This is a genomic window from Streptococcus sp. 1453, from assembly GCF_013276955.1.
Taxonomy (GTDB): Bacteria; Bacillota; Bacilli; order Lactobacillales; family Streptococcaceae; genus Streptococcus.
Map to the genome: position 1 here is coordinate 1 of NZ_VMLZ01000013.1, position 57,671 is coordinate 57,671.

At 42.3% G+C, this 57,671-nt stretch carries 50 protein-coding genes, 1 tRNA gene, 3 pseudogenes, 1 riboswitch and 2 other annotated features (1 of these 57 running past the window's edge); of the genes and pseudogenes, 19 read left to right on the forward strand and 35 right to left on the reverse strand.

The window, feature by feature from the left end; genetic code table 11:
* The coding region (locus HW098_RS08325) for an accessory Sec-dependent serine-rich glycoprotein adhesin (RefSeq protein WP_176139812.1) at positions 1-10,118 on the reverse strand (10,118 nt) is incomplete at its 3' end.
* A gap of 501 nt (positions 10,119-10,619) precedes the next feature.
* Positions 10,620-11,119, reverse strand: a pseudogene (locus HW098_RS10610) (IS630 transposase-related protein); the annotation flags it as partial.
* 267 nt (positions 11,120-11,386) lie between these two features.
* Between HW098_RS10610 and HW098_RS08340 the strand changes: the two are divergent.
* The 7 genes from HW098_RS08340 (at position 11,387) to queF (ending at position 14,937) form a co-directional block, all read left to right on the forward strand.
* Entirely contained in the window at positions 11,387-11,767 is a 381-nt protein-coding gene (locus HW098_RS08340; protein WP_050241901.1) for a MarR family transcriptional regulator, read from the forward strand.
* A 100-nt stretch (positions 11,768-11,867) separates the two neighbouring features.
* Positions 11,868-12,089, forward strand: a complete 222-nt coding sequence (locus HW098_RS08345) for a DUF4649 family protein (protein ID WP_138702992.1) — start codon at positions 11,868-11,870, stop codon at positions 12,087-12,089.
* 16 nt (positions 12,090-12,105) lie between these two features.
* Complete coding sequence (gene trxA / locus HW098_RS08350) at positions 12,106-12,420, forward strand: thioredoxin (protein WP_001029579.1); 315 nt, start codon at positions 12,106-12,108, stop codon at positions 12,418-12,420.
* A gap of 201 nt (positions 12,421-12,621) precedes the next feature.
* The gene (gene queC / locus HW098_RS08355; RefSeq protein WP_176139814.1) at positions 12,622-13,275 is read left to right on the forward strand and encodes a 7-cyano-7-deazaguanine synthase QueC; all 654 of its coding nucleotides are present in this window, start codon (positions 12,622-12,624) and stop codon (positions 13,273-13,275) included.
* Complete coding sequence (queD, locus tag HW098_RS08360; protein WP_000464568.1) at positions 13,275-13,718, forward strand: 6-carboxytetrahydropterin synthase QueD; 444 nt, start codon at positions 13,275-13,277, stop codon at positions 13,716-13,718. Before queC ends, queD begins: the two co-directional genes overlap by 1 nt.
* Positions 13,711-14,427, forward strand: a complete 717-nt coding sequence (gene queE, locus HW098_RS08365) for a 7-carboxy-7-deazaguanine synthase QueE (protein ID WP_176139815.1) — start codon at positions 13,711-13,713, stop codon at positions 14,425-14,427. Before queD ends, queE begins: the two co-directional genes overlap by 8 nt.
* An 18-nt stretch (positions 14,428-14,445) precedes the next feature.
* Entirely contained in the window at positions 14,446-14,937 is a 492-nt protein-coding gene (gene queF / locus HW098_RS08370) for a preQ(1) synthase (RefSeq protein ID WP_000082587.1), read from the forward strand.
* A gap of 172 nt (positions 14,938-15,109) precedes the next feature.
* Here the strand turns inward: queF and HW098_RS08375 are convergent, their stop codons facing one another.
* The 10 genes and pseudogenes from HW098_RS08375 to HW098_RS08420 all read right to left on the reverse strand — a co-directional run bounded on the left by HW098_RS08375 (position 15,110) and on the right by HW098_RS08420 (position 23,667).
* Positions 15,110-15,778, reverse strand: coding sequence for an MIP/aquaporin family protein (locus HW098_RS08375; protein ID WP_176139816.1), 669 nt, complete (start codon positions 15,776-15,778; stop codon positions 15,110-15,112).
* Between the two features lie 111 nt (positions 15,779-15,889).
* Positions 15,890-16,681, reverse strand: a complete 792-nt coding sequence (locus HW098_RS08380; RefSeq protein ID WP_176139817.1) for a DUF2785 domain-containing protein — start codon at positions 16,679-16,681, stop codon at positions 15,890-15,892.
* 61 nt (positions 16,682-16,742) lie between these two features.
* On the reverse strand, positions 16,743-17,543 hold the full coding sequence (locus HW098_RS08385) for a deoxyribonuclease (protein WP_176139818.1): 801 nt from the start codon (positions 17,541-17,543) through the stop codon (positions 16,743-16,745).
* A 28-nt stretch (positions 17,544-17,571) separates the two neighbouring features.
* Positions 17,572-19,368, reverse strand: coding sequence for an oligoendopeptidase F (gene pepF, locus HW098_RS08390; protein ID WP_176139819.1), 1,797 nt, complete (start codon positions 19,366-19,368; stop codon positions 17,572-17,574).
* Positions 19,369-19,378: 10 nt separating this feature from the next.
* Entirely contained in the window at positions 19,379-20,122 is a 744-nt protein-coding gene (locus HW098_RS08395) for a 16S rRNA (uracil(1498)-N(3))-methyltransferase (protein ID WP_176139820.1), read from the reverse strand.
* A gap of 1 nt (position 20,123) precedes the next feature.
* The gene (prmA, locus tag HW098_RS08400) at positions 20,124-21,074 is read right to left on the reverse strand and encodes a 50S ribosomal protein L11 methyltransferase (RefSeq protein WP_176139867.1); all 951 of its coding nucleotides are present in this window, start codon (positions 21,072-21,074) and stop codon (positions 20,124-20,126) included.
* A gap of 137 nt (positions 21,075-21,211) precedes the next feature.
* Positions 21,212-21,684: pseudogene (locus tag HW098_RS08405) on the reverse strand (GNAT family N-acetyltransferase).
* Positions 21,681-22,109, reverse strand: a complete 429-nt coding sequence (locus HW098_RS08410) for an NUDIX hydrolase (protein WP_176139821.1) — start codon at positions 22,107-22,109, stop codon at positions 21,681-21,683. The pseudogene HW098_RS08405 and the gene HW098_RS08410 overlap by 4 nt, the downstream one beginning before the upstream one ends.
* 1 nt (position 22,110) lies before the next feature.
* Complete coding sequence (locus tag HW098_RS08415) at positions 22,111-23,178, reverse strand: M50 family metallopeptidase (protein WP_176139822.1); 1,068 nt, start codon at positions 23,176-23,178, stop codon at positions 22,111-22,113.
* 18 nt (positions 23,179-23,196) lie between these two features.
* Entirely contained in the window at positions 23,197-23,667 is a 471-nt protein-coding gene (locus tag HW098_RS08420; RefSeq protein ID WP_176139823.1) for a DUF3013 family protein, read from the reverse strand.
* A gap of 115 nt (positions 23,668-23,782) precedes the next feature.
* Here HW098_RS08420 and HW098_RS08425 point away from each other — a divergent pair, with 115 nt between their 5' ends.
* The 4 genes from HW098_RS08425 (at position 23,783) to HW098_RS08440 (ending at position 27,461) form a co-directional block, all read left to right on the forward strand.
* Positions 23,783-25,054: a replication-associated recombination protein A gene (locus HW098_RS08425; protein WP_176139824.1), complete on the forward strand. Its 1,272-nt coding sequence runs from the start codon at positions 23,783-23,785 to the stop codon at positions 25,052-25,054.
* A 263-nt stretch (positions 25,055-25,317) separates the two neighbouring features.
* Positions 25,318-25,390, forward strand: a tRNA-Lys gene (locus tag HW098_RS08430).
* A 306-nt stretch (positions 25,391-25,696) separates the two neighbouring features.
* Complete coding sequence (locus tag HW098_RS08435) at positions 25,697-26,506, forward strand: HAD family hydrolase (protein WP_176139868.1); 810 nt, start codon at positions 25,697-25,699, stop codon at positions 26,504-26,506.
* A 10-nt stretch (positions 26,507-26,516) separates the two neighbouring features.
* The gene (locus HW098_RS08440; RefSeq protein ID WP_176139825.1) at positions 26,517-27,461 is read left to right on the forward strand and encodes a LacI family DNA-binding transcriptional regulator; all 945 of its coding nucleotides are present in this window, start codon (positions 26,517-26,519) and stop codon (positions 27,459-27,461) included.
* Between the two features lie 46 nt (positions 27,462-27,507).
* Here the strand turns inward: HW098_RS08440 and HW098_RS08445 are convergent, their stop codons facing one another.
* Complete coding sequence (locus HW098_RS08445; RefSeq protein ID WP_176139869.1) at positions 27,508-27,963, reverse strand: GNAT family N-acetyltransferase; 456 nt, start codon at positions 27,961-27,963, stop codon at positions 27,508-27,510.
* Between the two features lie 69 nt (positions 27,964-28,032).
* On the opposite strand from HW098_RS08445, the gene HW098_RS08450 reads away from it, so the two are divergent.
* Positions 28,033-28,692 (forward strand): A24 family peptidase, encoded by a 660-nt coding sequence (locus tag HW098_RS08450; RefSeq protein WP_176139826.1) that lies wholly within the window; start codon positions 28,033-28,035, stop codon positions 28,690-28,692.
* Here the strand turns inward: HW098_RS08450 and trpA are convergent.
* The 11 genes from trpA to HW098_RS08505 all read right to left on the reverse strand — a co-directional run bounded on the left by trpA (position 28,664) and on the right by HW098_RS08505 (position 41,360).
* Positions 28,664-29,440 carry a tryptophan synthase subunit alpha gene (gene trpA / locus HW098_RS08455; protein WP_176139827.1) on the reverse strand — a complete coding sequence of 259 codons (777 nt, stop codon included), beginning with the start codon at positions 29,438-29,440 and terminating at the stop codon, positions 28,664-28,666. The genes HW098_RS08450 and trpA overlap by 29 nt on opposite strands.
* The gene (trpB, locus tag HW098_RS08460; RefSeq protein WP_176139828.1) at positions 29,433-30,656 is read right to left on the reverse strand and encodes a tryptophan synthase subunit beta; all 1,224 of its coding nucleotides are present in this window, start codon (positions 30,654-30,656) and stop codon (positions 29,433-29,435) included. The genes trpA and trpB overlap by 8 nt, the downstream gene beginning before the upstream one ends.
* On the reverse strand, positions 30,634-31,233 hold the full coding sequence (locus HW098_RS08465) for a phosphoribosylanthranilate isomerase (protein WP_176139829.1): 600 nt from the start codon (positions 31,231-31,233) through the stop codon (positions 30,634-30,636). The genes trpB and HW098_RS08465 overlap by 23 nt, the downstream gene beginning before the upstream one ends.
* The gene (trpC, locus tag HW098_RS08470) at positions 31,220-31,987 is read right to left on the reverse strand and encodes an indole-3-glycerol phosphate synthase TrpC (protein ID WP_176139830.1); all 768 of its coding nucleotides are present in this window, start codon (positions 31,985-31,987) and stop codon (positions 31,220-31,222) included. Before trpC ends, HW098_RS08465 begins: the two co-directional genes overlap by 14 nt.
* Positions 31,984-32,988, reverse strand: coding sequence for an anthranilate phosphoribosyltransferase (gene trpD, locus HW098_RS08475; RefSeq protein WP_176139831.1), 1,005 nt, complete (start codon positions 32,986-32,988; stop codon positions 31,984-31,986). The genes trpC and trpD overlap by 4 nt, the downstream gene beginning before the upstream one ends.
* A 10-nt stretch (positions 32,989-32,998) precedes the next feature.
* Positions 32,999-33,565, reverse strand: a complete 567-nt coding sequence (locus HW098_RS08480; RefSeq protein ID WP_061864453.1) for an aminodeoxychorismate/anthranilate synthase component II — start codon at positions 33,563-33,565, stop codon at positions 32,999-33,001.
* Positions 33,562-34,923, reverse strand: a complete 1,362-nt coding sequence (trpE, locus tag HW098_RS08485; RefSeq protein ID WP_176139832.1) for an anthranilate synthase component I — start codon at positions 34,921-34,923, stop codon at positions 33,562-33,564. Before trpE ends, HW098_RS08480 begins: the two co-directional genes overlap by 4 nt.
* Positions 34,924-34,994: 71 nt before the next feature.
* Positions 34,995-35,225 (reverse strand) — a binding site (T-box leader).
* A 245-nt stretch (positions 35,226-35,470) separates the two neighbouring features.
* Positions 35,471-35,700, reverse strand: a binding site (T-box leader).
* A 34-nt stretch (positions 35,701-35,734) separates the two neighbouring features.
* On the reverse strand, positions 35,735-36,964 hold the full coding sequence (locus HW098_RS08490) for a DegT/DnrJ/EryC1/StrS aminotransferase family protein (RefSeq protein ID WP_176139833.1): 1,230 nt from the start codon (positions 36,962-36,964) through the stop codon (positions 35,735-35,737).
* A 42-nt stretch (positions 36,965-37,006) separates the two neighbouring features.
* Positions 37,007-37,699, reverse strand: a complete 693-nt coding sequence (locus HW098_RS08495) for a sugar transferase (protein ID WP_176139834.1) — start codon at positions 37,697-37,699, stop codon at positions 37,007-37,009.
* A gap of 183 nt (positions 37,700-37,882) precedes the next feature.
* On the reverse strand, positions 37,883-39,625 hold the full coding sequence (locus HW098_RS08500) for an ABC transporter ATP-binding protein (protein ID WP_176139835.1): 1,743 nt from the start codon (positions 39,623-39,625) through the stop codon (positions 37,883-37,885).
* On the reverse strand, positions 39,615-41,360 hold the full coding sequence (locus HW098_RS08505; protein WP_176139836.1) for an ABC transporter transmembrane domain-containing protein: 1,746 nt from the start codon (positions 41,358-41,360) through the stop codon (positions 39,615-39,617). The genes HW098_RS08500 and HW098_RS08505 overlap by 11 nt, the downstream gene beginning before the upstream one ends.
* 45 nt (positions 41,361-41,405) lie before the next feature.
* On the opposite strand from HW098_RS08505, the gene HW098_RS08510 reads away from it, so the two are divergent.
* On the forward strand, positions 41,406-41,576 hold the full coding sequence (locus HW098_RS08510; protein ID WP_176139837.1) for a hypothetical protein: 171 nt from the start codon (positions 41,406-41,408) through the stop codon (positions 41,574-41,576).
* Here HW098_RS08510 and HW098_RS08515 read toward each other — a convergent pair.
* Complete coding sequence (locus tag HW098_RS08515) at positions 41,567-42,202, reverse strand: DUF421 domain-containing protein (protein ID WP_000174448.1); 636 nt, start codon at positions 42,200-42,202, stop codon at positions 41,567-41,569. The two genes, HW098_RS08510 and HW098_RS08515, sit on opposite strands and share 10 nt — an antisense overlap.
* Positions 42,199-42,654, reverse strand: a complete 456-nt coding sequence (locus HW098_RS08520) for a DUF3290 family protein (RefSeq protein ID WP_176139838.1) — start codon at positions 42,652-42,654, stop codon at positions 42,199-42,201. Before HW098_RS08520 ends, HW098_RS08515 begins: the two co-directional genes overlap by 4 nt.
* A gap of 133 nt (positions 42,655-42,787) precedes the next feature.
* Here HW098_RS08520 and HW098_RS08525 point away from each other — a divergent pair, with 133 nt between their 5' ends.
* From HW098_RS08525 to HW098_RS08540, 4 genes are all read left to right on the forward strand, one after another.
* The gene (locus tag HW098_RS08525) at positions 42,788-43,615 is read left to right on the forward strand and encodes an exodeoxyribonuclease III (protein ID WP_176139839.1); all 828 of its coding nucleotides are present in this window, start codon (positions 42,788-42,790) and stop codon (positions 43,613-43,615) included.
* 11 nt (positions 43,616-43,626) lie between these two features.
* Complete coding sequence (locus tag HW098_RS08530) at positions 43,627-44,013, forward strand: VOC family protein (RefSeq protein ID WP_176139840.1); 387 nt, start codon at positions 43,627-43,629, stop codon at positions 44,011-44,013.
* A gap of 233 nt (positions 44,014-44,246) precedes the next feature.
* Positions 44,247-44,342, forward strand: a riboswitch (purine riboswitch).
* A 128-nt stretch (positions 44,343-44,470) separates the two neighbouring features.
* Positions 44,471-45,052 (forward strand): xanthine phosphoribosyltransferase, encoded by a 582-nt coding sequence (locus tag HW098_RS08535; RefSeq protein WP_176139841.1) that lies wholly within the window; start codon positions 44,471-44,473, stop codon positions 45,050-45,052.
* The gene (locus HW098_RS08540) at positions 45,052-46,314 is read left to right on the forward strand and encodes a nucleobase:cation symporter-2 family protein (protein WP_004256021.1); all 1,263 of its coding nucleotides are present in this window, start codon (positions 45,052-45,054) and stop codon (positions 46,312-46,314) included. Before HW098_RS08535 ends, HW098_RS08540 begins: the two co-directional genes overlap by 1 nt.
* Before the next feature lie 50 nt (positions 46,315-46,364).
* Here HW098_RS08540 and HW098_RS10615 read toward each other — a convergent pair.
* From HW098_RS10615 to HW098_RS08580, 7 genes and pseudogenes are all read right to left on the reverse strand, one after another.
* A pseudogene (locus HW098_RS10615) lies at positions 46,365-46,822 on the reverse strand (DpnD/PcfM family protein).
* 3 nt (positions 46,823-46,825) lie between these two features.
* Positions 46,826-47,485, reverse strand: a complete 660-nt coding sequence (locus tag HW098_RS08555) for an ATP-binding cassette domain-containing protein (RefSeq protein ID WP_176139843.1) — start codon at positions 47,483-47,485, stop codon at positions 46,826-46,828.
* Positions 47,486-47,489: 4 nt separating this feature from the next.
* A complete protein-coding gene (locus HW098_RS08560; protein WP_057487901.1) occupies positions 47,490-49,688 on the reverse strand; it encodes a hypothetical protein in 2,199 nt (732 codons plus the stop codon).
* Between the two features lie 6 nt (positions 49,689-49,694).
* Positions 49,695-49,991: a hypothetical protein gene (locus HW098_RS08565; RefSeq protein ID WP_057487902.1), complete on the reverse strand. Its 297-nt coding sequence runs from the start codon at positions 49,989-49,991 to the stop codon at positions 49,695-49,697.
* 508 nt (positions 49,992-50,499) lie between these two features.
* Complete coding sequence (locus tag HW098_RS08570; RefSeq protein ID WP_176139844.1) at positions 50,500-50,904, reverse strand: PaaI family thioesterase; 405 nt, start codon at positions 50,902-50,904, stop codon at positions 50,500-50,502.
* A gap of 69 nt (positions 50,905-50,973) precedes the next feature.
* On the reverse strand, positions 50,974-52,455 hold the full coding sequence (locus tag HW098_RS08575; protein WP_176139845.1) for a UDP-glucose--hexose-1-phosphate uridylyltransferase: 1,482 nt from the start codon (positions 52,453-52,455) through the stop codon (positions 50,974-50,976).
* A gap of 18 nt (positions 52,456-52,473) precedes the next feature.
* Entirely contained in the window at positions 52,474-53,652 is a 1,179-nt protein-coding gene (locus tag HW098_RS08580) for a galactokinase (protein WP_176139846.1), read from the reverse strand.
* A gap of 164 nt (positions 53,653-53,816) precedes the next feature.
* On the opposite strand from HW098_RS08580, the gene galR reads away from it, so the two are divergent.
* Positions 53,817-54,821: a DNA-binding transcriptional regulator GalR gene (gene galR, locus HW098_RS08585; protein ID WP_176139847.1), complete on the forward strand. Its 1,005-nt coding sequence runs from the start codon at positions 53,817-53,819 to the stop codon at positions 54,819-54,821.
* Between the two features lie 61 nt (positions 54,822-54,882).
* On the opposite strand, the gene HW098_RS08590 is transcribed toward galR, so the two are convergent.
* Complete coding sequence (locus HW098_RS08590) at positions 54,883-55,740, reverse strand: cation diffusion facilitator family transporter (RefSeq protein ID WP_173228775.1); 858 nt, start codon at positions 55,738-55,740, stop codon at positions 54,883-54,885.
* A gap of 132 nt (positions 55,741-55,872) precedes the next feature.
* Between HW098_RS08590 and HW098_RS08595 the strand changes: the two genes are divergently transcribed.
* The gene (locus tag HW098_RS08595) at positions 55,873-56,409 is read left to right on the forward strand and encodes a TetR/AcrR family transcriptional regulator (RefSeq protein WP_176139848.1); all 537 of its coding nucleotides are present in this window, start codon (positions 55,873-55,875) and stop codon (positions 56,407-56,409) included.
* Positions 56,410-56,560: 151 nt separating this feature from the next.
* On the opposite strand, the gene HW098_RS08600 is transcribed toward HW098_RS08595, so the two are convergent.
* Positions 56,561-57,671 carry the 3' portion of an ABC transporter permease/substrate-binding protein gene (locus HW098_RS08600; protein WP_176139849.1) on the reverse strand. It continues 410 nt past the right edge of the window, so 1,111 of the gene's 1,521 nt are visible here — the last part of the coding sequence; its start codon lies beyond the right edge, outside the window; it ends in the stop codon at positions 56,561-56,563.

A 57,671-nucleotide genomic window follows, 5' to 3' on the forward strand; every position in this document is an offset into this window, starting at 1 on the left:
TCAGAAGCTGATTGGCTCGCGCTCGTTGAGGCACTTGTCGATGCTGATTCTGAAGCTGACTGGCTCGCACTTGTTGATGCACTTGTTGATGCCGATTCAGACGCTGACTGACTTGCGCTCGTTGAAGCACTTGTCGATGCTGATTCAGAAGCTGATTGACTTGCGCTTGTTGAAGCACTTGTCGATGCTGATTCAGACGCTGACTGACTTGCGCTTGTTGAAGCACTTGTTGAAGCTGACTCTGATGCCGATTGACTTGCGCTCGTTGAGGCACTTGTTGATGCTGACTCAGAAGCTGACTGGCTCGCACTTGTTGATGCTGACTCAGACGCTGATTGACTTGCACTTGTTGAGGCACTTGTTGATGCTGATTCTGAAGCTGATTGACTTGCGCTCGTTGAGGCACTTGTCGATGCTGACTCTGACGCTGACTGGCTCGCACTTGTTGAGGCACTTGTCGATGCTGACTCTGATGCAGATTGACTTGCGCTCGTTGAAGCACTTGTCGATGCTGATTCAGACGCTGACTGGCTTGCACTTGTTGAGGCACTTGTCGATGCTGATTCAGAAGCTGATTGACTTGCACTTGTTGATGCTGATTCAGACGCTGACTGGCTCGCGCTCGTTGAGGCACTTGTCGAAGCTGACTCAGAAGCTGATTGACTTGCACTTGTTGAGGCAGACTCAGAAGCTGACTGGCTCGCGCTCGTTGAGGCACTTGTTGAGGCAGACTCAGATGCTGATTGACTTGTGCTCGTTGAGGCACTTGTCGATGCTGACTCTGATGCAGATTGACTTGCACTTGTTGAGGCACTTGTCGATGCTGACTCTGACGCTGATTGACTTGCGCTCGTTGAAGCACTTGTTGATGCCGATTCAGACGCTGACTGGCTCGCGCTCGTTGAGGCACTTGTTGAAGCTGACTCTGATGCAGATTGACTTGCGCTCGTTGAGGCACTTGTCGATGCGGACTCTGACGCCGATTGACTTGCGCTCGTTGAGGCACTTGTCGATGCCGATTCAGAAGCTGATTGACTTGCGCTCGTTGAGGCACTTGTCGATGCCGATTCTGATGCCGATTGACTTGCACTTGTTGAAGCACTTGTTGATGCTGATTCAGAAGCTGACTGGCTCGCGCTCGTTGAAGTACTTGTTGAAGCTGATTCAGACGCTGATTGACTTGCGCTCGTTGAGGCACTTGTCGATGCTGACTCTGATGCAGATTGACTTGCACTTGTTGAGGCACTTGTCGATGCTGACTCTGATGCCGATTGACTTGCACTTGTTGAGGCACTTGTTGAGGCAGACTCAGAAGCTGACTGACTTGCACTTGTTGAGGCTGACTCAGAAGCTGATTGACTTGCGCTTGTTGAAGCACTTGTCGATGCCGATTCAGACGCTGACTGGCTCGCACTCGTTGAAGCTGATTCTGATGCCGATTGACTTGCGCTCGTTGACGCTGATTCAGAAGCTGACTGGCTCGCGCTTGTTGAAGCACTTGTCGATGCTGATTCAGACGCTGATTGACTTGCACTTGTTGAGGCACTTGTCGATGCGGACTCTGACGCTGATTGACTTGCGCTCGTTGAGGCACTTGTTGAGGCACTTGTTGAGGCAGACTCAGATGCTGATTGACTTGCGCTCGTTGAGGCACTTGTCGATGCTGACTCTGATGCAGATTGACTTGCACTTGTTGAGGCAGATTCAGAGGCTGATTGGCTCGAGCTAGTTGACTCAGAAGCTGATTGACTTGCTGATTCTGAAGCCGACATCGACTCAGACGCTGATTGGGATTCTGACAATGATTGGGATGAACTTGCCGAAGCCGAGAACGATGTGCTAGCACTTTCAGATGTTGATCTGGATGCTACAACACTCTCAGAGGTGGATCGTGATGTTACCACACTTTCAGATGTTGATCTGGACGTTATAACACTTGTTGAAATTGATGTTGATGTTACAATACTTGTCGATAGAGATGTACTATACTCCTCATTCGATAACGCAACTTTTAGAGACTCTTTCGTACCATCCGTATACACAACAGTCACTGAACCATCCGCTGCAACGTCAATTCTATCAATTGGCAGACCTGCATTCTTGGTTCTCACTGCTTCACGAATCTTTTCTTGATCCTTTTCAGAAGGATTCGTTTTGTTTGTTACCTGAATCGTATCAGGTGTGGCTGGATCATACTTTTCACTCAATGGAGCTTGACGGATGCCATAAGGCACTCGTGTTTCATTCTCAGAGAAATCTTTCACACGAACATAACGTGTCCATTCATTATCAGTCGCCTTACTACCATCCCCGTCCGGTCTATATTGTTTATTTGAATTATAAACAGCATCCGTAATGACTTGTCTATTTTGAGGATGAGCATCACTTGCAGGGAAATTTCCACCAGTACCACCTGGTACGGCACTACCACCACTATGAACATCTGTCCCTATAAGGGAAGTCGTTGTTGGATTTCCATTACCATTGTTATCATTCCAAGCCTCAATATTTCTAACCTTACCGCTATTGTCAGTAGTTACTACCATCACACGGAATTTATCACCAGCATAGATTTTGCTCTTGCCGTCTGAATACTTAGGTGCTTCTACCCATGTATTAGTCTTAGGATTATAAACTTCTACCTTAACAGTAACATTTGGGTCTTGACGTTCTTTCGTAATTCCTTCTGATTTAATCGTTGTTTCTGATTCTAACGGGTTAGTTTGGCTCGACGTTGGATTTGGAAGAGCTTGTTTAATCGTTACTCTACCCGTTGGAAGCAAGCCGTTATTAGCATTGTAACCTGCCGCAAGGTCTCTTGGCTCGAAGGTCAACCTTGTATCGTTAGGACCAGCTGTCTTAGTAAAGGTCTGAGTGCCGATTGTCAAGGTAACTGTCGCACCTGGTGTAACATTAGTTACCTCAATACTACGATTTGGCAAACCACCTTTTTCAGTCAATTGATCATCTGCGATTTGTGGCGCCTGCGGTTTAATGACAATATCAAAAGTCTTATCTTCAGCTACATCCCCTGCGGCATCACTGGTCTTATAAGTAACAGTATAAACACCAGGATCGGTTAAGTTGCCTGTAATTTTAGCAGTGGTTCCTTTTTTGACAACTTCTACCGTAAGGTTTTCATTTGCTTTTTTACCAACCGTCGCACCTGGAACTGTTGTATTCAAGTCTTCTTGGTCACTAACCGTAACAAGATTCTTTAAATCGTCCTGAGTTACAGGCGTACCTGCAACATACACCTTGTTTTCTGAACCTGTATTTGCAGTAATAGCAGGTTTTTCATTGATAGCATCTGCTTTCACCCAATTCTTAGCTGCTGGTGGCTCTTGTCCTCCATCTGCATATTTAACCAACAACTGAACCTTATCCGTACCTTTCTGAATACGATACGGTGGATTAGTTGGGTCATTGACGCTAATAGTCAATTCTTTCTTAGTTGGGTCTCCAGCTACCGCTGTCTCAACAGCCGTAACCTTCCCTGCGAAAACTCCTGCTACATTCCATGTTCCATTTGGTTGTTTTTGCAGAGCAAGATCTTGATTCCCATTTAAGCGAACATAAGCTAAACCAGCATCATGTGGAATTTGAACAACCACATCTTTTGCCGAAGCAACACTATTGCTTTTATCACCTGTTTTTGGTGTTTTAGCAACCCTTGATGGCTGGATTGTATAATCTCCAAGAGTGACTGCTTTACTTGCAATATCACTTTTAAGTCCATTAACAGTTTGAGTCACCTCAATCCCTTTGGCTTTACTGTCACCACGTTGAAGATTTTGATGTTCAGACTGAGTCAATACTTCATTAGGTCCAAGATTTAAAGTCCATGTTGTACCATTTACAGTCGCAGCCTTTTTCGTACCATCTTGAAGCGTTACCTCTACCGTTGCACCTGGTGCATTCGTACCTGTGATAACACGATCCGTCGAAGTTAACCTATCTCCATAAACTGCTTGATTTGCAGGATTGATTGTAGGAGCCTGCGGTTTCACTTTTGGATCTACAGGATTGCTCGTACCATCTTTATAAGTAATGGTTACTCTACCATTATTATCAATAGTATAATTACTGATACGATTCGTATCTTGAGGATTAGCTCTCTTAACAGCTTCAAGAATCTTATCACGATCTGGACCTGTCAAGGAGTTTGGATCGGCAACTGGAACCGCATCTTCTGGTTGTCGCCCTTGGAATTTATCACTTAATTTCCCTTGAACAATCTGAAATGTAGTGTCATTATTTGTATTTCCAGAAAGATCTTCTGTACGAATCTGACGTGTCCAAAGATTTCTTGCTTCATACTGTCGATTTTCGTTGTATGTACCTTGAATTGTCAGCGTAGCTGGAGTCTCAGTCGTAGCAGTCGTAGGAGTCGTAATATGGCTAATCGTTCCACCTCTATTATAATCAGAACCTGTCATATTACTTTGTTTATAGCGACCACCGTCCCATACTTCTACAGTGCGAACCTTGCCACTGTTATCTGTCGTTTTGATAACAAAGCGGTATTCATCACCAGCAAAGAGTTCATATCCCGAACCAGAACGTCTTTCTTCGTCATCAGCACTGTTACGAACAGCTTTCCTAGTTTGATCAACCCAATTATCCCCATCCTTGACTTGCAGAACGACTTCTACATTTGGTCTTTCAGTTTCATTAGTAATCGTCCCAGTACCTTGGTCTGAGGTTAAAACTTCAGTTGTGTTTGCCCCTGCAGGCACACTTTGTGTCGCAGTCACATTACCCGAAGGAAGCAGACCATTGTTTGCGGTGTAAGCCGTTCCCAAATCTGCTGCAGTAAAGGTTACGCTGGTAGCATTATCTGCTGCTCTTTTCGGCGTAAGAGTTTGACCTGCAACTGTTAAGGTTACAGTTGCACCTGGAAGAACATTATTTACCGTGATCGTTTGATTTGGCAAGCCACCACGTCCAGTTAGATTTTCAATAGACGGCGTATTCACTTCTCTCGCCAATTCTGAGATTGCTTTCGTACGAGAGCGACCATCCTTATAGGTAATCTTGGCATTAGATCCTTCAAAGGTAACATCCTTGATACGTTCTTTTTCTTTGACTTTATTCGTATCATGGGCATTCTTAATAGCCTCTTTTATGCTTGTCTTTTCATCCTCTGTTAAAGCTGTCAGATTTGTTACTTTAATCTTCTTATCTGGATTCAAATTAGCATTTTTAACGCTCAAATCACCTTGTACAATCTTAAATGTATTTCCCACAGACTCATTGTCTGAAATATCTGTAGCTGTAATAGAACGAGTCGAAGTATTTCCGGTACTGTATTGAAGTTCTTCCTTAATTGTTCCCTGTGCAACTACTTTAGCTGGAGTCGTAGATGAGGCAGGTGTAACAGAAGAAATATTGGTGACAATTGCGTTTCCAAAACTATCATCAAAAGCATTTCTATTCGGAACACTCCTTCCGTCAGAGCCACCTATTTTTATATCTGTTTGCTTTATATAGTTACTATTGTCAGTGATCGAGGTTGTAAACCTCATATGGTCACCAGCATAAAACGTATAGACTGATGTGTCACCTGAAGTCGTCTTAGGAGCAGCTTCCCACGTCTTAGTCGCTTTATTATAAACTTCTACAACTGTAGTCGCTACCGGTTTAACGTTTTCCTTGGTAATTGTTTTAGTCGTCGTTGCTGATTCAAGTGTTTCTGGTTGGTTTGTTGTCGGATTAGTAAATGCCTTACTTTGTTTAACAGTTACTTCTCCCACTGGAAGTAAACCATTTCTATCTGCTAAGTCACTCGCTCCAATTGTTAGACTTGTCGCATTAGCTGGTACTGTCTTCATTACAGTTTTACTTCCACTTCCAAGCGTCAAGGTTACTGTCGCACCTGGTGTTACATTAGTGACTGTAATATCACGATTTGGTAGTCCACCAGTATTTGTCAACTGATTATCAGCAATTTGTGGAGCCTGAGGATTTACTTTAATCGTAACAGGAACTAGCTTACTGTTACGTCCTGTATCAGTTTGATTAGCAGAGCCTTTTGGTAAGGTTACTTTAACTTTTTTAGTTACATAACCTGGAGTAGAAATATCAGAGTCACTTATCGGCGCTTCCCATGCAAAGTCTGTTCCAGTTGGTACTGTTGGGGTATTTGTTGCATTTGTAACTGCTTGACCTGGAGTAGTTTTGATTGCCGATAGCGGAGCCATATTGCCAGCTGTTGTTTCATAAGTTTGCTTAGCAACAGGATCCACTACTGTATAAGTAAAGGTTGTCTGACTTGTCAAAGCAGGATTTTGTGTAGTTGGAGTTCCAAAACGCCCTGTTGGATAAGTCGCTACTACACGATATTGTGTTCGATGGGCTTGATTATTATTCCAAACTTCACTAAAATTAGGTGTGCCGATTGCAGTTTTCTGTAATGTACCTGTACCATTTAAAGTACTATTTAATTTATACTCATAACGCCATTTCGTATTTTGTGGAAGGTCATCGGAATTTGTATACAGACTAGTATTTCCACCAATATTATTAGCCCAGCCCCCTCCGTTAGTATGACCTTGACCATCGTCATCTTTAAAGGCATAAAACTGCCCTGTCACTCCATTGTTGGTAACAGTTTCAATTTTCTTATAAACCGTATAAGGATAGTTAAAATCCTTAGTAATTCCCGAGCTAGTGACCGTTAGGACAGCTGTCTTTTCACCGTTACTGCTGAAATCTGGTCTCGTTTTCCACGCGACAGTGACAGTTGACGGAACTGCAGCCCCACTACTATTGGTGATAAAATCACTTGCAGATAGCTGGTTAGCATTTTCCCCTTCAACAGCATAAAAGCGATCTGATTTCGTTTTATAGGGCATTTTTGCCGTCTCAGTAGAGGTCGCTCCCTCTGAGTTAAAGTTATAGGCAGTTGCAGTGACTCGGCTTTCGTCTTTGACTGTTGGCTCTGATATAGTAACCGCACCAGTATCCTTATTTAAAGTCACTCCAGAAGGAAGAGGCTCTGGGTTATCCCATTTGGTTCCACTCTTCTTGACACTGATGGTTGTATTGGTATTGCCAGTTGTAGGAGTATAGGTGATGGTCACGCTATCGCTTTCTCCCTGAGGAGTAACCGTCACACTACCATCAGTAGGTGCTTGAATAGCAGGAGCTGTTGGAGTGGTAGCTTTTGCGATATTTTCAAAGAAAACTTCGGAAGTATCCTGTGAATCTCCATTTTCGTTGTCCTTGTAAGTGACTACGAGTGTTTTACTCAAACCAACTTTTCTTGACGCAATAGTGGCTGTGCTGGTAGTGAGTCCATTGTGCTCCAAAACTTTAGTTAGTTCAGCAGGAGTCAAGTCTTGACCCAGCTTGCTTGCAGGCATATCACTTGGTAGAGGGAGGTAAACGGTCTTACCATTAACTGTTGCTTTAATAGCCATATTTTCCCCTACACCTGAACCAAAGGTATCTCCACCACCAAGCCATTGAACATTGGCAACGTTGAGGTTGGAGGCACTAGTCGCTGTTCCTTGAACCGTCGTTGGCGGGATGACCTCTCCACTATAAGTACGTCCATTTACTTGTTCTTTATAGTCATTCATTGCACTAGGCATTTTAAAATTAGGAATTGTGCTAGAAGAATTTGTAAATCCTGCTATCATGGACGCTGCACTAGGAACAGGCTGACCTTTTGTAATGGGTCTATTTAGCGCATTGGTATTGATTGTTGGTTGATAAACTTCCGACTGACTGACAACACGGAAGGGAATATCATAGGTTTGGGTTTTCCCACCTTTGTTAGGGAAGGTAATAGTAAGCTTATGAGTTCCTTTGGCTAATTTATCTTGAGAACGAAATGAACTTCGAAGATTGGTGATACCAAGGTAGGTAGCATTCGTCTCAGCACCATCAATCTTATATTTAACTTTACTAGCAAAATCAGGAGGAAATTCGTCTAATTTTTGTCCTGTAACGACATCATACAGATCGATGAGTTTGTTAACTTCAGATAGGTCTTCTACACCACTAAACTTAAGGAAAGCTGATTGTTTCCCTCCTTTAAATTCAGCCCTATAACGATCTTGAGAGCCGACCATTTGGAGGTAGTTTCCATGACGTGAATTTTCCAAAGAACGGAATCCAGCCATATAATAATCGTTGGTGTCTGCTGCACTTTCAGTTGTATAGGTGATTCTATACCCTTCGTAACGGGCACTTCCTTTAGGGTGGAGGGCATAGACATTGGCAGTGGCTCCTTCAATACTATTGAAAGCAAAGTCCCCTTCTTTTTTCACTTTGTCAGTGATTTTATCAGTTTGATAATAAGCATCTGGGTTATTAAAGGCAAAGTCCCGCAAGCTCGTTAGCGTTCCTCTACCAACCCCACTTGGGCCGACACCAGCAACGTTTTCATAGTAAGCTCCACCTTGGTTATTATTAGCATTACCAATTGCAGCTAACAAATCCCCACTTTTGGAATTGTTACGGAAAGCTTCATCGCTATTTGTTTCTCCCAAAGTGTTCCATGGTCTATTCCCACCATCTTTTTGTTCCACTTTCATATGGGTGATGCGATGTCCCTTTGGAACCGTAAAGTAGAAATAAGGGTTGTCATGCGGTTCCCCACCATCATTAAAGAGAACCTCCCAATGAGTCGTTGTTCCATTTCGCACTGCCTTCATATAGACTTGTGAGGCAATATCTTTAACTTCAACACGTGTAGCAACATTTGCTAAGCTACCTGGAGCACGGTCGTTTGCTTGACGTCCCTGGGTCGCATAGAGATAGGTACCTTCTTTATAGCTATATTTTGCATTTGGTCCTGCTAGACTAGTAGAACCTTTTGCATCAGCGCTTGTTACAACATAACCAACTGTCGCTGTTCTGAAACCATAGGTCGCCTTATCAGGGTCATTTTCAGCTGCCCCACCTGGTGCAACCCTAAAATTAGCCCCTCTCTCCATTGCTTTACCGTTTAAGCTACTACGTTGCCCATTGTTGGCACGAAGCACTGCATTGATGATTGAGTTTTTTGCAGACGTTGCTTGCTTGATAACATCTGTCAAGTCAGCATTTGGAGTTTTTAGTGCTTCCTCGATAGCTGTTACAGCGGCGTTAACCTTAGCAACGGCTTCGTTTGTATTTGGCAAGCCAACGGACTTAGCTAGGTACTCACCCATCTCAGCTGAGATTTTAGACAGACGTTTGCGGTCTTCTTGGGCTTTCTTGTCATTCTCGGCAGTTACCGTAGTCGCCACAGCAGCTGTTATAGTTGTATCTATAAGAGCTGTAGAACCAACTGTCAAACTACTTAATTTCGCATCAATAGTTGCTAAAGAGTTCAGACTATTCTCAATGACAAGTGATAATTCGGACGCATTTTCAGTAGCAGATGTACTTACTCGGCTTGCTTGACTAGCTTGACTCGTTTGCGCAGTTTCATCAACTTCTTTTAAACCATTAGCCGACTCTTCTGCTACATTTGCATTTGACAAACTCGTTTTACTAGCCACACTTCCATTAACTGGAGCTTGTGAGGCTAGACCATTCCCCAAGATAGAAGCAATCACATTGCCAGAACCTAGTCCAGATTCGCTGATAGCCTTACTTGCAGATAGACTTGTCTCCAAACTAGTTTTAGCCGACTCCGATTCTTTAAGACTTTTACTAGCTGTTTCCGAAACGTGGATACTCTCGCTAACAGATGCAGATAGACTGACTTCTTGCGAATCTGATTGTGAATTTGTAATAACAGATTCACTCCCTAACTCACTCTTATTTCCTAAAACTGCAGACCCTACGGTCGCCAAGGCATCAGCGGTATTTACCTCCTTTTCAAGAGCTTGTGTAGTCTCCTCCGCATAGACATGCGTAGTAGTCGCAAGCCCCCCCCCGAGTACCGTCCCAGCCGCAGCTATCCCTTTCAGGATATCCAGTCCAGTCAGTGTATTTGACGATTGCTCTTCAATCACTTCAGTTGTTACCTGGGCAGTGTCTACACCACCTCGCAAGACTTTAAAGAGACCAAACTGAGAAGTCGAAGCTCGCAACCAATGCTTACCCGACTTAATCAGCTTGAAACGGGTCACACGATCCGTCTCTCTATATTCACCTTCTTGTCGTCTAAAAAACATTTTGAAATTCCCTTTCAAACATTATTTTCATTTATAGATATATACAAAATACCTTTCTATATTATAGAAAAATAATCGCTAAATAGCAAGAGGTTTGAAAGTATTTTTACCTAAAAAAAAAAGCATTTTGCTATTTTATATATAGTATAAGATAAGTTTTTTATAAAGACACGTAAATGAGTGTAAATCAGCTCATTCTTGGTTTATTTTCCTGTTTTTATGCATGATTATTCTATGGTTTTTCTCAAGACAAACCAAAAATTTTTCAAGTGCTTGAATTCGAAAAAACAAAACCCTTATACAAAGGCATTTTTCTTGTCAGATTATCCTTTTTAGTTTATAAATATAGTTTCTATATTGACTCTTTTCACGATACTATGAAAGCGTATCAGTAAGCTCATCACACTTAATACAACTAGAATGGAGTAAGCAAAATCCAATTTGTGCATTCATATGTATGATTCGAAAGCTAACATTGAGTGTTTGCTCCACCTCATTAGGCCGCTCAAAACGCCGTCCGCTAATCTTGTCATAGACTTTCTCCCCTCTAGGAGCCCCTGCATAAGGACGATAGAGGTAGCGGTCGATTCCCGTTTCGTCAATAGATAGGACTGGTAAATCTTTTAGGTTATCCAAAATATTAAGAAACTCAGAGACTTTCTCAGGATTTTGTTCCTTAAAACTGGTCGTCTTTTTTAAAGTGACCTTCATCTGCTTTAAAGCCACCCATACTGAAGGAACAGTACAATCAAAACAGACCGCAATTTCCCGTAAAAAAGCGTCTGGATGAGCCTCTACAAAGGCTTTCAATTCCTCTAAAGGAATCTTACACTTTTTGACGACTCGCTTTTTTCGCTCTAAGTGTCCTTGTTCACGTCTTTCTTTTCCCACGTGAAGAGAGTTCTGACGCCAACATCAAAAACTTTGGTCGCCTCGACATGTCTGTGCCCTCCTTTGATGTAATCTAAGGCTCCTTCTTTAAAATCAGTACTATATGCCATAGCTTTATTAGACCAAGCTTATTTTAAACTAAGCAACTATAAATAGAGAAATGAAATAAAATCTGAATTCGAATGTGATAAGGAGTTAGAAATTGAAACAATAGGATTCCCCCATTATTCACACAAAATAAAACCACTAAAAAACAGAGCTTGCCAGCATTCTTGAAAAGTAGTATAATTATTGCATGCGCAATCATCTTATGACGCAGAGACTGTCCGTGAATGGACATTCTTCTATGTTATAACTCTAAAAAGAAAGGAGATACTATGACCTATTTGGAAAAATGGTTTGACTTCAATCGGCGTCAGAAAGAAATTGAAAGTCTCTTGGAAGAGACTATTGCCCAGAAGAGCGAGCAAAGTCTGACCTTGAAAGAGTTCTACCTGCTCTACTATCTGGACTTGGCCCAAGAAAAATCTCTACGCCAGATTGACCTGCCAGATAAGCTTCATCTGAGTCCGAGTGCTGTTTCTCGGATGGTGGCTCGCTTGGAAGCTAAAAATTGCGGTCTGCTCAGTCGCATGTGTTGCCATCAAGATAGACGCTCTAGTTTTATCTGCCTGACAAGTGATGGGCAAAAGACACTGACCTCTTTACAGAAAGCTGTCGAAGAAAGCTTGGAAACTGGTTTGGATTTCTTGATTTAAGATGATTTTAGAAAAAAAGTTGCGTGCGCAATCATTTTTCTTGACATTCTATTTTACAAGGAGTAAAATAAAGTCATCATTAAACAAAGGAGTTTTAAACATGATTGAAATTACCTATTTAGATGCCAGCAAGAACGAAAGAACTGTGACTTTCGAGTCTTATGAAGACTTTGATCGTTCACAACAAGCTTGCCTTATCGGCGTCGCAGACTACTACCCTGTCCAAAAATTAACCTATAACGGTCATGATTTGGACTACCATGGAACTTATGGAGATGTCTTCTTCTATCTCAAGAAACAAGATTTAAGCCAATATAACTAAAAAAAGGAGAAATACAATGGCAAAAGCAATTACAGATGCAACATTCGAACAAGAAACAAAAGACGGTTTGGTCTTGGTAGACTTCTGGGCAACTTGGTGTGGTCCATGTCGTATGCAAGGTCCAATCTTGGATAAATTGTCTGAAGAACTTTCAGAAGATGTTTTGAAAATCGTTAAAATGGACGTTGATGAAAATCCAAACACAGCTCGTGCTTTTGGAATCATGTCTATCCCAACTCTTCTCTTCAAAAAAGATGGCCAAGTGGTGAAACAAGTTGCTGGTGTTCACACAGCAGACCAAATCAAGGCCATCGTGGCTGAATTGAGCTAATCACATTAGAGACCAAGTACTTTCTTTGGTCTCTTTTTTCTTGCCCTTTGCCATTTTTCAAAAAATATGCTAGACTGTAGATAGAATATTACGATGTTTGGGACACGCCATCGCTAAAAAAAACCTCTACTTGGTATTTTTTAGCTCCCTCATGGGAGCTTTTTGCGTGCTCTGAACATTTACCATTTTGGAAGGAGTACTATGAAATGTCAATCAGCCTTGGTCGTCTTTAGTGGCGGTCAAGATTCTACAACCTGCCTCTTTTGGGCTAAAGAACACTATGAAACTGTTGAAGCCGTCACCTTTGCCTACGGCCAACGCCATCATCTTGAAATTCAAGTTGCCCAAGAAATCGCTAAGGAACAGGGCATTCGTCATCACATCTTAGATATGTCTCTGCTGGGACAAATCACTGAAAATGCCCTGACCTCTGATCTGGAAATTGAGCAAAAAGAGGGAGAGGTTCCCAATACCTTCGTTGATGGTCGCAACCACCTCTTTCTATCCTTTGCGGCTGTTCTTGCTAAGCAACGGGGCATTAAAGACATCGTGACAGGTGTCTGCGAGACAGATTTTTCAGGCTACCCCGATTGTCGAGATGTCTTTGTCAAATCCCTTAATGTCACCCTCAACCTTGCCATGGATTACGACTTCGTTATCCAAACACCTCTCATGTGGCTAGACAAGGCTGAAACTTGGGAGTTAGCTGACCAACTCGGTGCCTTTGACTATGTTCGTGAAAAGACCTTGACCTGCTACAACGGGATTATCGGAAGTGGCTGCGGAAATTGCCCAGCCTGCCACCTACGTCAACATGGTTTAGATGTTTATCTCTCACAGAAAGGAGAAGCCTAATGTTTTTTGCACCCAAAGAAATCAAACAGGAAACCGGGGAGTCTCTTGTCTACAATCCTCACAGAACCTTGGTATCAAAAGAATTTACCTTTGATGCTGCCCACCACCTCTTTCACTATGAGGGAAAATGCAAATCCCTACACGGCCACACTTATCATCTGCAGATTGCTGTCAGTGGATTTTTAGATGAACGTGGCATGGCCTACGATTTTGGAGATATCAAAGCCATCTACAAGAACTACTTAGAACCCCACTTGGATCATCGTTATCTCAATGAAACTCTTCCCTATATGAACACGACTGCTGAAAATATGGTTTACTGGATTTTCCAAACCATGAGTCAAGAGTTGCCAGATGAACGCGGTCTCCGTTTGGAATACGTTCGCCTCTATGAGACTCCGACTGCCTTTGCGGAGTTTAGACGGGAGTGGTTAGATGACTAGGGAACGTGTCCTCAAACTACCAGTTCTGGAAATTTTTGGGCCAACCTTTCAAGGCGAAGGCCGTGCTATTGGACAGAAAACCATGTTTGTCCGCACTGCAGGTTGCGACTACCACTGCGACTGGTGCGATTCTGCCTTTACATGGGATGGCTCTGAAAAACCGACTCGTATGACAGCTGACGAGGTCATTGCTGCCTTGGATAAATTGGGGAGCTACGACTATGTAACCCTATCTGGGGGAAATCCTGCTATCCTAGCAGCCAACATGGCCGAATTGGTCACCAAACTCAAGGAACGTGGTGTCACTCTAGCTGTTGAGACCCAAGGTTCTCGCTGGCAAAACTGGTTAAAAGATATCGACCAGGTTACTCTCAGTCCAAAACCTCCTTCATCCAAGATGGAAGTCAACTTTGAGACCTTGGACTTTATCGTTTCCCAACTGGATCCAGACAGGGTCACCTTTAAAATCCCTGTCTTTGACGATGCAGATTTGGCCTTTGCCAAAGGGATTCAAGAGCGCTACCAACCAGATGTCCTTTTCTTATCGGCTGGAAACCCTGAGCCCAAGGCTACAGGCAATATCGTCCAAGACCAACTAGACCGACTCAAAGAACTTTGGGAACGCATCGCTGCCGACGATAGCTGGGGCAATGTCCGCGTCCTTCCTCAACTCCATACCCTTCTCTACGACAACCAACGTGGTGTTTAAGATTAGAAAGAAAAAATCATGTCACAACAAGAAGAAATGAAAAACCTCAGCCTACTAGGCAACAAAGAAACCAACTACATTTTCGAATATCAACCAGAAGTCCTCGAATCCTTTGACAATCGTCATGTGGAAAATGACTATTTTATTAAATTCAACTGCCCTGAATTTACCTCACTTTGCCCAATCACTGCTCAGCCAGACTTTGCAACTATCTATATTTCCTACATCCCTGACAAGCTCTGTGTTGAGTCAAAATCCCTCAAACTCTACCTCTTTAGCTACCGAAACCACGGAGATTTCCACGAAAACTGTATCAACACCATTGGGAAAGACTTGGTCAATTTGCTAGACCCTCGCTATTTGGAGGTTTGGGGAAAATTCACTCCGCGCGGTGGCATTTCAATTGACCCCTACTACAACTACGGTAAGCCAGGAACTAAGTATGAAGGCTTGGCAGAACAACGCCTCTTCCAACACGACCTTTATCCAGAGAAAATTGACAACCGTTAAACTCATACTCAATGAAAATCAAAAAGCGAACTAGGAAGCTAGCTGCAGGCTGCTCAAAGCACTGCTTTGAGGTTGCAGATGGAAGCTGACGTGGTTTGAAGAGATTTTCGAAGAGTATCATACGAAAAAGCCCTGTTCCTCAAGCTGAGGAGCAAGGCTTTTTGAGTTTCAATTATTCTTCTGTTCCAAGGAATTTTTTTGCAACGAGGGCTGCAAGAACACCACCAACGATTGGGGCAAGGATGAAAATCCAAACTTGTTGAAGGGCTGCGCCACCTACCAAGACAGCTGGTGCCAAGCTACGAGCTGGGTTTACTGAAAGGCCAGTAATGTTCAATCCGACAAGAATCATGGCCATCAAGGACAAACCGATTACCAAACCAGCAATCGCGCCATTTCCTTTACTTTCTGAAGTCACGGTCATGATAACCAAGACAAACAAGAAAGTTGCGATTGTTTCAAACAAGAATCCACCAAAGACAGTGACACCGTTTGCCAAGGCATTTTCACCAAGACTAGCAGTTGACATACCTGAGTTAGCCAAGAGGAAGAAGACTGCGCCAGAAGCGATGAAAGCTCCAACAACCTGACCAAGGATGTAGTTGACAAGGTCTTTTGATGACAAACGTTTGTTTACAAACATAGCAACCGAAACAGCTGGGTTCAAGTGAGCACCTGAAACAGTTCCGATTGAGTAGGCTGCGACTACGATTGCCAGACCAAAGGCAAAGGCGATTCCAAGGTGACCAAGGCCATCAAGACCATTTCCAAAAACAACAGCTCCTGTTCCGATGAACACAAGCATGAAAGTACCGATTAACTCAGCAACAAATTTTTTCATTTTCTTTCTCCTTTTTTCAAAAACTAGATACTAGTCTATCAAAAGAGGGAAAGGGTTTCAAGAAAATTGATTGGAAATTTTCTTGAAAATCATAGAACTATTAGCTAATCCCTAGTATTGAAAAGACTGGATAGCTTCTTTCAAGTCATCTTGTAAACTATTTCTCTGGTCAAGTTGGACATAGACTTCCAACAGACAGGATCTGAAGTTGGAAAATTTATAAAAATCTTCCCTTTCTTCTATCAGAAAGTCAACAGTTTTTATCCAAGAAGCTACTTGCTCTTGCTCCAACTTCCCTTGTAAAATAGGTTTATAGATCACTCTTGCTAAACGCCAATCCTCATCATCTGTAAAGCGAATCGAAATTCTTTTAAATAGTTGACCAAGTATGTCAAATACTTCATGAATTCTGTTTTTAGGAAAGTCTGGATGACAAGCTACCTCTGTCAGTAAATCGGCTCCATGTGCAAAAGCGTGAACCCAACCATACTGACTTGAAAAACCCCTTGTATCCTTTTCTTTTGAAAGATAATACAAGCCTTGATTTAAAAGGACATTACGAATTCCTGCTTTTAATCCCTGATAAAAAATCGATTGCTTGTTGGCATCTGCAGACAAGAGATTTGCATAAATAAGCGCCCTAAAAGAACGTTCAAGTGTTGGCAGGCCTATCTTATCAATCTCTTTATCTAGTCCTCCATCAGATAAAATTTCCTCAGCAATGAAATGAAATTGTTCCTGTGTAAATAGCTCTTCCTGAATCCCTCTAGCAAAGCTTGTAAAAACAAGGTCATCACGAATTTCTGGAGAAGGATCTCCCAAATGGTCAAGCAACCACTGGATTTCTTCATCATGATAACTTGGTCTTTCTTCAGATATTTTTCTGAGTAACTCTTGATACATGGTCAATACCTCTACATTTCTAGCAACTGTTCAAAAAGCTAGTCCAAGATAACTTTCTATCTTATTCTTTTTTAGATGGACGTTTGCCTGCTGCAATTGCATCAGCCTCTGTCATCTCGACAACGTTGGCTTTATTAGTATTTGACGGCATTCTATCCTTGTTATACCAATATACTTTCGCTTGACCATTCTTAGCGACGTAAACAATTCTATCTTGCTGTTGGGCTTTAGTTTCAGCTTCACGTGCAATTCTTTTCTCTTCTTCTTTTTGAGAAATTAATGACTCAACTGCACCTATCCTGTCGAGCAATTCTGCCTTTTTATCGTTATTTTCAATCTGATTAACTGTTTCTTTGGCAGACTTCACTTGACTCGGATCTTGACTTTCTTCCAATTGTTTGACTAAGTCTTCACCTTTTTCTTGCAACTCATTTGCGGCCTTTTCTTTGGCAATTCTCTCTTCTTCTGCTTTTTCTTTAGCTTTTTTCTCTTCTTCAACTTTTTTCTCTTCTTCAACTCGTTTTGCTTCTTCTGTACTAGATGAAGCATCGGTTGTTGACTCTACTTTAGCAGTGGATGCCGCAGTTTGCTTAGTTTCTGATTGAGAAGATGAAATTTTCTTGGTGACTGTTGGGTTTTGAAGAGCAACTGCAACAAAACTAACAACAAAAAGTCCTATCATTAAATTTCTTTTTCGAATATCTGGTACTTTCTTTACAAAATACCAAATACCAACTCCGCTCAAAACAAGATAGAGAGTTGGAAGAGCAATCAATAAAATGATTCCCAACAAGACTAGGCCTATTTTGATAAAAAGCATTCTTTTGGGATCTTGCTCTAGCCATTTTTTGATTCTATTCATATTATTCTCCTAAAATCTGCCTATTCCCCTACTCTCCCAACTGGGCACTGTAAGCGATAATCTGGTCAACTGTGTCAGACAAGAATTGGATTGTATCACGGAGTGGTTTATCTGTTGAAATATCAGCACCGATAATCATAGCTGACTCAAGTGGTGTCTTGCTACCACCTGATTTGAGGAGATTGAGCCAGTCTTCAGCTCCATTCTCAGAGTTTTTAAGATGGAGGTAACCAGCTGTCGAGATAACTAGTCCTGCTGAGTAAGTGTAACTATACAAGCCCATATAGTAGTGAGCTTGGCGCATCCAAGTCAGAGCTGCATCATCGTCAATTTCAATAGCGTCTCCCCAGAAATCCGTCAAAACTTCCTTCATAATGCTGTTGAGCTTGCTTGCACCAAAGGTTTCCCCTTCTTCAATCAATGTATACACCTTACGCTGGAAGGCTGCTTCCAAAAGGTGAGTGATAAAGTTATGGAAGTAGGTATCTGTCAAACGATGAGCAAGAGCAAAGCGTTTTTGACGTGGGTCGTCAGACTGGTGCTCCAAGTAGTCACTGAGGAGCAATTCATTGAAAGTTGACGGTGCTTCAACATAGTAGGTCGACATATGGGCATTGAAGTAACTTTGATGATTGTCTGAAAAGATGAATTGACCAGAATGCCCGATTTCATGAATCAAGGTATAGACATCGCTCAAACGACCTGTCCAGCTCATGAGGACATAAGGATGCACGCGATATGGGTCCGCTGCATAGCCACCAGAATCCTTGCCCCTGTTAGCAGCGAAGTCTACCCAACGCTCTTCTTGATAGCGAGCAACTTCCTGACAATATTCTTTCCCCAAAGGTTCTACTGACTTCATGACCAAATCATAGGCATCATCAATGCTCACTTCAGGATTCAGGGCGCTGTCCAAGTCCAATTTCCAGTCTGCAAAGGTCATCTTTTCAAGACCATTTACCTTAGCAACATGCTTGAGGTATCTCTGAGCTACCGGCGCAAAATCCTTCATGATGAGGTCAATCTGGCGGTCAAACATGGCACGGTCCACTTCTTGTTCAGCCAGAAGATAATCAAAGACTGAGTCGTAACCCTTCATATCTGCCAGTAGTTTTTCAGACTTGACTTGGGCTAGATAGGCTGCTGCAGCCGTATTTTGGTGCTTACGAAGACCTTCTGAGAAGGAACGGAAAGATTTCTCACGAACCTCAGCATCCTCATGGTTTTGGTAGAAGTTCTCATAGGTCACAAAGCTGTTTTTGTAGGTCTTGCCATGAGCTTCAAAGGCAGCCATTTCGAAATCCCCAGCTCGCATCTTAGTGTAAATATCCTGCGGACTGTAGAAAACTTCACCGAGATTTGTCAATGCCTTCTCCACATCTGCCCCTAAGTAGTGGGATTTTTTGATTTTGGCCTGACGAATAGCTGCCGTCAAGTGAGGTAACTCACCCAAACGGTCCAAGACTTTCTCATCAGCTTCCACCAAAGCATCGTCAAAAAAGGTCAAGGCTACACTGGCATCTGTTTCAAATTCCATACCAGCTTGGGCAATATTAGCAAATTCGTCATTGCTATAATCTGTCGTCTGAGGCATAAAACCATAGTTACCAATATGGCTCATCTGAATGTAGATTTGCTCCAATTCCGCAAAGGCCTCTTCAAAATCCTCAAAAGTATGAAGATTGCCCTTGTAATCACGGCTAAACTGGTTGATGTCTTCACGAGCCTTCTCGATCGCACGCAAGAAATCCTCACGGTCTTGGTATAGGGCTGTTAAATCCCAAAGTTCCTTCTCTGGAAATTCTGAACGGTGTTTTTGTTCCATTTTCTTCCTCTTATTTCTCTAATTCTAATAATACACTAAGGGCTGATAAAGCGTAAAGTGGTGCTGTTTCTGCTCGCAAAATACGAGGACCAAGTCCTGCAAGAACCGCTCCCTTAGTTTCAAAACTTTCGATTTCCGCTGGTGACAGACCACCTTCTGGACCAAAGATAAAGAGCAGTTTGGCTCCTTTTTCAAGACCAGCGACTGTTTGTAAGAGCGCAGCGGCTTCTCCTTCTTTGGCCGACTCTTCATATGCCACTACGACGCGGTCAAATTGGTCCAATTGAGCTAGAAAGTCTGCTTTTTTCTCGAAAAGTGTGACACTCGGTACTAGATTACGCTTGCTTTGCTCTGCTGCTCCAAGGGCAATTTTTTCTAGTTTTTCAACCTTTTTGCCCAATTTTTTGCCATCCCATTTGGCGACCGACCAATCGGCAGGAAAGGCCCAAATTTGGCTGGCACCCAGTTCGGTTACTTTTTGAGTGATAAACTCCAGCTTGTCCCCCTTGGGAAAGCCGGATGCGATAGTCACTTGGACTGGTAGTTCCACATTGTCAGCTAACTCTTCAACCAACTCAAACTGACGATTTTCAACATCCAGCACGCGCGCCAAACGCTTGATACCATCATCGAATACTAAGGTCACCTCATCATCTTCTTTCAAGCGCATAACCTGAAACATATGCTTGCTGGTTTCCTTGTCCTCGATGGTGACAGGAGAGATAGCGCTGCCTTTGACAAAATACTGCTGCATGCTAGCCTCCAATCACACCGGAAATATCCTTGGTCTTCTTAAAGAGACAGGCATTCCATTCCCCTTGAATCATATGGGTTTCAAGGAAAAATCCAGCTGACTCAGCCGATTGGCGCACCATATCCCACTTGTCCTTAATAATGCCACTCATGATGAGGTAGCCTTCATCCTTGACCAAGCGATAAGCATCCTCTGTCAGATGAATGAGGATATCCGCCAAGATATTAGCCACAATGACATCTGCCTCAATCTCAACTCCCTTAAGCAAGTCTCCAGCAGCAACATGGATATTTTCCATACCAGGGTTGAGTTCAATATTTTCCTGAGCAACACGAACTGCCACATCATCTAGGTCGTAGGCAAAAATTTCTTTGGCGCCAAGCAGCGAACTAGCAATAGAAAGGACACCTGATCCAGTTCCCACATCAATCACCGTTTCGCCACCACGAAGAACCTGCTCCAAGGCAAAAAGACTCATCTTGGTTGTTGGGTGGGTTCCTGTCCCAAAGGCCATACCAGGGTCCAGCTTGATAATTTTTTCTCCCGCAGTCGCCTCGTATTCTGTCCAAGACGGTACGATGGTCAAATCATGAGTGATGCGAGCTGGCTCATAATATTTCTTCCAGTTGTCTGCCCAGTCTTCCTCAGCCAAGGCAGTCGTCCCCATTTTTACCTCTCCCAAATCCATAAAATCTGTCAATTCTGCTAGGCGAGCCTGCAAATCTGCTTCAACCACTGCCACATCCACCGTTTCAGGGTAATAGGCTGTCACTACGATTTCTTCTTGCTGCTCGACCTCTGGGAAAATCTCGCCGAAGCGGTCAACATTTCCCACATAGTCCATGCTATCTTCAATCGCAACGCCTTGCGCTCCCAGCTCAATCAGGAGGTTAGAGACTAGTTCCTCTCCCTCACGCTTCACTGTAACTTTTAACTCTTGCCATGTTTCCATCATTAAGATACCAAGCCCGTAAAACACAAAGCCAAAATAGGAACTTCTCTGAAGACGCTTGTGTCTACGTGAAGTTTATCTTTTTGGCACAGTGTTTAGGGCGAGTTCAGTTTAGAAATGTAACTGAACTATCCTTTCTATTTCTCTATGCATTTTTTCATGTATACCATATCCATGCCTTCTTTTTCAGGTTCAATATGGGTTTGATGGTAGCCGTTCTTCTCATAGAAAGCAACCATACCTTCATCCTGTAATACCGTACACAAATTCCACTGTCTAACGGTTGGAAATTCCTCTTCTAGCAAGCGCAATCCCTCAGAGCCATAACCTTTTCCTTGATACTGGGGCAAAATCGCTGCCGTTCCTAACCAAGCTTTCGTTAACTCGGCATTGGTCTGAACTCGTAAAAATCCGATATTTCTCCCTTTTCTTTCACAAAGTAGTAATAGCTATTGGGACGCTCAACCAATTTCCACTTGATTCGTTCACGGTCCTCCAGATAAGGATCGTATTCATCTTGGTATTTGTCATAAACAGCCTTAAAGCTAGCTCTTTGAATCGCAATGATGGTCTCCAAATCCTCTGCTCCTGCTCGTTCAAGTCTTATCATAAACTTTCCTCCAAATAATCCCTCAATCTACCCTGCAACTGAGGGACAACTTGACTGGAGCTAAGAAATTCCTCGACATTCATTAACTGATAGCCCTGACCCTCATCTCCAAATACGATACTGTCAAACTGAGCCTGTGTCAACTGACCGACTAGAAATACAGATTGTTTATCCGCAAAAAGCATACTTGGATAAACCTTACTCCAAAGCAGACAATCCTCAGTCAGATGAATTCCCAGTTCTTCATAAACTTCACGCGCCACGCACTTGAAAGGAGTTTCATCACCTTCACGTCCCCCACCTGGAAGTTCCCACATATTGGGCCAGGGAATACTTGCCTTATCATCGCGTAAGATGGTCAGGATCCTATCCCCACAAAACAAAGCAATCTTACAGCCTGTGAAATCAGAAATCTCTATTTCCATGTTAGACTCCTTCGGTTAATTCCTTTTCCAGCTCGGCTAACCAGTTTTGATAATAGATTTTCTCATCCCGTAACATCCGGCTGCTATTCATTTTATGTCTAGCAATCTTCATAGCCTTGTGAGTTTGAACTACATCTTTCCTTACCTTAAATTGATACCAAGCTTGAATGATCTGTATATCTGCTGTTTTTAGAGATAAAAAGGATTTGACCCCTCGAATACTTGCATATTCTTCCGCTTTCTTATTATCTCCTTCCATCAGAGCAATTTGAAGAAGGTATAATTGACAAATAGTTTTAGACATTGGATTATCTGTTTTCTCTAGCACAGATTGAAACTGTTGCTTTGCAAGTTCTATATTATCATCCAATATGAATACCAACCCCTGAAGAGTTTGAACACTTTCTGCAAAACTCCCTCTTACATCCTCATCAACAGATATGATAAAGTCTTTTAAATCATATTCTTGAGGAGCTAGCAAGGTCTGGGCAGAATGCCTCAACATCAGGTAGGCGTATTTCGTATTTTCAGGGTGTTGTAGCAATTCCCAAATTTTTGCGCCATCGGTGATGCCGACTGGCAAAATGTTATTTAGGAAGAAAGACAAATTAAGAAAAATCCAAGTCCCTGCAAAATACCAGCTTCTTGTCAAAAATCCAAACACTATCGCCAATAATATCAAGCTGAGATGAACCATCAAGCCTCCTGAAAGCATCAGGATAATTCTTTGATCGCTTTCATCCTCTTTTAAACCAATGTATTGAGCACCAACATTTTTCAGAATGGCTGTTCTACTAAGATGAAACCTGCCTGACTTTTTGGTCAAAATAAAATGTCCTAACCCAAAAGCCACCAGCCGATAGCCTGTCAAGTAGCCACAAAAAGCATGTCCCAGCTCATGAAGAATCAAGATTAAATACATACTTAGAAGAGCGAAGGCATAACCAAAAGTAAAGACTAAAACTGCAGAATACCCCAGCTCTGTAAATGCGATTGTTCCACAAGCAAAAGCCAGCATAATAAAGACAACAGCTAGCACATAAACCAAATAAATCCCAATTTTCTTCATAAAATCTCCATCCAACTCCTAGTATCTCGGATAAGGATAAAACTCTCCCTCTTCCAAGCCTACTTTTCCTTCTTCAAAGACTTCTTGGTTCCATTCCATGACGAATTCTTCTGCTTCTGGGTCTTCCAAAAAGTCCATGAGGGCATCTAGTCCAACCTCGGCAGTATCTTTGAGGAATAGCGCAAAATAAGCTAAAAATTCACGAGAAAATCCCTTTTTAGGCAGGTAGGGTATGACCGTCAGATAATCTTCCTCATTAACTGTTGACTTGGTAGGATTGTAAAAAAGGATTGCCTCCTCAAAGAGGATATCATCTGACGAAACTTCTCCATCTTCATCCACCATCTCCACACCTGCAGCATTTTGCGCTTCCAATAGAAAACTCACTTCAACCGCGTGGTTACGCTTGTCCCAACTAATCTCAAAGTCAAAGGGAAAGTTCTTCTCCAATTCTTCCTCTAAAACATTTAAAAATCCGTATGTTGCCATTTTGTCCTCTTTCTATGCGACTCTTTAATCGCCCCGATTGCTCGGAAATATGCTAAAATAGATACTACCATCTTACCACATATACATCAGAAAATCCACGTTAGAAAGGACTGCTATGCCAGACAATCTCGCGCTTCGCATGCGCCCTAAAACCATCGACCAGGTCATCGGTCAGGAGCATCTGGTCGGCCCTGGAAAAATTATCCGTCGCATGGTGGAAGCCAATCGCCTGTCCTCCATGATTCTCTACGGACCTCCTGGAATCGGCAAGACCAGTATTGCCTCTGCCATCGCTGGAACGACCAAGTATGCCTTTCGAACTTTCAATGCGACAGTTGATAGTAAAAAGCGACTGCAAGAAATCGCTGAAGAAGCTAAATTCTCTGGTGGTCTCGTCCTATTACTAGACGAAATCCATCGTCTAGACAAGACCAAGCAAGACTTCCTCCTTCCACTCTTGGAAAGTGGTCTGATCATCATGATTGGCGCTACGACTGAAAATCCTTTCTTTTCTGTCACTCCTGCCATTCGCAGTCGCGTTCAGATTTTTGAGTTGGAACCTCTGTCCAATCAAAACGTCAAGGAGGCCCTTCAGATAGCTTTAAGCAACCCTGAGCGTGGTTTTGATTTTCCAGTGGAACTAGATGAGGATGCGCTGGACTTCATTGCCACCTCTACAAACGGAGACCTGCGTTCTGCCTTTAACTCACTGGACTTGGCTGTTCTCTCTACCCCCGAAAATGACAAGGGCATCCGCCACATCACTCTGGACATCATGGAAAATAGCCTGCAGCGGAGCTACATTACTATGGACAAAGATGGGGATGGACACTATGATGTCCTCTCAGCCCTGCAAAAGTCCATCCGTGGTTCGGATGTGGATGCCAGCCTCCACTACGCAGCCCGCTTGATTGAGGCTGGGGATCTGCCTAGTCTCGCGCGTCGTTTGACCGTTATCGCTTATGAAGATATCGGTTTGGCCAATCCTGAAGCCCAGATTCACACCGTAACTGCTCTGGATGCTGCCCAAAAGATTGGTTTTCCCGAAGCTCGCATTCTCATCGCTAATGTCGTGATTGATTTGGCGCTTTCTCCAAAATCCAACTCAGCCTATGTAGCCATGGATAAAGCACTTGCTGACCTCAAAACATCAGGGCACTTGCCCATTCCGCGACACCTGCGTGATGGGCACTACAGTGGGAGCAAGGAACTAGGGAATGCCCAAGACTATCTCTATCCACACAACTATCCTGGAAATTGGGTTAAACAAGACTATCTACCAGAAAAAATTCGCAATCATCACTATTTCCAAGCAGAAGATACTGGTAAATATGAACGGGCTTTGGCTCAAAGAAAGGAAGCCATCGACCGTTTGCGAAAAATCTGAAATCCTTTTCAAAAAATTGCATTTTCCTCTTGATTTTTTTTGAAAAAGTGGTATCATATAAACATAGAAACGCTGTGGTGTACGACTTCACACTTAAGTGTTGACCGACTATTTTTTGTATTATTAGGGAAACAAAAGTCTTCTAACAGCATGTAGGCCGTCTCACACGGAAACAGCTTCAGTTAGAGCGAGTTGCCCACCTGCTTAATTGCGCGGGTTCAATACAAACCGTGAAGTTTCGGCACCAATACAGCTTTTTCTTTGCCTCCTTAGCTCAGCTGGCAGAGCAGCGGACTCTTAATCCGTGGGTCACAGGTTCGATCCCTGTAGGGGGCATCTAAATACAACAGGAAAAGTCTTATAATATAGGGCTTTTTTTGTTTTCTATTCTACTTTTGTTCTACCAACGGATACTCACTTAAAAGGTTTCGAATAATCGGATATTCTTTTTCTTCTCCTTCAAAAGATACCTATACCTTTCTGTTACTATTTTATAGTTTTGTGACCCATTACATGAGCAAGCAACCTACAGAGCAAGTTGGTCATCTAGGATTTATTTTCTCAAAAAACTTTGAAATTAAGCTTGTCATGGAACGCGTTCCATGGTTTATACTGTTTTCAAAAGAAAGAGAGGTAAATATTATGAACATCAAACGTATTTTTTGTGACATGGATGGTACATTATTAAATAGTAAAGGACAGGTCAGTGATAGTAACGCAGCCTTGATCCGTGAAGCAGGAATTCCTATAACTTTGGTATCTGCTAGAGCACCAATGGAAATGAAGGATGCCATCGATGCTCTTCAACTGAAAGGAGTTCAAGTAGCTTTTAACGGAGGATTAATTTATACAATAGGAAATCATCATCAAGTTCAACCTATTCATGTACAAACTATTAAAAATAAAACAGTAAAACAGTTGTTAAGAGGAATACGTCAGCATTTTCCAAAAGTTAGTTTATCTTATTACGATATGAATAACTGGTATTGTGATAAAATAGATGTAGGAATCCTATACGAACAGAGTTTAACTCATCAAAATCCAACACTTATTGAGACTGAAGAACAGTTTTTAGAAGGTCGAATAAATACTTTTAAAATTATGATGATTTCTTTTGATGAGGAAATGATCCGAGAATTAGAAAAGTATCTTCAAAGTTTATACTTACCCCAAATCACGATTCAACGTTCAGGTAAAGCCTATCTTGAAATTACACATCTCTTAGCTAAAAAATCTAAGGGAATTGCTCATGTCCTTCGAAAAGAGCAGTTAGCTAAGGAAGAAACGGCTGCATTTGGTGATGGACATAGTGATTTGCCTATGCTTGAAATGGTTGGTTACCCTATTGTGATGGATAATGCCTTTGATGACATCAAAGAGATAGCTTATAAAATAACGAAATCTAATGACGAAGATGGAGTAGGATATGGGATTCATGAATTTTTAAAGTAGGAGCCCAATAATGACAAGTATTAGTGATATAGCTAAAAAAGCAGGTGTGGCTAAATCAACAGTTTCTCGTGTTATCAATCACCATCCATATGTTTCTGATGAAACACGACAAAAAGTTATGGATCTTATCGCTGAATTGGATTATATGCCTAATCAGCTGGCTCGGGATTTAAGTCGAGGAAAAACACAAAAAATAGGTGTCGTCATCCCACATACACGCCACCCCTATTTTACACAATTAATAAATGGCCTCCTAGATGCTGCTAAAGCTAGCGACTATCAACTTGTCATGATGCCTTCAGATTACAATCAAGAATTAGAACTTTCCTATCTGAAGCAACTCAAAATGGAAGCTATTGATGCTCTAATCTTCACTTCAAGAGCAATTAGCCTTGAGATTATTGAAACTTATGCAAAATATGGACGAATAGTCGTTTGTGAAAAATTGCAGGAATCTTATCACTTGTCCTCTGCTTACCTTGACCGCTACTCTTCATTTGTGGATGCTTTTTCTGCCATGAAAGCACGAGGGCTGAAACAGTTAGTATTGTTATTTTCCAGAAACAATGAGTCATCTGCCACATATCAATCAGCACTATTAGCTTATCACTATGTTTATGGGCAACAATCAACTCCACATGCAGTATTTGGAAATATTCATGATTTTAATGATGGCCTGAACCTATCGTATCAATTGATAAACGATGCTCGTATTGACGGTATTTTAGCTACAAGCGATGAAGTTGCTGCGGGGCTTATAAAAGGATATGAAGAAAGTGGAAAAACATATCCCTATATGATTGGGCAGGAACATTTATTAGTTGGACAACTGTTGAAACTCCCAACCATAGACCACAAATCCTATTCTTTAGGAAAATTAGCTTTTAAACAAGCTTTAGCTGAAACAATTAGTCAAGAAGTTTTGATTTCAGAGTTTTTAGCGCAAGATAATTAGTTGCTAAAAATAGTAAAAGTTTCCAATTCATATAGTTGGAAACTTTTTATCTTCCCTTCTTCATGATGTATTTCCGTTCAGGTATTTCAACCATTTGAACGATTTCAAATCCTTCTTTTTGATAAAGATACTGGGCTGTTTGATTTGCCTCGAAGACATTTAGAGAAATAGTATCTATGTCTTCATTTTCAAAGGCCAAACTAAGAAATTTCCTTAAAGCCTGGCTACCTAGTCCCTGCCCCTGTTTCTGGGGATTGATAAAAAATCTCCCGATATGTAGATTTCTATTTTCCAATCTGATTTTCTGGATAAGGCCGATAAACTCTTGTTCATCAAAGATAGAAAAAATTCCTTCCAAATCTTGCAAGGTTTGAATTGTTAAGGGAAAAGGAATCTTTGGTCCCATCCATTGTTCTTGAAAGGATTTGCCAAGGGAGTTGGACCATTGGCATACGAGCTGAGCATTTTCTGTGCTCACCTTTTCTTCAAAAAGAATTGTCATCTTGACCTCACTATCTTGTTTATGTTTCTCCATTATACTACTTCTTCCATTTTTTACGAATAGATAAGTATGATTGATATTTATTTTTTTCTTGTTGGGAGCATTCTCGCTTCCTTCCTTGGTCTGGTCATTGACCGTTTTCCTGAGCAATCCATTATCCATCCGGCTAGTCACTGTGATTCCTGCCAGACTCGCTTGAGTCCCTTAGATTTGATTCCGATTCTCTCGCAGGTTTTTAATCGCTTTCGCTGTCGCTACTGCAAGTCTCGCTATCCTGTTTGGTATGCCCTCTTTGAACTTGGCTTGGGACTTCTCTTTCTGTCTTGGTCTTGTGGCTGGATTTTCATAGGACAAGTCATCCTCATAACCGCTGGCTTGACCTTGGGTATCTACGACTTTCGCCATCAGGAATATCCCTTACTGGTCTGGCTGACTTTCCACCTAATCCTCATGGCTTTCTGTGGTTGGAATATGGTCATGGTCTTCTCCCTTATCATTGGAATTTTGGCTCATTTTATCGATATCCGCATGGGCGCAGGGGATTTTCTCTTTCTTGCTTCTTGCGCTCTCGTCTTTAGCGCGACCGAATTACTGATCTTGATTCAGTTTGCTTCTGCGACGGGCATTCTGGCTTTTCTCCTGCAAAAGAAAAAGGAAAGACTTCCTTTCGTGCCTTTCCTCCTACTTGCTGCTTGTGTGATTATTTTTGGTAAGCTACTGCTTGTTTGATAAAGTCCTCAATTGGCTCTCCTTGGTGGAGAGCTTTTACAATTTTCGAACCGACGATAACGCCATCTGACACCGCATTAAAGCGTTCTACATCTTCTTGACTAGACACACCAAAACCTGTCAAGACTGGGATGTCGGCTACTTGATGCAATTGTGCTAAGTGCTTGTCCAAGTCTGCACGGTAATTGCCTGACTTCCCTGTCACCCCATTGATAGCAACGGCATAGACAAATCCTTCTGCTCCCTTGATCAACTCTTTTTGGCGCTCAAGTCCTGTTGTCAAACTAACTAAGGGAATCAAGGCAATATCTGTATCTGCCAAAAAGGGCTCTACAAAGTTGGCATGCTCATGAGGCAGATCTGGGATAATTAAGCCCTTAACTGCTGTATCTGCCAAATCTTTGACAAATTTCTCCACACCGTACTGAAAGAGGGGGTTGAAGTAGGTCATAATGACAAGTGGAACCTCTGTTTGAATGGTTTTCAAGGTTTCAACCAAGGCCTGGGTAGAAGTTCCATGAGCTAGACTGCGCAAACCTGCTTCTTCGATAACAGGTCCATCTGCAACTGGGTCTGAAAAGGGAATACCCACTTCAATGGCAGAAACACCCAAATCTTCTAAAAAGTGGATTGTTTCACCGAGACCATCCAAACCTTTCTCATGGTCTCCAGCCATGATATAGGGAACAAAAATTCCTTTTCCAGCTGCTTTGATAGCATTTAATTTTTCTGTTAGTGTCTTAGGCATGAGCTTCTCCCTTCTTTGCTGCATCTGCTTCCAAGCGGTCTTTGACTTGTACCACATCCTTGTCCCCACGACCTGATAGGCAGACAATCATAGACTTTTCTGGTCCAAGTTCTTTGGCCAACTTCACCGCAAAAGCGATAGCATGGCTAGATTCCAAGGCTGGGATAATCCCTTCCACACGAGACAAGAGTTGGAATCCTTCCAAGGCTTCTTCGTCTGTCACAGGGACATAGGTAGCACGTTTAATATCGTGGTAGTGAGAATGTTCTGGACCGATACCAGGATAGTCCAAACCTGCTGAGATAGAGAAGGCTTCAAGAATTTGACCATGAGCATCTTGGAGCACATCCATGAGGGAACCGTGAAGGACACCCGGACGACCCTTGGTCAAGGTAGCTGCGTGATGCTCTGTATCCACACCAAGTCCTGCTGCTTCAGCTCCATACATAGCTACTGACTCATCTTCTACAAATGGATGGAAGAGACCGATAGCGTTAGAACCACCACCAACACAAGCTACTAGGGCATCTGGTAAATCTTGACCTGTTAAGTCACGGTACTGTTGTTTAGCTTCTCGACCAATGACACTTTGGAAGTCACGAACGATTTCTGGGAATGGATGAGGACCCAAGGCAGAACCAAGGATATAGTGGGTATCATCGATATTAGCTACCCATGAACGAAGGGCTGCATTGACCGCATCCTTGAGCACGCGCGAACCGTCTGTCACTGCCTCAACCTTGGCTCCCAAAAGCTCCATACGGAACACATTTAGGGCTTGGCGTTTGACATCTTCCTCACCCATGTAGATAGTACATTCCATGTTAAAGAGGGCTGCAGCAGTTGCAGTTGCTACACCGTGCTGACCAGCACCTGTTTCAGCGATAATTTTCTTTTTGCCCATGCGTTTAGCCAGAAGAACTTGTCCCAAGGCATTGTTAATCTTGTGGGCCCCTGTATGGTTAAGGTCTTCACGCTTGAGATAAATCTTGGCTCCGCCAATATGCTGGGTCAAATTTTTTGCGTAGTAAAGGGGAGTTTCACGTCCCACATACTGGCGCAAAAGTTGGTTTAATTCCTCTTGGAAACTTGGGTCTGCCTGACTTTCACGGTAGGCCTTCTCCAACTCCAAAACTGCTGTCATCAATGTTTCTGGGACAAAACGTCCGCCGAATTTTCCGTAAAATCCATCTTTATTTGGTTCTTGATATGCCATTCTTTGCCCTCTCTATAAATCTTCCAATCTTTTCATGATCTTTTTGTCCATCTGTCTCCACTCCGCTCGATACATCTACTGCATAGGGAGTAAAGTGTTGAATTGCTTTTACTACATTGTCTTTATTAAGCCCACCTGCGATAAAGAAAGACTGAGTTAGTCCAATCGTATCCAGTTGAGCCCAGTCAAAGGTCTGGCCACTTCCTGCCACAGGGGCATCAAAGAGTAGATAGTCTGCCTGAGAATTGGGCACATGACCCTCTCCATCCACCTGTACCGCCTGAATGCTGGCACAAGGCAAATTCTCAAACAAATCATCTGCCACCTGGCCGTGAACTTGAACCAAGTCCAAGCCAACTTTGTCAATCGCTTCTAGCAGTTCTGCCCGACTTGGTGAAACAAATACGCCAACCTTTTTGACATCTACAGGAATAAGCTTTGCCAGCTCAGCAGCCTGATCCAAGGTTACCTGTCTCTTACTAGGTGCAAAGACAAAACCGATGTAGTCGGCTCCTGCTGAAACGGCTGTTTCCACCGCTTCTTTGGTCGATAGTCCACAAATCTTAACCTTTGTCAATCTGCAACTCCTTGATTCTCTGGGCCACATCTTCTGCCTGCATAAGAGCTGTCCCAACTAAAATTCCATTAAAGTATGGTGCTACTCGTTCCGCATCCTGCCCTGTGAAAATAGCAGATTCAGAAATGTACAAGCAATCATCTTTGAAATGTTTAGCCAAATCTACACTGGTCTGCAAGTCAACTTCAAAGGTAGTCAAATTGCGGTTATTGACTCCGATAATTTGAGCTCCAAGGCGGTGAGCTACCTCTAGTTCAGCTAGATTGTGGGTTTCCACCAAGACTTCCAGACCAAGCTCTGTCGCATAGTCATAAAGTTCCTTGAGGCATTCTTCGGACAAGGCTGCCACAATGAGCAGGATGACTGTCGCACCTGCATTGCGAGCGCGGATGATTTGCTTTTCATCGATAATAAAGTCCTTGTTGAGCGTCGGAATCTGTACCTGACTGGAAATCTCCCGTAGATAATCCAAATGTCCTTTAAAGAAAACTTCATCTGTCAAAACAGAAATCATCACTGCTCCGTTTTCTTCATAAGTCTGGGCCTGTTGCACAATATCCACATCAAGATTGATATCTCCCAGACTAGGGCTAGCCTTCTTGACTTCTGCGATTACCTGCAAGCGGTCCTGATGATTCTTCAAAAATTCTGCCAAGCGATAGGTCTGGCGCAGGGGCTGGATTTCCTCCAGCTCCATCTGCTCAACCTCACGCGCCTTCTGCTCCAAAATTCGTGCTAAAAATTCCTGACTCATTTTTGGTACTCCTGTAACAGTCTGAGTTTTTCAAGGGCCTTGCCACTAGCAATGACTTCGCGGGCCAAGGCAACTCCTTCCTTGATACTAGCTACCTTACCATTAGCATAGAAACCAAGACCAGCATTCAAGACTGTAGTTTCCAAGAATGGACTTGGTTCGTTTTTAAGAACGCTGAGCAAAATTTCTGCATTTTCCTGAGCATTGCCTCCACGGATATCTTCGATAGCGTAGCGCTCCATCCCTAAATCCTCTGGAGTAAAGCTTGACAAGCTGATTTCACCATTTTCAAGAAGTGCAATCTTGGTTGTTCCGTTCAAGCCGGCTTCATCTAGTCCTTCTGGCCCAGCAACAACGATTGCACGTTTGCGACCCATATTTTTCAAAACCTGAGCTGTACTTTCTAGAAGTTCTGGACGACTAATTCCAAGAAGCTGTGTTTCCAAAGCCATTGGGTGAATCAGTGGACCAGTCAAGTTCATAATCGTTGGAATTCCTAGTTCCAAACGAGCTGGCATGATATATTTCATGGCTGGGTGCATATTTTTAGCAAAGAGAAAGACGATACCAGTCTGATCAAAGACCTTACCTAGTTCAGCTGGTTTGAGGTCTAGGTTGATACCCAAGGCTTCGAGGACATCTGCAGAACCAGATTTAGAAGAAATCGAGCGGTTACCGTGTTTTGCCATGTGAACACCACCACCAGCCAAAACAAAGGCTGCAGTTGTGGAGATGTTAAAGCTGAAAGACTTGTCCCCACCTGTACCACAGTTGTCCATGGCATCATGAATCTCAGTTGGAATATGTTGGGCATGTCCTCTCATGACTTGGGCAATGGCTGTGCGTTCTTCAGGTGTTTCCCCCTTCATCTTAAGAGCCAAAAGGAGAGAAGCAATCTGCGCCTCTGTTACACGCCCAGTTACGATACGCTCAATGACATCCGTCATTTCCACACCTGATAAATTTTCAAATTGTGCTAGTTTTTCAATTATCTCTTTCATCCTAGTTTCCTCACTTTACAACCTTCTCGATAAAATTCCGAATAGAAGACAAGCCGTCAGGCGTTCCAATACTCTCTGGATGGTACTGGAAGCCATAAATTGGAAGACTTTTGTGTTGAATCCCCATGATGGCTTGATCATCAGTCGAACGAGCTGTCACTTCAAAGTCTTCTGGCATTTCTTCAATCAAAATACTGTGGTAACGCATGACCGCACGGCCATCCTCAATGCCTTGATACAAAACAGATGGCGCTTCAAAGCTGATATTGCTTTGCTTCCCATGCATGACTTTGGGAGCCAAGCCTAGCTTACCACCAAAGACTTCTGCAATGGCTTGGTGGCCCAAACAAATTCCAAGAATCGGCTTCTTACCAGCAAAGTCACGAATCATATCTTCCATCTTTCCAGCATCAACTGGCCAACCAGGACCAGGAGAAAAGACCAGACCATCTGCTTTTTCAGCTTCTTCATACAGCTTGGGATCATCATTTCTCAAGACCTGCACTTCTGCAAAATTCCCAATGTATTGGGCCAAGTTATAGGTAAAAGAATCATAGTTATCAATCAATAAAATCATGGTCTTAGTTCTCCAATTCTAGTCATAGATTTTGCTTTGTTAATGGTTTCTTGGTATTCGTTTTGGGCGATAGAGTCGTAGACAATTCCTGCCCCAGCCTGCACATAAGCTGTTTGATTTTTGAGAATCATGGTTCGGATGGCAATGGCGAAATCCATATCACCTGTCGCAGACAAGTAGCCGATTGCTCCTGCGTATACGCCCCGTTTTTCCGTTTCCAGTTCATAGATGCGTCTCATCGCCCGAATCTTTGGTGCTCCTGAAACAGTTCCAGCAGGAAGTGTTGCTTTCAAGGCATCCATAGCAGTGAGTTCTGGAAGCAAACGCCCCTTGACCACACTGGTCAAATGCATAACATAACGGAAGAGCTCCACTTCCATATACTTGGTGACTTGGACACTGGCCGTTTCAGAGATGCGGCCAATATCATTACGACCCAAGTCTACTAACATTCGATGCTCTGCTGTTTCCTTCTCATCCGAAAGCAGATCTGTCGCCAAAGCCTTGTCTTCTTCATCCGTAGCTCCTCTTGGTCTCGTTCCCGCAATCGGATTGGTTGTCACGATGCCATTTTTGACAGAAACCAAACTCTCAGGACTGGCACCGATAATTTGATAATCTCCAAAATCATAGAAATAGAGGTAATTTGATGGATTAGTCACGCGAAGATTTCTGTAGAAGTCAAATGGATTTCCAGTAACTTCTGCTGAGAAGCGCTGGCTGAGTACACATTGGAACATATCTCCATTACGAATCAAGTCACGAGCTGTTTCCACCATTTCCTCAAACTTCTGAGGAGCAATATGGGGTTTGAAGTCTAACGGAGATAGATCCAAGTCTTCAAATTCATTTGGAGCAGGAATGCGTAATTCCTCAAGCACTTGGTTCAAGGCTTTTTCCAAGTCTTCTTGACTACGCTCACTATAGAGTGCATCCTCGATGACATGGATTTTTTCTTTCTTGTGGTCAAAGACAATATAACTCTCATAGACGAAGAAATGCATGTCTGGCGTTCCAATAGTATCTTCAGGAATTTGACCAATTTCTTCATAAAGTGAAATCATATCGTAACCAACAAAACCAATTGCCCCACCACCAAAAGGGAGATCTGAATGGTGCTGGCTCTTATGAGTCACTTCATAAAGGAAATCCAAGGGATCCTGATCAATCACTTGACCATTTTGATAAAGGACTCCATTTTCAAACTTAATCTCAAAAACAGGATTATAGGCTAGGATAGAAAAACGAGCTGTTTCCTTGTCTCTCGGAATACTCTCTAAGATAACCTTGTGTTGCCCCTTTAGGCGCATATAAGCCAAGATTGGTGATAAGACATCTCCATGAATGATTCGTTCCATTGTAATTTCCCTTTCAGTTCTACTTCTAGTCCGTGGTGACTGTATAAAAAATCCCCACGCAAAATAACTTGCGTGAGGACGAAATTCGCGGTGCCACCTCAATTATAGGATTTCTCCTATCTCTCATTCCTGTCTCAGAAAGTCCTGTAACAGGCTGTGCGATAAAGGGCACTCCCTTGAGAATTATGTTTTCTTCTCTCGTTTCAGATGGACCCAACCTTACAACTTTCTCTGCTTGTTTCCAGCAACCACAAGCTCTCTGTGAGAGAAAGGACTGTAATTTTTCCATCTATTATTTTTTAGCTTCTAGGTAGTCTGCAATCGCAGCTACGGCCTTGTCTCCACGACCAGAGACATTGATGATGAGATTTTTATTTCGGTACACCTTTACTAGCTTTTTTCGTATGAATCCGGCCATTTTGTTTGCTTTTAGTAGTAGGCAAGGAGCTGTAGATAGAACTCAAGTTCATCAAAGCGACTTAAGGCCCTAATAAAAGAAAAACAAAATGACCGAAAGAAAAAAGCCCACACACAGAATCTACTTCCATGTGAGGGCGTTGGTAACGCGGTGCCACCTCAATTATAAAGGGTCTATCCCTTTACATCTCTGCCTTGTCTAACAACAAGTTGCACTGTAAGGTGTGCGCACCGAATTTTCATTGTTTCAAATTCATTTTTAAAATCAGCCCACTTTCACTATTTCCAACCACCTGTTCACAATCACCACAGGCTCCCTGAAGATCAAAAATAGTTACTTTTCTGATTTGTTGAACTTATTTTAATACTTTGTTTTTTCTTTGTCAAGACTTTTTTACAATTTTTTTGATGAAGCTAGTACTTTTTCAGAAACTGTTTTGAAAGTCTCAATGATATAGTCCACTTCTTCATCGCTTAATTTAGTGTGAAGAGGGAGCGTAATTTCATTTTCAAAGAAGGCATAAGCCTTAGGATAGTTCGCCATATCAAAGCCAAGATTCTTATAGGCTGTCAAGAGCGGAAGTGGTTTGTAGTGTACATTACTTGCAATTCCTGCTTTAGCTAATTCTTGGATGATAAGATTGCGTTCTTCTAAGCTCGCTCCTTCTACATGGGTGATGTAGAGGTGGCGTGAAGATTCGACAGTATCAGTCTTATGTGCCAATGGATGGATACGAGAACCTGAAAAACCACGATCATAGCGGTCCACGATCTCCTTACGACGTTCTAGTAAACCAGGGTAACGGTCCAATTGTACCAAACCAAGTGACGCCATGATATCGGTCATATTGCACTTGTAGGCTGGTGTGACGATATCATATTCCCATGAGCCCAGTTGCATCTTGGCAAGAGCATCCTTAGTTTGCCCATGAAGGGAAAGAATTTGGAATTCCTTGTACATCTCTTCGTCGTCAATCGCTGGATTGGCCTTCCAAGTCGCACTTCCTCCCTCAGCAGTTGTAAAATTCTTAACGGCATGGAATGAGAAAGAAGTAAAGTCAGCGATAGAACCAGCTGGTTGTCCTTTATAAGTAGATCCCAAAGCATGGGCACTATCAGAGACAATCACAATACGGTTAAAGGCTTTTTGCCACTTGCTTGACGCAGTAAAGAGGTCACGTTTCTTCTCCACTACTTGGAACAAACGGTCGTAGTCGCAAACAATCCCTGCGAGCTCTACTGGGATGATCACCTTAGTTTTCTCAGTGATAACTTGCTCCAGCAAGTCATAATCCATCTCAAACGTATCTGCTTGGATATCCACCATGACAGGTGTTGCTCCTACGTGCGTGATGACACTACATGAAGCTGTGTAAGTCATAGCTGGAACAATGACTTCATCACCAGGCCCCACTTCCAAAACACGCAAAATCAACTCAAGAGCGGCAGTCGCAGAGTTGAGGCAGACGGTCTTAGGTGTCTGTGTATATTGAGACAAGCGACGCTCTAGTTCTTTTGTCTTAGGACCTGTTGTGATCCAACCAGAACGCAGGGTATCCGCTACTTCAGCAATTTCAGCTTCGGTGATATCGGGTGGTGAAAATGGAATATTGTAATTTGGCATTGATTTGCTCCTTTTATCTGTACTCATTTTCTCATGACTACTTTATTTTAGCACTTCAAACACGGTTTGAAACATGATTTTGATGTCTCCAAGGAAACTAAACTCTCGGAGATAGACAAGGTTATAGCGCATCTTTTCAGGAAGAACATGCTCCACATAGGCCTGGTCAACTGACAGACCTTTCTCCGTCATTTGACTGATGATGGTGTCCTCATCCTTGTAGTTGATGCTGGCTGGAGAGGTAATCCCTGCTGGCAAAAGCAAGGTCGCCATCATTTCAGGGCTATACTGCTCTGTGTAGCGTGGCACTTCAGGACGCGTCCCTACAAAAGACATTTCGCCTTTAAGGACATTGACCAGCTGAGGCAGTTCGTCCAAACGGACACGGCGGATAAAATTGCCAACCTTGGTAATACGACTATCGTTAGCAGAAGTCACCAGACTCCCTTTTTTATCCGCATCCGTCACCATGGTACGGAACTTCCAAATCTTGAAAGGTCGATTGTACTGGGTCACGCGCTCTTGCTTGTAAATCACTGGCCCCTTGCTATCCAACTTGATCCAAATGCTCAAGATGAGAAAGATGGGAGAGGTCAGAACCAATACAACCAAGGCTAAAACCCAGTCCAAGCAACGCTTGAAAATCAGCGAACCCTTCCTTTTAGAGACAAGCTGGTAGTAAGACTCAACCTCGCTTGATTTCATTTCCACGGGCAAGTCTTCCCATTTCAGCATGCTGTTTCTCCTTTGTTTTTATTATACTATTTGTCAACATTTTTCATTATACCACAAAATGGAAAAGGCGGTGAAAGAAATCTGTAATTTGAAGGATTTCATTCTTACACTCAATGAAAATCAAAGTACAGCTTTTAGGTTGCAAATAAAGATGACCTGGTTTTAAGAGATTTTCAAAGAGTATTAGGACATGGCCCCTGCCTGCAAGCTATACATCTTGTGGTAGGTTCCTCCCAGAGCCAAAAGTTCCTCATGGGTTCCACTCTCGATAATGCGCCCCTTGTCCAAAACATAGATACAATTGGCGTCTTGGATAGTAGAAAGACGGTGAGCGATGGCAATGGTTGTCCGCCCCTGTCTCATCTTAGCCAGAGAAGCTTGAACCAGACTTTCTGTCTCAGAGTCAATATTGGCTGTCGCTTCATCCAAAATCAGGATTTTAGGCTGACTGGCGACTGTTCTAGCAAAGGCAAGAAGCTGACGCTGACCAGTAGAGAAGCTCGAACCGCGCTCGGAAACAGGTGCATCATATCCCTGAGGAAGTTCTTGAATAAAGGAATCTGCATCCACGAAGGTTGCCGCAGCCTGGACCTGCTCATCACTGATTTTTTGGTACATGGCGATATTGGACTTAATGGTCCCGTGATAGAGGAAGGGGTCCTGCAAGACCAGACCGATGTTTTTTCTCAACTCTTCCTGACTGTAGTTTCTGATATCCACATCATCCAAGAGAACTGTCCCTGATTGAAATTCATAAAAACGCATGAGAACATTGATAATCGAAGATTTCCCAGAACCTGTATGACCCACAAAGGCAATGGTCTCACCCTTGTTAACGGAGAAGGAAATATCATCCAGAATCGGATGTTTTCCATCATATGAGAAGCACACATGTTCAAAACGGATATTGCCTTCTTTGACCTCAGACTGGCCATTTTCTTGAAGAGGCTCATAGGTCCTCTCGTCAATCAAGGCAAATACACGGCCCGCAGAAACCATGGACGTTTGAAGGGTTGAGAAGTTTTGCGTTACTTCAATCAAGGGGTCAAAAAGGCGGTTGATGTACTGGATAAAGGCATACATAGTCCCGGCAGTTATTCCCAGATAAAGCCCACGGTAACCAAAATAGGCCATCAAGACAGCGTATCCTAAGAGTTTCAGCAAACTCATGGCAGGGCGCAAAAAGAGGGCATCCAAGGCTACAGAACGGTTGGCATAGACCAAGTGTTCTTGGTTGATCTCATCAAATTCCGCCTGCAGGCGCTTCTCTTGATTAAAGGCCTGGATTATTCTGATTCCCTCGATGTTTTCAGCCAGCTTGCTATTGATATCTGACAAGAGACTTCTGGTTTTCTCAATGATTTTCACTGATTTTTTCCGATAGAGATTGACCAAAAGGAAAATCAAGGGGAGAAAGAGCAAGACTAATGCTGTCAAACGAAAATCCAACACCAACATGGTATAAAGAGTTGTCAGAAAGATGAAAACTGCTGAGATAAAGCTAGATAAAATCCCTGAAAACATATCGCTGATGGTCTCAGTATCATTGGTCAAACGAGAGACGATGGAGCCTGCTGGCGTCTTGTCAAAATAAGACATGCCCAGCTTTTCCATATTGGCAAAGGCATCCCGACGAATATCCCTAACAATACTGTAGGACACCCGTGCAAAGAGAAGATTGCCGACATACTGGACCAGAGTTTGTAGGATATAAAGGCCATAGTAGGCCAGCAAAACGATCACAGCAAGTTGGTTGAGATTGCTCAGATACTGGTCTATAAAGTGGGAAGCCACAAGGGGAATGACACTTTTAATGACCGTCGTCGCTAGGAGAAAACCGAGTGCCAAAAAGGTCAGGAGCCCGTAAGGCTTGAGATAGGACATCAAGCGCTTCAATACAGCCCATTGTTCTTTCTTATTCTGCATCTTCTTCTCCCCTCATTTCCAACTGCTGAGACTGGTAGGTTTGGGCATACCAGCCATCCAAAGCTAGCAGGTCTTCGTGCCTGCCTCGTTCGATGATTTGACCATTTTGCAGGACTAAAATCAAATCTGCATGGACAACCGCACTCAGGCGATGAGCCGTAATAATGGTTGTCTTGTCCTTTCGCGTCTCCTTGAGATTGTCGATAATCGCATACTCCGTCTTGGCATCCACGGCTGACAAAGAATCATCCAAAATCAAGATATCAGGGTCTAAAATCATAGCCCGACTCATGGCCAGACGTTGCTTTTGACCTCCAGAAAGACTAACTCCCTTTTCACCAATCAACGTATCAAATCCCTGAGGCATGGCTACAATGTCTTGATAAACTTGTGCTAGCTTAGTCGCTTCCTCGACCGCTGAAAGGGGCAAGTTAGGATTGCCAAAGCGGATATTATCTAAAATCGAAGTCGCAAAGAGGAACTGGTCCTGAGGGACGTAGCCCATGAGACTGCGAAGGTCTGTCAGACGATAGTCACGAATATCGTGGTCATTCAGATAAATGGCTCCCTTATCCACATCATATTCACGCAAGAGGAGCTTAATCAAGGACGTTTTACCAGAACCTGTCTGCCCGACCAAGCCTAGGGTTTGCCCTTTTTCCAGACTAAAGTGAATATCCGTCAATGTTTCCTCATTTTCAAAAGCAAAGTTATCAATGGCATACTGCAAGCGCCCATTTTCAATACCATCCAGAGGAAACTCAGGGTCTTGTACGGGTGATACCTGAGACAAAAGATTTTCAATCCGCTGGTAAGAAACCTTTCCTCTCTGGGTAATATTAAAGAGGAAGCCGATGGCCATAAGAGGCCAAACTAGCATATCCAAGTAGCTGATAAAAGTGACCAGTTTCCCAACTGTAATCTGCCCCTCCTGAACCATCAAGGAACCGACCAAGAGGGTTAAAACATAGGAGGAACCAACAAATAAGAGAACCATGGGGTCAAAGAGACTATCGTATTTCATGGTTTGCAGATTCTTTTGGAAGGTCAATTCATTGACTGCCTGGAAAGATTTCAACTCGTCCGCCTGGTAACCGAAAGACTTGGTCACTTTAATACCTGATACAGACTCCTGCACCTTGTTATTAAGTTCAGAAAAGGCAGCCTGTGATTCACCAAAAGCCTTGTGGGTCTTTCTCCCTAGACGACTGGTCGCATAAGCCATGAAAGGCAGGGGTAAAATGGCAACTAGGGTCATTTGCCACGAAATGCTAAAAAGCATGGTCAGCAAGGTCACTAAAGCCGTGATAGAGGCATCCACGGCAGACATAACACCACCCCCTGCGAGACGGGTTAAGGCATTGATATCGTTGGTGGCGTGTGCCATCAGGTCCCCAGTCCGATAGGTTTGATAAAAGGCTGGAGACATTTTTGTGAAATGCTCAAATAAGCGAGAGCGCATAATCTGTCCCAAACGGTAGGAAGTCCCAAGGATATACATCCGCCAAACATAGCGCAGATAATACATCCCAAAGGCCGCAAGAAGTAAATAAAATAGGTCAAGAAGGAGGTCCTGCTGGATTAATTGTCCCGATGTGATGGCATCAATCACCCGCCCCATAACCATAGGGGGAATAAGGTTGAGGACGGAAACTAAGACCAGAGCCACAATTCCGACTAGATAACGGCGTTTTTCTAACTTGAAAAACCACCAAAGTTTTTGAATAATGGACATAAAATCCCTTTCTGATTACAAATGGAAACCTGAGGCCAATACTCAATGAAAATCAAAGAGCAAACTAGGAAACTAGCCGCAGGCTGCTCAAAGCACTGCTTTGAGGTTGTAGATAGAACTGACGAAGTCAGTAACCATACATACGGCAAGGCGACGTTGACGCAGTTTGAAGAGATTTTTGAAGAGTACAAGACCTCAGGTTTTTCTTATTCATAGGTTACGACTGTGACCGCACCCTTATCATACTCAGCGATAAAGATATTGGCCACATTGTCATGCCCTTGTTTGCTGAGGTTATCAAGCAGCCACTCTTCGCTACGGCCAATCGATTCCAAAACATCAACTTGGATCACACCGTCAGTCACAACTGGATACTTAGGATTTTCATCTCCCATTTGGACCACGATAAGTTGGCCATTTTGCTCCTGCACAGCGCGTTTGACCTGCTTCATCTGGAAAATCCCTTGACTACGAAGTTTGAGAGCTACATCTGCCGCAGACAAACCAACTGAACGACAGGCTTCTGGATCAATCTGCCCATTTTTGATGAGGAGAGTTGGTTTCCCATCAATCAAGCGTTTGACAAAACGAACATTGTTATTGAGCCATTTGAGTGTCAAAACCAAAATCGTCCACATCATCAAAATCACTGCATACTGGAGAATGCTGATAGAACTATTGTAAATTACCCCACCGATGATACCACCGAGAACATAGTTCTGAATTTGGTCTGTCGCAGAGTTAGGTGCTAGGTTTCCTTTTCCTGTCACATTGATCACGAAAACCAGCGAGAAAAGACCCAAGGCCAGTTTGATTAAAATTTCCATATAGTTGAGTGTCATTTGTTTACCTCCACCAATTCAATAGTGTCTGTTTGATGCAATTCTATTTTCTCTAAAAGATACTTGTCTGGTTGGCTCCCGTTCATAGCACGATAGACATTTGAACCTACCTTGACAAGCGCTCCATCAGTGACTGCAGAAGTATTGACATAAACTTCTGATTTATCCACTCCCAAGTCTTTGGAAATGACCTCTATGAAATGAAGGGAAGTTTGAAATTGGTTGTTAGAGGCTTGATTGGTCTGGTATTTTGAAATTGTCACCAAAAGCATGGCCACTAAGGTCAAGGCTAAAATCATGACCAATTCCCGAAACTTAGTTCCCTTTTTATCTCGATAGGCTTTAAAAGCAAAAAATCCTGTGATAGCTAGGAGCACAATTCCAAAGCCAATCATCATTCCATTTTGCTGACTGATTTGGCTAAGCACATAGTCATATGAGTAAAATTTCATTTATTTTCACTCCCTTTCATAAAATCATTCTTCATTATAAACGAAAGAGGGTGATTTTTCAAACCATACGTTGGGGAAATAAACCTTTTTTTGGTATAATAAAATCTATAATCTGAATGAAAAAGGTAACTTTATGAAACTTATCTCATGGAATATTGATTCCCTCAATGCTGCCCTAACTAGTGACTCAGCTCGCGCGAAATTGTCCCAAGAAGTCCTACAAACCCTTGTGGCAGAAAATGCTGATATTATCGCTATCCAAGAAACCAAGCTTTCTGCCAAGGGTCCTACAAAGAAACACTTGGAAATTTTAGAAGAACTCTTCCCAGGCTACGAAAACACGTGGCGCTCTTCCCAAGAACCTGCCCGTAAAGGCTATGCTGGAACCATGTTCCTTTATAAGAAAGAACTCACACCCACTGTCACTTTCCCAGAAATCGGTGCCCCTTCTACCATGGACTTGGAAGGCCGCATCATCACTCTAGAATTTGATAAATTTTTCGTTACCCAAGTTTACACTCCAAACGCTGGCGACGGTCTCAAACGCTTGGAAGAACGTCAGGTCTGGGATGTCAAATATGCTGAGTACTTGGCTCAACTAGACAAAGAAAAACCAGTCCTTGCGACCGGTGACTACAACGTTGCCCACAATGAAATCGACCTTGCAAATCCTGCCAGCAACCGTCATTCACCAGGATTTACCGACGAGGAACGTGCTGGATTTACCAACCTTTTAGCAACTGGATTTACTGATACCTTCCGCCACATTCACGGCGATGTTCCAGAACGCTATACTTGGTGGGCACAACGCAGCAAGACTTCTAAAATCAACAATACAGGCTGGAGAATCGACTACTGGCTGACAAGCAACCGCGTGGCTGACAAGGTGACCAAGTCTGATATGATCGACTCGGGAGCTCGCCAAGACCATACACCCATTGTCATGGAGATTGAGCTCTAAGGAGAAAACGAATGGACTATCAAGCTGTCATTCCTGAATTTGTAGTATCTGACATAGAAAAATCACGCCACTTCTACTGCGACCTGCTAGGATTCTCTGTCGAATACGAGCGTCCAGAGGAGAAATTTCTCTTCCTCTCGCTTGAAGACTGCCAACTTATGCTAGAAGAAGGCAGAGCAGAAGAATTAGCTCAGCTGACCTATCCTTTCGGGTGCGGTGTCAATATTTCCTTTGGCATTGCAGATGTTCCTCAGCTCCACCAAAAACTGCTGGAAGCCAACTATCCTATTTATCGTCCCTTAACCAAAAGAAAGTTTCGCGTTGGGGATCACTATATCTATCCCCATGAATTTGCGATTTTGGATCCAGATGGTTATTTTTTAAGATTTAGCGAGTAGAATAATAAAGATTGGGGAAAAGTCTTTAAAATTAGAAAAAGGCATATTGTCAAGTCTTGAAAAATCTTGATAATATGCCTTTTATGATGGAAAAACCTTCTAAATGTTAGCCAATAAGTTAATTTTTGCCCCTTCTTATTATATTTGTTCGTTTTTCAAACCAAAACACTAACAAAACATTTGATTTCTAAAGTTATTTAGTGTAAAATAAAAACATTGGCAGTAGCCTGTTTAAAATTGAATATCATTTTACTTGTTTATGTTGTGAATTGGCACGACGTTTCTACAAGGTGCCGGAACACCTAACAATAAGTAAGTCAGAAGTGAGGTATGGCGTTTTTACCATGCCTATTTTGGGGACTTACTTAGAGATTAAGTAGGTCCTTTTTCTATCAGTTTTATTAGATAGAAATCTGAAACAAGCAAATGGATTAGCTTTTAGACTTTAGGAGGTCTTATGAAATTATTAGAAGAGCGCATCCTCAAGGATGGGCATATCTTGGGTGACAACATTCTCAAGGTGGATTCCTTTTTAACCCACCAAGTTGACTTTAGCTTGATGCGAGAGATTGGTAAGGTTTTTGCGGAAAAATTCGCTGCTGCTGGCATTACCAAGGTTGTGACCATTGAAGCGTCGGGTATTGCCCCAGCCGTTTTTACAGCCGAAGCCTTAAACATTCCCATGATTTTCGCCAAAAAAGCTAAGAATATCACTATGAACGAAGGAATCTTGACTGCCGAAGTTTACTCCTTTACCAAGCAGGTAACCAGCACTGTTTCTATCGCTGGAAAATTCCTCTCACCAGAGGACAAGGTCTTGATTATCGACGATTTCCTTGCTAATGGCCAAGCTGCTAAAGGCTTGATTCAAATCATCGAACAGGCTGGTGCCACAGTCGAAGCTATCGGTATTGTGATTGAAAAATCTTTCCAAGATGGCCGTGATTTGCTTGAAAAAGCAGGCTATCCTGTCCTATCACTCGCTCGTTTGGATCGTTTTGAAAATGGTCAAGTTATTTTTAAGGAGGCAGATCTCTAATGCAAACTCAAGAAAAACATTCGCAAGCAGCCGTTCTTGGCTTGCAGCACTTACTAGCTATGTACTCAGGATCCATCCTGGTTCCCATCATGATTGCGACAGCCCTTGGCTATTCAACTGAGCAATTGACCTACCTGATTTCCACAGATATATTCATGTGTGGGGTGGCAACCTTCCTCCAACTCCAACTCAACAAATACTTTGGAATTGGACTCCCAGTCGTGCTCGGAGTTGCCTTCCAGTCGGTCGCTCCCTTGATTATGATTGGGCAAAGCCATGGTAGTGGCGCTATGTTTGGCGCCCTTATTGCATCAGGGATTTACGTGGTTCTTGTGTCAGGCATCTTCTCAAAAGTGGCCAATCTCTTCCCATCTATCGTAACAGGATCTGTTATTACCACGATTGGTTTAACCTTGATTCCTGTCGCTATTGGAAATATGGGAAATAATGTTCCAGAGCCAACTGGTCAAAGTCTCTTGCTTGCAGCTATCACTGTTCTGATTATCCTCTTGATTAACATCTTTACCAAAGGATTTATCAAGTCTATCTCTATTTTGATTGGTCTGGTTGTTGGAACTGCCATTGCTGCTAGCATGGGCTTAGTTGATTTCTCTCCTGTTGCGGCAGCACCTCTTGTCCATGTCCCAACTCCACTCTACTTTGGGATGCCAACCTTTGAAATCTCATCTATTGTCATGATGTGTATCATCGCAACGGTGTCTATGGTTGAGTCGACTGGTGTTTACCTAGCCTTGTCTGATATCACGAAAGACCCAATCGACAGCACACGCCTTCGCAACGGTTACCGCGCAGAAGGTTTGGCCGTTCTTCTCGGAGGAATCTTTAACACCTTCCCTTACACAGGATTTTCACAAAACGTTGGTTTGGTTAAATTATCAGGTATCAAGACTCGCCTGCCAATCTACTACGCAGCTGGTTTCCTCGTTCTCCTTGGACTCCTTCCTAAGTTTGGCGCCCTTGCCCAAATCATTCCAAGCCCTGTCCTCGGTGGTGCCATGCTGGTGATGTTTGGTTTTGTATCTATTCAAGGGATGCAAATCCTCGCCCGTGTTGACTTTGCTAACAATGAACATAACTTCCTTATCGCAGCTGTTTCAATCGCTGCAGGTGTCGGTCTAAATAACAGCAATCTCTTTGTCAGCATGCCGACAGCCTTCCAAATGTTCTTCTCAAACGGAATCGTCGTAGCCAGCCTACTCGCCATTGTACTCAATGCCGTGTTAAATCATAAAAAGAAATAAGAAAAAGAGGTGCTAGCCTCTTTTTTGTGTGACAAAATAAAAACATCTGCCTACTCATATATACTAGTTTCATAGTCCTGAAAATCATCTGCACCAAGAACTATTTCACCATTCTTATACTTTTCTCTTACAATACGTTCAGCTTCATACTTATCTTCAGCTTCTATACTCACTAGACGAGCTAGAGTTTCAGTAATTTCTATAGTACACTTTTTCATCTTAAGTTTCTCTCTAATAACTCACTTATTAGCAATAATCTATGTTTGGGACTTTCCAACCACTCTGGTAATTCATCTCCATATTCCCAGCCATACTTTTTATTCAATAAAAAAAGTTGTTTCCCATCACCAAATTCTATATTTTCAGATAAGCATCTCACACAATCAGAGTCTGATAAAGTATAGACCATCAAACTTAAGTTTTCATAATTACTCTCTGTTTCATAATCAGGCCAGATAACTTTTAAGAAATCATACACCTCTTCTGATGCAACAATATGTAGCAACACGTATCAGTTCAAATCTTTTAAGCGTTCTAAGTCAATAATTCTATCACATTGCTGAGCCTGATCCATATTATGCGTTACCAAAATAATCGTTTTCCCATACTCATCACGTAGCAGTTTCAGTAATTCAAAGGCTGTTTGAGCCATTTGTGGATCCAAGGAGCCAGTTGGCTCATCTGCTAGAATCAACTCTCCTGGCTTTAGAATAGCACGAGCGATAGCAATTCGCTGCTGTTCTCCACCTGATAACTCATTAATACGACTCTCCAAGAAAGATTCCATGTGAACTTTTGATAAAACTGTCTTTATTTTTTTATCTTTTTCTTTCTTAGTTAAATCAGTGTAATGAAGTGCTAGCATCAAATTATCACTAACACTTTCATTTGGAATCAGAGCATTAGATTGAAACAAGTAATTTAATACATTTCGACGGAGATGGGTTGCCTTTTTAGAGTTAACTTGTGGTAGAATCTCACCATCAATCGTGATTGTTCCCTCATCAACAGTTTCTAATAAGCCAATAAGGTTGAGTAACGTAGATTTTCCTGAACCGGATGGACCAATCAACGCAACAAATTCTCTATCCGAAATATCAAATGAAATATTCTCAATAACACGTTTTGCACCGTAATATTTCGATAACTGTCTGACTGAAATAGTTGGCATATTCTTACTCCTTAAATATATTTAAGATTTTCTGCTGTTCTTTCCGCAAAAGAAAACCATATAGAAGAACTAACTGCAAGCATAGAGATAAAGCGGCGGACACTATACCCAATTTTGTTTTCAATAAGAAACTAATTAGTACCTCTATAATAGCAGAAGCAATCACCAAAATCATAATTCCTTTATAACGTGCCCATAAACCAAATCCTAAGAAGTATTGCACTATTAACCGATCTTGATAAGTAATTCGATACATCAATACCAAAGCAATTAGTATTGAGGTTAAACTAATCAATATAGCTAATATAACGCTGCCAAATAGATAAAAAGTATAACTCAACTCTTTCTGGCGTCCATCAATATATCGGCTAACTGGTGTAAATTGAATATCGTTATCCATAAGATCTGGAAAATGAGTCTTTATCTCTTCCTTCACACGAGTCAGAATATTCTGATTACGTATTTTGAGATAACCATTGAAACCCGAAACAACAAGATTTGCACTCTCTTTAAAATAAAGATTTTCAGGACTAGCTACAAAAATAATCGGCTCCTTACTAGTTACCCCTTCTTGTAAATTTGTGGACCAAAGGAAAATATCTTTAGTTGTGGAATAGCTTTTATAAATGAATTGACGATTTTGTGTAAATGGTGTCTCCACATCCCCATCATAGACTTTGACACTTTCTTCTAAATATGCTCGCATACGTTGCTGTTCCTCAGTTGTATAACTATCTGGAATCAGATACAATCTGCTACCACTTCGTATCTCATTTAATTCTTCTTCAGAAAACTGAAAACCTAGTTCAGTTAAATAATTATAAGAATAAACTAGATACCAAAATGGTTTACTAGGTAGATTCTGATAAGCAGTCACGTTCGCCAAAAAATCTTGTCCGTAGTATTGACTATGAATTAAATAGACACCTTCATCATGACCTATTTTTGTATAAAGATGATACATACTTAATTCTAATGTATTACTCGTACCTGCCAGTGTTCCCAAGTCATCGCCTTCAGAAAAAGAATCAATTACTTGCATATTCTCAACACTTTTCCACGCCCTAGCAATATGGACATTATCCATAAAACGGTACAAAGGACCATCTAGGGCATAACTGGTAGCAATTAAGATACTGCTTAACGCAATGTAGGAACTAATACCTAAAATAGTCAATAGTCTACTTGGAAAACGTTTGTGAATAGCAGACAAAGCAGTCACTGAATAAACTATCAAACTAGGAATAATGAGAATAGTAGCTAAGGCCAACATTGAAAATACTATATGGCCCATGATAGGTATCAAAATATAGTATGAAACTTGGGACCAGCCTGTCAACCACCAAATACCTACAGCTAATATAGGTGTGCTAAGAACCGATGGATAAATAATAGGTTTAAATAATGCTAACCAAAATTCATTTCGACTCCATCCCAGTAGGGTGAGACTACCAAATTTTTCATAGGCCTGAAGAACAATTACAAGCAATAATATTAACAGTGTTAACATTGTAAATAACAGCAAACCTATGAGAACAAAAGGAACTAGACCATAATCACGACGACTACCAAATTTTTCCTGTAGAAAATTTTCCTCTGATAAGTCTGTGGCACTCGCAAACTGTTTGATAAATTCACTTTTGTCTGTTTCTGATTCTAAACCATTTACATGATAGATTCCCGTTAAAGTATTGGTTTTTTGATAAACTTGCTCTAATCGATCAATAACAATCGGAATAGTAAATAAAGGCCTCGGTAGCTCATTAAGCGTATCATGAGACGCCTCAGCAATTCCTATCGTTTTCTTACTATCCTCATGCTCTAGTAAGACCTTTAGCTGTGACTTAGTTAAAATATTTGAATGGTGAAAGTTAAAATCAGAAAAATAATCAGAATTTCCCATGGCATCTATATAATGTTTTTGTATACCATTGCCATTAGAATCTTGAATGATTCGATGAGTCCAAACGGCTAAATCACTTCTCTCATTTAAATAATGAAACGCTTTTTCTTGCTGAATTGGATTTAGCTTTTGAAGGTACAGCGTTATAGTTCGATTATTCTGGTTGTAGTGCTGCCATGTTTCTTGATAAGATACACCTGTAAAAAAAATTGCTGTCAGAGCAAATAATATACTCTGAACAGCAACCAAAAACAGGGCTAGGTATTTTAATTTTCCTAGAAAAATGTTTTTGTTAGTCATAGGCTATTACCCTCGACAATTCCAGTAACATTGTGCAGTGCCGCCTCCGATAAACGCAGTTGCAGAGGCCATTACTCCAGGATCTTGCCACCCAGAAGAAACACCATTCGCAGTTGCTGTATGCTCATAAACAGTTGATTGAACATTTGAATAACTAAATACAGCTGCTGTACGGCCATAGTCCCAATATACTGCACTACCTTTATAATATACAGTTGCTGCGGAAACCACTGAACTACCTATACCAAGTAGAGAGAGTCCAATCAGAGTAGTAGATGCAATTTTTTTCAATGTATTTTTCATGATTTTATCCCCAACTAATTTCTAAAAGATTTTCATCTTTGTCTAAAATTAAAAGTATAAACCAGTTACTTATCATATAACGCCTCTTAAATTCATATTATAATATCTGACGACAAAGTCTTGCTAAGAAATGCACCGTCCTTTACTATATAACAGAATAAAGAAGTATCCTATGCCAATTAAAAATCTCCGTTTTTATATCTGTTAGGTAAGTTGTAACTCATATCCTAGGCTCCTTTCTTAATTAAACTATTAAAACCATTTTTACTGAGCAACAAACACAAGTCCTGAATCAAAGCCCTGATTTTTAGCAGGAAAGTGACTTATTACCAAGACTGTTAATATCAAAGACAACAAACTTATAGCTAATAAGATTTTTCTTTTCATAGCTTTTTTTACTTTTTATTTTATGCTTTAATAATAACACAATTTGAAAGCGTTGTCAACAATTTTATAGTAAAATGAACCAAAAAAATGAGTGAGATAAATTTATCCCACTCACCTGTCTCTATATCCTTACCTGTCTGTCTTCTGACCGTTGGCCTGTGACAAACATGGTAAAGGTTGCCTTGCAGACATTTTTTCCTTCTTGATTAGTGATATCAACATCCACGACACAGGTTGTGCGACCTTGATGGACACATTTTCCTTTAATGGTCAGCACATCGTCGAGTTTTCCTGCTTTGAGGTAGTTGATAGAGGATTGGAGTGTCACTCCGTCTAGTCCTAGCGAGATAACCACCAAACCACTGATTTGGTCACAGAGTGTGAAAAGATAGCCACCATGGGCATTGCCATAGTAGTTGAGCGACGAGTCCACTACTTTGGTCGTCACCACAACGTGACCATCTTTCATCTCTTTAATTTCATAATTTTCAAAGGCAGATATAGCGTCAAAATGAAAATCTTTCATCGTTTCCTCCTGATATTTCAAACGACACTATGATACTACTTTTTATAGGACTGTGCAAGGAGAAAGCTCCTAGTCTGGCAAAATTCCTACCTGTTCCACAAAACGCATAAAGGCTGTCTGCCCTTGTTCTGTCTGCTTGTAGACTCCTGCATCCTCAAGTACACGCGCAAAGATATTACCCACAGAGTCCTTGACGATTTCAAGGGCTTTTTCTTTATCCGTTAGGTCTGGATGTTGGGCTTTTAGTTGGTCGGCCCATTCCTGATGATAATCGGCAACTGTAACAGCTTCTCCTACAAGATAGCTAGCGACTTGCTCCACTTCTTCTTTCAGACGTGGTGGCAAGATTGCCAAGCCCATGACCTCAATCAAGCCGATATTTTCCTTCTTGATATGTTGGACATCCTTGTGAGGATGATAGATGCCATCAGGATGTTCTGCAGAAGTCTGATTGTCCCGCAAGACCAAGTCCAACTCAAACTGTCCATCGCGTTTACGGGCTATAGGTGTGATAGTGTGATGCGGTGTTCCGTACGTCTCTGCCAAAATCTGCACACTAGGATCTGAATACTGACGCCATTCCTGCAAAATCTTGTCAGCTAAGTTGATCAAATCTTCTTTGGAATCCGAGGTCAATCGAATCACTGACATAGGCCACTTGACAATTCCAGCCTTGACTTGCTCAAAACCAGCAAATCGGAAGGTCTTTTGCAAGGGAGCCAATTCCATAGGAAATATGTGACGGCCTCCCTGATAGTGGTCATGAGTCAGAATAGAGCCACCTACAATCGGCAAATCGGCATTAGAGCCAGCAAAATAGCCTGGAAACTGCTCTACGATAGCCAGCAGACGTTCAAAGCTCTGACGACTAATGGCCATGGGACGATGCTGGCCATCTAAGAAAATACAATGCTCATTAAAGTAAGCATAGGGCGAATACTGGAAGCCCCATTCCTGACCATCCATTTCAAAACGGATAATACGGTGATTGCTGCGAGCTGGGTGGTTAACTCGACCATGGTAGCCCTCATTCTCTAGACAAAGCTGACACTGAGGATAATTGCTAGCTTGCACCAACTTAGCTGCCGCAATCTCCTTTGGATCCTTTTCAGGCTTAGAGAGATTGATGGTAATCTCAAGTTCTCCGTAGTCAGACGGAACACGATAAGCGATATTTTTAGCAATAGCCTTGAGTTTGATGTAGTCATTTTTCTGGCTAAGTTGGTAAAAGTCCGCAATCGCCTGCTCAGGAGAGTGGGCATAGGTTTCCCAAAAGTCACGATTGACCTGACTGGGACAAGGGGTCACCAAGTCCATCAGTTCAGCACCAAGGATTTCACGCGCAGTCTGACTGTCCTCAATCATCTCTAATCGAACCGCCTCCTCAACCAGCTGATCCTTGAGGTCAATCAATTTATCCAGATTGGTCTCAACTTCCAAAACACCATCTCCCACTCGTGCCAAGACACGATTGGTCAGGTAGATTCGATCCATTTCCTCAAAGGTACTTTCAGTAATAACATGTGTTACAAATTTATCTACTAAGGTCACTATAGAGCCTCCTTTGGACTAGTCAAGGACGCGAGTGCCACCTGCAACTTCAGCGATATAGAAGCTTGGAGCGTATCCAACTACTTCCTCATAGTATTTGCCTACACCTTCCTTAAAGGCCTCAACAGCATCTTTTTGCACCAAAGCAATGGCACATCCGCCAAAACCAGCCCCTGTCATGCGAGCACCGAGAACTCCTTCTTGTGCCCAAGCTGTATGAACAAGAGTATCCAATTCTAAACCAGTTACTTCATAGTCATGCTCTAGGGAAACATGTGACGCATTCATCAAGCGACCAAATGTTTCCAAATCTCCTGCTTGGAGGGCTGCTTGAGCTTTGAGGGTACGTTGGTTTTCAAGCACAGCATGGCGAGCACGTTTCAAACGATTTTCGTCTTTAATCAGATAGCTATATTGGTCAAAGGTCCACTCGTCCAATTCACCCAAGGTCTGAATATCTAAGGCGACTTGCAATTCTTCCACTGCTTTTTCACATTCAGCACGGCGTTCATTGTATTTAGAGTCTGCCAATTCACGGCGTTTATTGGTGTTCATAATAACAACGACATTGTCCTTCAAATTAAGTGGTACCAAATCATACTCTAAGGTGTTGGTATCAAGGTAAATAGCACGTTGGTCGGCTCCCATACCGATAGCAAATTGGTCCATGATACCAGAGTTGACTCCGATAAAGTTGTTTTCTGTTTGTTTTCCGATTTTAACCAAATCGAGACGCTCTAATTTTAAATCAAAGAGATGTTCTGCCACGACTCCTGTCAAGAGTTCAAGGGATGCTGAAGAAGACAAACCAGCACCATTTGGAATATTCCCATAAACATAAAAATCAAAACCTTTGTCAATCACATGCCCAGCTTCTTGCAAGAAATGAAGAACCCCTTTTGGATAGTTAGTCCAGTTGTGCTCTTTTTCAAACTTGAGGTCAGCGAGAGGCACTTCAATAATACCCTTGTCCTCAAAGTTAGCTGAGTAGAAACGCAAGACTTGATCATCACGCTTGCGAGCAGCCCCATAAGTTCCTAAGGAAATGGCTGCTGGAAATACATGTCCACCATTGTAGTCTGTGTGTTCACCAATCAGATTGATGCGACCTGGTGAAAAGAAAGTTTGGTCTGCTTCTTGACCAAAAACGGCAAGAAAGTCTTTGCGAAGGGCTTCAGCAGTAAGATGGTGTGTCATATGAATTCTCCTTTGACTGTTCGTTAAGGTACCTTAACGTGTAATCGTTTTCTTCTATTGTATCCAAGGGATTTCCCAAGGTCAATCCTTTTTACTAAATTTTTACTAAACTATCGGTAAAAGGCAGAAAAATATGATATACTAACCTTAAAGAAGGAGGATTTATGGCTACCTTAAAAGACATTGCACAGCTAGCCTCTGTCTCTATCGCGACCGTATCCCGTGTTCTCAATCGCGACCAGAGCCTATCTGTCACAGAAGAAACCAGACATCGTATTTTAACAGTTGCTGAAGAGCTGGGCTACACCAAACACCTCAAAACAGGCGAGTCCCACAAGCCCAAGCAAAAGATTGCCATTATCCAATGGGTCAGCGAACAAGGGGAGCTGGACGACCTCTACTACTACCAGATTCGCCTAGGCATAGAAAAAAGAGCCCAAGAGTTGGACTACGATATCTTGCGCTATTTTAATGACCATCCTTTTACCCTGAGCGAGGAAGTGATTGGGATTCTCTGCATCGGAAAGTTTAGTCGAGCTCAGATTTCTGCCTTTGAAGAATACCAAAAGCCTCTTGTCTTTCTAGACAGTGATACACTTTCCATGGGACATACCTGCATTATTACGGACTTTTACACTGCTATGAAACAGGTTGTCGATTATTTCCTCAGTCAAGGGATGGACCGTATCGGGATTCTAACAGGCCTTGAGGAAACAACTGACCAAGAAGAAATCATTGAGGATAAGCGGCTGGAAAATTTCAGAAACTACAGTCAAGCAAAGGGAATCTATCATGATGAACTGGTCTTTCAAGGAAGCTTTACTGCCCAGTCTGGCTATGACTTGATGAAGGAGGCCATTCAGAGCTTAGGAGACCAACTTCCGCCAGCATTTTTCGCAGCCAGCGATAGTTTAGCTATCGGTGCCCTCCGGGCTCTCCAAGAAGCTGGAATCAGCCTGCCAGACCGCGTCAGCCTCATTTCTTTTAATGACACTAGCTTGACCAAGCAGGTTTATCCTCCTCTCTCTAGCATCACCGTCTATACCGAAGAAATGGGCCGGTCAGGTATGGATATTCTTAACAAGGAAGTACTCCACGGTCGCAAAATCCCTAGTCTGACCATGCTGGGAACCAGACTGACTCTGAGAGAGAGTACAAAGAATGATTAGGATTACAAAACGACCTCTAGCAAGGCTGTTTCTCTAATAATCTCTATGATTCCGCTCCAACTCACACCTTTCGCTTATGTGCTTGGTGACTTTCTAGGTCTGCATCAACTTCAATGGTAATATTTTGAAAGCCACAATCTTTGAGGAAAATTCGAATAGATTCTTTACAAGTTTCCATATGCTCCATCTCTTTTAAACAAACATGGACAATGGCATTTTTTTCCAAACCATCCATAGTCCAGAGATTAAGCTGATTGATACTAGCGACATGGTCCAATTCTGCTAAATCCGTCTTGATCTTCTGGATATCTACTCCTTCTGGCACTGCATCGAGGAATATCTTGAGCGTTCTCCAAAAACGTGGAAGGGCTTTTGACAGAATAAAGAAGGAAATAACAAGAGACAAGAGCGGATCCAAGATATACCAATCGGTAAATCGAAGAACAATGGCCATCAGGATGACAGTCACCCAACCCAAGGTATCTTCCAGAAAGTGCAGGCTGAGAATGGATTCGTTCTTGGTTTGTCCTTTGCGAATGACGAGACTCGCTAGCACATTGATAGTAATCGCAATAATTCCTAACCAGAGAATCCCCTCATCATTGACCGGTTGTGGATGAAAGATTTTCGCTATATTTTCCAAAATGACCAAAACGGACCCTGTCATAAGAATCACAGCCGTTACCATGGCCCCTAAAAGGCTAAAACGCTTGTAGCCCAAGGTATAGTGGCTGTCTTCTTCACGATTAGAGATTGTTTCTAAAAAGGCCGATATGCCAATGGCTATAGCATCTCCCAAGTCATGGACAGAATCAGCAAGAACAGCACTCGAACCAAAGATTCCTCCTGCGATAAACTCAACAATGGCATAGCTTAAATTTAAGAAAAAAGCTACCCAAACAGTATATTTTGCCTTCATCTTTCTCATTCCTTTGTTATAATAAATTTATGAACACCTTGTTCATTATCATTATCCACTAAAATTCAAAGAAAGGATAGAAGCAAAACGTCAGCTTTATTCAGTTCTGAACAATTTGCCTCAAGTGTCCATATGACTAACATTGACCGCCGTATCAGCAAAACCAAAAAAGCCATCTATCAAGCTTTTCTACAACTTTTGAACGATAAGGGGTACGAAGCCACTACAGTTCAGGATATCATTGATCTCGCAGATGTAGGACGTTCCACCTTTTACTGTCACTATGAGAGTAAGGAACTACTTCTGGACGAGCTTTGCCGCCACCTCTTCCATCACCTCTTTGAAAGAGAGCAATCCGTTTCTACCGTGGACTATCTCGCCCACCTCTTTCTGCATTTTCAGAAAAACCAAGACCATATCACCAGTCTGCTATTTTCCAAAAATGACTACTTCCTCCGTCAACTCCATAAAGAGCTAGAACACCATGTCTATTCCGTGATGGCTGATGATTTAAAAGAATCTCACCCGAGTCTGCCTACTTCTTACCTCCAACACTTAGTTGTAACCAACTTTATCGAAACATTGACCTGGTGGCTCAAAAAAGGTCAATACTTCACAAATCAGGAAGTTGTCCAATTTTATCTAGACCTTCTCACTCCTAAAATTTGAATACAGAGTAAAGCTCAGTTTCCTTATGCCCAGGCTACTGAGTTTTTTTATCTTTTCAACAATCAAAAAAGCCCAGACGACATTGTCTGAGCATTCTTTTATCTAGTCGTTTAAGGAAGTTGAGTTCAGTATGTTTAAAGTCTCTGCCCCATCATTTCTTCAACAAACCTTGTTCTTGGAGAAACTCTTTAGCTACTTGTTCTGCTGACTTGCCTTCGACACCGACTTGATAGTTGAGCTGGCTCATCTGGCTTTCAGTAATCTTACCAGCCAATTTATTAAGAACCCTTTCCAACTCAGGGTGTTTCTTGAGAAGAGCTTCTTTCATGAGTGGTGCCCCTTGATAAGGTGGGAAGAGTTGCTTGTCATCTTCCAAGACCTGTAAATCATAACGCGCCAATTCCGCATCGGTCGAATAGGCATCCGTGATTTGAATATCGCCTGACTGAATTGCCTGATAGCGAAGGGCTGGCTCCATGGTCGCTACATTGAGATTGAGACTATACATTGATTGCAAGCCCTTATTTCCATCTTCACGGTCATTAAACTCAAGGGTAAATCCAGCCTTCAACTGCCCTTCCACTTTTTTCAAGTCCGAAATGGTCTTCAAGCCATATTCTTGAGCAATCTTTTTTGGAACAGCTACAGCATAGGTATTTTGATAAGACATAGGTTTGAGATAGGCTAGATGATCCTGTTTGGCAATACCATCACGCGCCACATTATAAACCTGCTCTGGCTCATGACTCACTTTAGGTGATGGTTGAAGTAAACTTTCAGTCACCGTTCCTGTAAATTCAGGATAGATGTCAATATCGCCTTTTTTCAGAGCCTCATAGAGAAAGCTTGTTTTCCCAAAATTCGGTTTAACAGTCGCAGTCATGCTGGTATTTTCTTCAATCAGTAACTTATACATATTAGCCAAAATTTCTGGTTCCGGTCCCAATTTCCCAGCAATGATCAAGTTCTCTTTCTCTTTTTGAACTAAGAGGGCTGGACTATAAGATAGACCGAGCAATATTGCCACCAAGGCAAAACCAGAAAAAATCGTCCGCAATTTTGCTTTTTCCATCACTTTTAGTAGGAAGTTAAAGGCAATGGCTAGCACTGCAGAAGAAAGTGCCCCAATCAAAATTAGACTGGCATTATTACGGTCAATTCCCAAAAGGATAAAGGAACCCAGCCCCCCTGCACCAATCAAGGCAGCCAAGGTCGCTGTACCGATAATCAAGACAGCTGCCGTCCGAATCCCAGACATCATA

Bases quoted from the DNA above. Each gene is read 5' to 3' on its own strand.
- HW098_RS08340 (WP_050241901.1), top strand. From the start codon at position 11,387: ATGACCTATTTGGAAAAATGGTTTGACTTCAATCGGCGTCAGAAAGAA.
- HW098_RS08345 (WP_138702992.1), top strand. From the start codon at position 11,868: ATGATTGAAATTACCTATTTAGATGCCAGCAAGAACGAAAGAACTGTG.
- trxA (WP_001029579.1), top strand. From the start codon at position 12,106: ATGGCAAAAGCAATTACAGATGCAACATTCGAACAAGAAACAAAAGAC.
- queC (WP_176139814.1), top strand. From the start codon at position 12,622: ATGAAATGTCAATCAGCCTTGGTCGTCTTTAGTGGCGGTCAAGATTCT.
- queD (WP_000464568.1), top strand. From the start codon at position 13,275: ATGTTTTTTGCACCCAAAGAAATCAAACAGGAAACCGGGGAGTCTCTT.
- queE (WP_176139815.1), top strand. From the start codon at position 13,711: ATGACTAGGGAACGTGTCCTCAAACTACCAGTTCTGGAAATTTTTGGG.
- queF (WP_000082587.1), top strand. From the start codon at position 14,446: ATGTCACAACAAGAAGAAATGAAAAACCTCAGCCTACTAGGCAACAAA.
- HW098_RS08375 (WP_176139816.1), bottom strand. From the start codon at position 15,778: ATGAAAAAATTTGTTGCTGAGTTAATCGGTACTTTCATGCTTGTGTTC.
- HW098_RS08380 (WP_176139817.1), bottom strand. From the start codon at position 16,681: ATGTATCAAGAGTTACTCAGAAAAATATCTGAAGAAAGACCAAGTTAT.
- HW098_RS08385 (WP_176139818.1), bottom strand. From the start codon at position 17,543: ATGAATAGAATCAAAAAATGGCTAGAGCAAGATCCCAAAAGAATGCTT.
- pepF (WP_176139819.1), bottom strand. From the start codon at position 19,368: ATGGAACAAAAACACCGTTCAGAATTTCCAGAGAAGGAACTTTGGGAT.
- HW098_RS08395 (WP_176139820.1), bottom strand. From the start codon at position 20,122: ATGCAGCAGTATTTTGTCAAAGGCAGCGCTATCTCTCCTGTCACCATC.
- prmA (WP_176139867.1), bottom strand. From the start codon at position 21,074: ATGGAAACATGGCAAGAGTTAAAAGTTACAGTGAAGCGTGAGGGAGAG.
- HW098_RS08410 (WP_176139821.1), bottom strand. From the start codon at position 22,109: ATGGAAATAGAGATTTCTGATTTCACAGGCTGTAAGATTGCTTTGTTT.
- HW098_RS08415 (WP_176139822.1), bottom strand. From the start codon at position 23,178: ATGAAGAAAATTGGGATTTATTTGGTTTATGTGCTAGCTGTTGTCTTT.
- HW098_RS08420 (WP_176139823.1), bottom strand. From the start codon at position 23,667: ATGGCAACATACGGATTTTTAAATGTTTTAGAGGAAGAATTGGAGAAG.
- HW098_RS08425 (WP_176139824.1), top strand. From the start codon at position 23,783: ATGCCAGACAATCTCGCGCTTCGCATGCGCCCTAAAACCATCGACCAG.
- HW098_RS08435 (WP_176139868.1), top strand. From the start codon at position 25,697: ATGAACATCAAACGTATTTTTTGTGACATGGATGGTACATTATTAAAT.
- HW098_RS08440 (WP_176139825.1), top strand. From the start codon at position 26,517: ATGACAAGTATTAGTGATATAGCTAAAAAAGCAGGTGTGGCTAAATCA.
- HW098_RS08445 (WP_176139869.1), bottom strand. From the start codon at position 27,963: ATGACAATTCTTTTTGAAGAAAAGGTGAGCACAGAAAATGCTCAGCTC.
- HW098_RS08450 (WP_176139826.1), top strand. From the start codon at position 28,033: ATGATTGATATTTATTTTTTTCTTGTTGGGAGCATTCTCGCTTCCTTC.
- trpA (WP_176139827.1), bottom strand. From the start codon at position 29,440: ATGCCTAAGACACTAACAGAAAAATTAAATGCTATCAAAGCAGCTGGA.
- trpB (WP_176139828.1), bottom strand. From the start codon at position 30,656: ATGGCATATCAAGAACCAAATAAAGATGGATTTTACGGAAAATTCGGC.
- trpC (WP_176139830.1), bottom strand. From the start codon at position 31,987: ATGAGTCAGGAATTTTTAGCACGAATTTTGGAGCAGAAGGCGCGTGAG.
- trpD (WP_176139831.1), bottom strand. From the start codon at position 32,988: ATGAAAGAGATAATTGAAAAACTAGCACAATTTGAAAATTTATCAGGT.
- HW098_RS08480 (WP_061864453.1), bottom strand. From the start codon at position 33,565: ATGATTTTATTGATTGATAACTATGATTCTTTTACCTATAACTTGGCC.
- trpE (WP_176139832.1), bottom strand. From the start codon at position 34,923: ATGGAACGAATCATTCATGGAGATGTCTTATCACCAATCTTGGCTTAT.
- HW098_RS08490 (WP_176139833.1), bottom strand. From the start codon at position 36,964: ATGCCAAATTACAATATTCCATTTTCACCACCCGATATCACCGAAGCT.
- HW098_RS08495 (WP_176139834.1), bottom strand. From the start codon at position 37,699: ATGCTGAAATGGGAAGACTTGCCCGTGGAAATGAAATCAAGCGAGGTT.
- HW098_RS08500 (WP_176139835.1), bottom strand. From the start codon at position 39,625: ATGCAGAATAAGAAAGAACAATGGGCTGTATTGAAGCGCTTGATGTCC.
- HW098_RS08505 (WP_176139836.1), bottom strand. From the start codon at position 41,360: ATGTCCATTATTCAAAAACTTTGGTGGTTTTTCAAGTTAGAAAAACGC.
- HW098_RS08510 (WP_176139837.1), top strand. From the start codon at position 41,406: ATGAAAATCAAAGAGCAAACTAGGAAACTAGCCGCAGGCTGCTCAAAG.
- HW098_RS08515 (WP_000174448.1), bottom strand. From the start codon at position 42,202: ATGACACTCAACTATATGGAAATTTTAATCAAACTGGCCTTGGGTCTT.
- HW098_RS08520 (WP_176139838.1), bottom strand. From the start codon at position 42,654: ATGAAATTTTACTCATATGACTATGTGCTTAGCCAAATCAGTCAGCAA.
- HW098_RS08525 (WP_176139839.1), top strand. From the start codon at position 42,788: ATGAAACTTATCTCATGGAATATTGATTCCCTCAATGCTGCCCTAACT.
- HW098_RS08530 (WP_176139840.1), top strand. From the start codon at position 43,627: ATGGACTATCAAGCTGTCATTCCTGAATTTGTAGTATCTGACATAGAA.
- HW098_RS08535 (WP_176139841.1), top strand. From the start codon at position 44,471: ATGAAATTATTAGAAGAGCGCATCCTCAAGGATGGGCATATCTTGGGT.
- HW098_RS08540 (WP_004256021.1), top strand. From the start codon at position 45,052: ATGCAAACTCAAGAAAAACATTCGCAAGCAGCCGTTCTTGGCTTGCAG.
- HW098_RS08555 (WP_176139843.1), bottom strand. From the start codon at position 47,485: ATGCCAACTATTTCAGTCAGACAGTTATCGAAATATTACGGTGCAAAA.
- HW098_RS08560 (WP_057487901.1), bottom strand. From the start codon at position 49,688: ATGACTAACAAAAACATTTTTCTAGGAAAATTAAAATACCTAGCCCTG.
- HW098_RS08565 (WP_057487902.1), bottom strand. From the start codon at position 49,991: ATGAAAAATACATTGAAAAAAATTGCATCTACTACTCTGATTGGACTC.
- HW098_RS08570 (WP_176139844.1), bottom strand. From the start codon at position 50,904: ATGAAAGATTTTCATTTTGACGCTATATCTGCCTTTGAAAATTATGAA.
- HW098_RS08580 (WP_176139846.1), bottom strand. From the start codon at position 53,652: ATGACACACCATCTTACTGCTGAAGCCCTTCGCAAAGACTTTCTTGCC.
- galR (WP_176139847.1), top strand. From the start codon at position 53,817: ATGGCTACCTTAAAAGACATTGCACAGCTAGCCTCTGTCTCTATCGCG.
- HW098_RS08590 (WP_173228775.1), bottom strand. From the start codon at position 55,740: ATGAAGGCAAAATATACTGTTTGGGTAGCTTTTTTCTTAAATTTAAGC.
- HW098_RS08595 (WP_176139848.1), top strand. From the start codon at position 55,873: ATGACTAACATTGACCGCCGTATCAGCAAAACCAAAAAAGCCATCTAT.